The sequence below is a fragment of the Marinicellulosiphila megalodicopiae genome (genome assembly GCF_045862395.1).
Taxonomy (GTDB): Bacteria; Pseudomonadota; Gammaproteobacteria; order Pseudomonadales; family Natronospirillaceae; genus Marinicellulosiphila; species Marinicellulosiphila megalodicopiae.
On record NZ_AP023087.1, the window covers coordinates 1,038,087 to 1,095,757 of the forward strand.

58 protein-coding genes (2 of these 58 cut by a window edge) are annotated in these 57,671 nt (G+C 36.8%); 35 read left to right on the forward strand and 23 right to left on the reverse strand.

The genetic code is table 11. The features are described 5' to 3' along the window. The 3 genes from TYM08_RS04385 to TYM08_RS04395 all read left to right on the forward strand — a co-directional run. Positions 1–553: the 3' portion of a CbtA family protein gene (locus TYM08_RS04385; RefSeq protein WP_422381751.1), read on the forward strand. It extends 203 nt beyond the left edge of the window; the window shows 553 of its 756 coding nt (coding positions 204–756); its start codon lies off the left edge, out of view; the stop codon is at positions 551–553. Between the two features lie 21 nt (positions 554–574). Then, positions 575–1,393: an SDR family NAD(P)-dependent oxidoreductase gene (locus TYM08_RS04390; protein ID WP_422381752.1), complete on the forward strand. Its 819-nt coding sequence runs from the start codon at positions 575–577 to the stop codon at positions 1,391–1,393. Positions 1,394–1,633: 240 nt separating this feature from the next. Further along, entirely contained in the window at positions 1,634–2,833 is a 1,200-nt protein-coding gene (locus TYM08_RS04395; protein WP_422381753.1) for an acetylornithine/succinyldiaminopimelate transaminase, read from the forward strand. Between the two features lie 67 nt (positions 2,834–2,900). Here the strand turns inward: TYM08_RS04395 and TYM08_RS04400 are convergent, their stop codons facing one another. From TYM08_RS04400 to TYM08_RS04415, 4 genes are all read right to left on the reverse strand, one after another. Continuing rightward, positions 2,901–3,362, reverse strand: a complete 462-nt coding sequence (locus TYM08_RS04400; RefSeq protein ID WP_422381754.1) for a DoxX family protein — start codon at positions 3,360–3,362, stop codon at positions 2,901–2,903. Between the two features lie 2 nt (positions 3,363–3,364). Continuing rightward, positions 3,365–4,111, reverse strand: a complete 747-nt coding sequence (locus tag TYM08_RS04405; protein ID WP_422381755.1) for a putative DNA-binding domain-containing protein — start codon at positions 4,109–4,111, stop codon at positions 3,365–3,367. Continuing rightward, positions 4,105–4,959, reverse strand: coding sequence for a DUF692 domain-containing protein (locus tag TYM08_RS04410; RefSeq protein WP_422381756.1), 855 nt, complete (start codon positions 4,957–4,959; stop codon positions 4,105–4,107). Before TYM08_RS04410 ends, TYM08_RS04405 begins: the two co-directional genes overlap by 7 nt. A 72-nt stretch (positions 4,960–5,031) precedes the next feature. Further along, positions 5,032–5,295, reverse strand: coding sequence for a DUF2282 domain-containing protein (locus TYM08_RS04415; RefSeq protein WP_422381757.1), 264 nt, complete (start codon positions 5,293–5,295; stop codon positions 5,032–5,034). Between the two features lie 620 nt (positions 5,296–5,915). On the opposite strand from TYM08_RS04415, the gene rimP reads away from it, so the two are divergent. The 5 genes from rimP (at position 5,916) to truB (ending at position 11,972) form a co-directional block, all read left to right on the forward strand. Further along, entirely contained in the window at positions 5,916–6,374 is a 459-nt protein-coding gene (rimP, locus tag TYM08_RS04420; protein WP_422382811.1) for a ribosome maturation factor RimP, read from the forward strand. A 32-nt stretch (positions 6,375–6,406) separates the two neighbouring features. After that, positions 6,407–7,903, forward strand: coding sequence for a transcription termination factor NusA (gene nusA, locus TYM08_RS04425; protein WP_422381758.1), 1,497 nt, complete (start codon positions 6,407–6,409; stop codon positions 7,901–7,903). 24 nt (positions 7,904–7,927) lie between these two features. Beyond that, positions 7,928–10,519 carry a translation initiation factor IF-2 gene (infB, locus tag TYM08_RS04430; protein ID WP_422381759.1) on the forward strand — a complete coding sequence of 864 codons (2,592 nt, stop codon included), beginning with the start codon at positions 7,928–7,930 and terminating at the stop codon, positions 10,517–10,519. Positions 10,520–10,602: 83 nt separating this feature from the next. Next, positions 10,603–11,019, forward strand: a complete 417-nt coding sequence (rbfA, locus tag TYM08_RS04435; protein ID WP_422381760.1) for a 30S ribosome-binding factor RbfA — start codon at positions 10,603–10,605, stop codon at positions 11,017–11,019. Further along, complete coding sequence (gene truB / locus TYM08_RS04440) at positions 11,019–11,972, forward strand: tRNA pseudouridine(55) synthase TruB (protein WP_422381761.1); 954 nt, start codon at positions 11,019–11,021, stop codon at positions 11,970–11,972. The genes rbfA and truB overlap by 1 nt, the downstream gene beginning before the upstream one ends. Before the next feature lie 31 nt (positions 11,973–12,003). Here truB and TYM08_RS04445 read toward each other — a convergent pair whose 3' ends face one another. Beyond that, on the reverse strand, positions 12,004–14,040 hold the full coding sequence (locus TYM08_RS04445) for an EAL domain-containing protein (protein ID WP_422381762.1): 2,037 nt from the start codon (positions 14,038–14,040) through the stop codon (positions 12,004–12,006). Positions 14,041–14,222: 182 nt separating this feature from the next. Continuing rightward, positions 14,223–15,479 carry an MATE family efflux transporter gene (locus TYM08_RS04450; protein WP_422381763.1) on the reverse strand — a complete coding sequence of 419 codons (1,257 nt, stop codon included), beginning with the start codon at positions 15,477–15,479 and terminating at the stop codon, positions 14,223–14,225. Positions 15,480–15,546: 67 nt separating this feature from the next. On the opposite strand from TYM08_RS04450, the gene TYM08_RS04455 reads away from it, so the two are divergent. Further along, positions 15,547–16,185 (forward strand): SCO family protein, encoded by a 639-nt coding sequence (locus TYM08_RS04455; protein WP_422381764.1) that lies wholly within the window; start codon positions 15,547–15,549, stop codon positions 16,183–16,185. Here the strand turns inward: TYM08_RS04455 and TYM08_RS04460 are convergent. Continuing rightward, on the reverse strand, positions 16,151–16,756 hold the full coding sequence (locus tag TYM08_RS04460; protein ID WP_422381765.1) for an outer membrane beta-barrel protein: 606 nt from the start codon (positions 16,754–16,756) through the stop codon (positions 16,151–16,153). The genes TYM08_RS04455 and TYM08_RS04460 overlap by 35 nt on opposite strands. A 16-nt stretch (positions 16,757–16,772) precedes the next feature. Further along, positions 16,773–17,408 (reverse strand): ribosome biogenesis GTP-binding protein YihA/YsxC, encoded by a 636-nt coding sequence (gene yihA / locus TYM08_RS04465; protein WP_422381766.1) that lies wholly within the window; start codon positions 17,406–17,408, stop codon positions 16,773–16,775. Positions 17,409–17,632: 224 nt separating this feature from the next. Here yihA and TYM08_RS04470 point away from each other — a divergent pair, with 224 nt between their 5' ends. From TYM08_RS04470 to phoR, 7 genes are all read left to right on the forward strand, one after another. After that, entirely contained in the window at positions 17,633–18,259 is a 627-nt protein-coding gene (locus tag TYM08_RS04470) for a c-type cytochrome (protein WP_422381767.1), read from the forward strand. 119 nt (positions 18,260–18,378) lie between these two features. Then, positions 18,379–19,020, forward strand: a complete 642-nt coding sequence (locus TYM08_RS04475; protein WP_422381768.1) for a thiol:disulfide interchange protein DsbA/DsbL — start codon at positions 18,379–18,381, stop codon at positions 19,018–19,020. 61 nt (positions 19,021–19,081) lie between these two features. Further along, positions 19,082–19,744: a thiol:disulfide interchange protein DsbA/DsbL gene (locus tag TYM08_RS04480; RefSeq protein ID WP_422381769.1), complete on the forward strand. Its 663-nt coding sequence runs from the start codon at positions 19,082–19,084 to the stop codon at positions 19,742–19,744. Further along, positions 19,728–20,279: a chorismate--pyruvate lyase family protein gene (locus TYM08_RS04485; RefSeq protein ID WP_422381770.1), complete on the forward strand. Its 552-nt coding sequence runs from the start codon at positions 19,728–19,730 to the stop codon at positions 20,277–20,279. The genes TYM08_RS04480 and TYM08_RS04485 overlap by 17 nt, the downstream gene beginning before the upstream one ends. 14 nt (positions 20,280–20,293) lie before the next feature. Then, positions 20,294–21,154, forward strand: coding sequence for a 4-hydroxybenzoate octaprenyltransferase (gene ubiA, locus TYM08_RS04490; RefSeq protein WP_422381771.1), 861 nt, complete (start codon positions 20,294–20,296; stop codon positions 21,152–21,154). A gap of 94 nt (positions 21,155–21,248) precedes the next feature. Further along, positions 21,249–21,944, forward strand: a complete 696-nt coding sequence (phoB, locus tag TYM08_RS04495) for a phosphate regulon transcriptional regulator PhoB (RefSeq protein WP_422381772.1) — start codon at positions 21,249–21,251, stop codon at positions 21,942–21,944. Between the two features lie 47 nt (positions 21,945–21,991). Next, positions 21,992–23,290, forward strand: a complete 1,299-nt coding sequence (phoR, locus tag TYM08_RS04500; RefSeq protein ID WP_422381773.1) for a phosphate regulon sensor histidine kinase PhoR — start codon at positions 21,992–21,994, stop codon at positions 23,288–23,290. 6 nt (positions 23,291–23,296) lie between these two features. Here the strand turns inward: phoR and TYM08_RS04505 are convergent, their stop codons facing one another. From TYM08_RS04505 to TYM08_RS04515, 3 genes are all read right to left on the reverse strand, one after another. Continuing rightward, the gene (locus tag TYM08_RS04505; protein ID WP_422381774.1) at positions 23,297–23,440 is read right to left on the reverse strand and encodes a hypothetical protein; all 144 of its coding nucleotides are present in this window, start codon (positions 23,438–23,440) and stop codon (positions 23,297–23,299) included. A gap of 1 nt (position 23,441) precedes the next feature. Continuing rightward, complete coding sequence (locus TYM08_RS04510) at positions 23,442–24,338, reverse strand: response regulator (protein WP_422381775.1); 897 nt, start codon at positions 24,336–24,338, stop codon at positions 23,442–23,444. 76 nt (positions 24,339–24,414) lie between these two features. Next, entirely contained in the window at positions 24,415–25,116 is a 702-nt protein-coding gene (locus TYM08_RS04515) for a ComF family protein (protein WP_422381776.1), read from the reverse strand. Positions 25,117–25,152: 36 nt separating this feature from the next. Between TYM08_RS04515 and bioB the strand changes: the two genes are divergently transcribed. From bioB to TYM08_RS04545, 6 genes are all read left to right on the forward strand, one after another. Next, positions 25,153–26,238, forward strand: a complete 1,086-nt coding sequence (bioB, locus tag TYM08_RS04520) for a biotin synthase BioB (protein ID WP_422381777.1) — start codon at positions 25,153–25,155, stop codon at positions 26,236–26,238. Further along, positions 26,180–27,400 (forward strand): 8-amino-7-oxononanoate synthase, encoded by a 1,221-nt coding sequence (gene bioF / locus TYM08_RS04525; protein WP_422381778.1) that lies wholly within the window; start codon positions 26,180–26,182, stop codon positions 27,398–27,400. The genes bioB and bioF overlap by 59 nt, the downstream gene beginning before the upstream one ends. Further along, entirely contained in the window at positions 27,400–28,092 is a 693-nt protein-coding gene (locus TYM08_RS04530) for a hypothetical protein (RefSeq protein ID WP_422381779.1), read from the forward strand. Before bioF ends, TYM08_RS04530 begins: the two co-directional genes overlap by 1 nt. Beyond that, entirely contained in the window at positions 28,092–28,865 is a 774-nt protein-coding gene (bioC, locus tag TYM08_RS04535; RefSeq protein WP_422381780.1) for a malonyl-ACP O-methyltransferase BioC, read from the forward strand. The genes TYM08_RS04530 and bioC overlap by 1 nt, the downstream gene beginning before the upstream one ends. Further along, entirely contained in the window at positions 28,862–29,527 is a 666-nt protein-coding gene (gene bioD / locus TYM08_RS04540) for a dethiobiotin synthase (RefSeq protein WP_422381781.1), read from the forward strand. Before bioC ends, bioD begins: the two co-directional genes overlap by 4 nt. Before the next feature lie 102 nt (positions 29,528–29,629). Next, complete coding sequence (locus TYM08_RS04545) at positions 29,630–30,259, forward strand: DUF1456 family protein (RefSeq protein ID WP_422381782.1); 630 nt, start codon at positions 29,630–29,632, stop codon at positions 30,257–30,259. Between the two features lie 84 nt (positions 30,260–30,343). Here the strand turns inward: TYM08_RS04545 and trpC are convergent, their stop codons facing one another. The 4 genes from trpC to rpe are packed head-to-tail and all read right to left on the reverse strand — an operon-like array spanning position 30,344 to position 33,443. Further along, positions 30,344–31,138, reverse strand: a complete 795-nt coding sequence (trpC, locus tag TYM08_RS04550) for an indole-3-glycerol phosphate synthase TrpC (RefSeq protein WP_422381783.1) — start codon at positions 31,136–31,138, stop codon at positions 30,344–30,346. Positions 31,139–31,143: 5 nt separating this feature from the next. Then, on the reverse strand, positions 31,144–32,178 hold the full coding sequence (gene trpD / locus TYM08_RS04555; RefSeq protein WP_422381784.1) for an anthranilate phosphoribosyltransferase: 1,035 nt from the start codon (positions 32,176–32,178) through the stop codon (positions 31,144–31,146). Then, positions 32,175–32,762, reverse strand: coding sequence for an anthranilate synthase component II (locus TYM08_RS04560; RefSeq protein WP_422381785.1), 588 nt, complete (start codon positions 32,760–32,762; stop codon positions 32,175–32,177). The genes trpD and TYM08_RS04560 overlap by 4 nt, the downstream gene beginning before the upstream one ends. Positions 32,763–32,768: 6 nt before the next feature. Continuing rightward, positions 32,769–33,443 (reverse strand): ribulose-phosphate 3-epimerase, encoded by a 675-nt coding sequence (gene rpe, locus TYM08_RS04565; RefSeq protein WP_422381786.1) that lies wholly within the window; start codon positions 33,441–33,443, stop codon positions 32,769–32,771. 321 nt (positions 33,444–33,764) lie between these two features. On the opposite strand from rpe, the gene TYM08_RS04570 reads away from it, so the two are divergent. From TYM08_RS04570 to TYM08_RS04580, 3 genes are all read left to right on the forward strand, one after another. After that, positions 33,765–34,760, forward strand: coding sequence for a pentapeptide repeat-containing protein (locus TYM08_RS04570; protein WP_422381787.1), 996 nt, complete (start codon positions 33,765–33,767; stop codon positions 34,758–34,760). An 86-nt stretch (positions 34,761–34,846) separates the two neighbouring features. Next, positions 34,847–35,776 carry an exopolyphosphatase gene (locus tag TYM08_RS04575; RefSeq protein ID WP_422381788.1) on the forward strand — a complete coding sequence of 310 codons (930 nt, stop codon included), beginning with the start codon at positions 34,847–34,849 and terminating at the stop codon, positions 35,774–35,776. 182 nt (positions 35,777–35,958) lie between these two features. Further along, positions 35,959–36,939 (forward strand): IS1595 family transposase, encoded by a 981-nt coding sequence (locus tag TYM08_RS04580; protein WP_422381789.1) that lies wholly within the window; start codon positions 35,959–35,961, stop codon positions 36,937–36,939. A 148-nt stretch (positions 36,940–37,087) separates the two neighbouring features. On the opposite strand, the gene hemL is transcribed toward TYM08_RS04580, so the two are convergent. Beyond that, positions 37,088–38,362 (reverse strand): glutamate-1-semialdehyde 2,1-aminomutase, encoded by a 1,275-nt coding sequence (hemL, locus tag TYM08_RS04585; protein WP_422381790.1) that lies wholly within the window; start codon positions 38,360–38,362, stop codon positions 37,088–37,090. Positions 38,363–38,462: 100 nt separating this feature from the next. On the opposite strand from hemL, the gene panC reads away from it, so the two are divergent. Together panC and TYM08_RS04595 are read left to right on the forward strand one after the other, a co-directional pair. Continuing rightward, on the forward strand, positions 38,463–39,305 hold the full coding sequence (gene panC, locus TYM08_RS04590) for a pantoate--beta-alanine ligase (RefSeq protein ID WP_422381791.1): 843 nt from the start codon (positions 38,463–38,465) through the stop codon (positions 39,303–39,305). A gap of 120 nt (positions 39,306–39,425) precedes the next feature. Beyond that, the gene (locus TYM08_RS04595; RefSeq protein ID WP_422381792.1) at positions 39,426–39,866 is read left to right on the forward strand and encodes a GNAT family N-acetyltransferase; all 441 of its coding nucleotides are present in this window, start codon (positions 39,426–39,428) and stop codon (positions 39,864–39,866) included. 67 nt (positions 39,867–39,933) lie between these two features. Here TYM08_RS04595 and TYM08_RS04600 read toward each other — a convergent pair whose 3' ends face one another. The 6 genes from TYM08_RS04600 to TYM08_RS04625 form a co-directional block, all read right to left on the reverse strand. Continuing rightward, positions 39,934–40,440 (reverse strand): GNAT family N-acetyltransferase, encoded by a 507-nt coding sequence (locus TYM08_RS04600; RefSeq protein WP_422381793.1) that lies wholly within the window; start codon positions 40,438–40,440, stop codon positions 39,934–39,936. Between the two features lie 27 nt (positions 40,441–40,467). Then, complete coding sequence (locus TYM08_RS04605; protein WP_422381794.1) at positions 40,468–41,109, reverse strand: HAD family hydrolase; 642 nt, start codon at positions 41,107–41,109, stop codon at positions 40,468–40,470. Positions 41,110–41,140: 31 nt separating this feature from the next. Then, complete coding sequence (locus tag TYM08_RS04610) at positions 41,141–42,100, reverse strand: hypothetical protein (RefSeq protein ID WP_422381795.1); 960 nt, start codon at positions 42,098–42,100, stop codon at positions 41,141–41,143. Positions 42,101–42,339: 239 nt separating this feature from the next. Then, complete coding sequence (locus tag TYM08_RS04615; protein ID WP_422381796.1) at positions 42,340–42,657, reverse strand: translation initiation factor; 318 nt, start codon at positions 42,655–42,657, stop codon at positions 42,340–42,342. 134 nt (positions 42,658–42,791) lie between these two features. After that, on the reverse strand, positions 42,792–43,400 hold the full coding sequence (locus TYM08_RS04620; RefSeq protein ID WP_422381797.1) for a LysE family translocator: 609 nt from the start codon (positions 43,398–43,400) through the stop codon (positions 42,792–42,794). A 47-nt stretch (positions 43,401–43,447) separates the two neighbouring features. Then, the gene (locus tag TYM08_RS04625; protein WP_422381798.1) at positions 43,448–43,642 is read right to left on the reverse strand and encodes a DUF1127 domain-containing protein; all 195 of its coding nucleotides are present in this window, start codon (positions 43,640–43,642) and stop codon (positions 43,448–43,450) included. A gap of 212 nt (positions 43,643–43,854) precedes the next feature. Between TYM08_RS04625 and TYM08_RS04630 the strand changes: the two genes are divergently transcribed. Beyond that, positions 43,855–45,285 (forward strand): PLP-dependent aminotransferase family protein, encoded by a 1,431-nt coding sequence (locus tag TYM08_RS04630; protein ID WP_422381799.1) that lies wholly within the window; start codon positions 43,855–43,857, stop codon positions 45,283–45,285. Between the two features lie 5 nt (positions 45,286–45,290). Here the strand turns inward: TYM08_RS04630 and TYM08_RS04635 are convergent, their stop codons facing one another. Further along, the gene (locus TYM08_RS04635) at positions 45,291–45,464 is read right to left on the reverse strand and encodes a DUF1289 domain-containing protein (RefSeq protein WP_422381800.1); all 174 of its coding nucleotides are present in this window, start codon (positions 45,462–45,464) and stop codon (positions 45,291–45,293) included. Positions 45,465–45,833: 369 nt separating this feature from the next. Between TYM08_RS04635 and TYM08_RS04640 the strand changes: the two genes are divergently transcribed. The 7 genes from TYM08_RS04640 to TYM08_RS04670 all read left to right on the forward strand — a co-directional run. Next, positions 45,834–50,546 carry a pilus assembly protein gene (locus TYM08_RS04640; RefSeq protein ID WP_422381801.1) on the forward strand — a complete coding sequence of 1,571 codons (4,713 nt, stop codon included), beginning with the start codon at positions 45,834–45,836 and terminating at the stop codon, positions 50,544–50,546. Between the two features lie 371 nt (positions 50,547–50,917). Continuing rightward, positions 50,918–51,862: a tRNA-dihydrouridine synthase gene (locus TYM08_RS04645; protein ID WP_422381802.1), complete on the forward strand. Its 945-nt coding sequence runs from the start codon at positions 50,918–50,920 to the stop codon at positions 51,860–51,862. Positions 51,863–52,137: 275 nt separating this feature from the next. Further along, on the forward strand, positions 52,138–52,419 hold the full coding sequence (locus TYM08_RS04650; protein WP_422381803.1) for an STAS domain-containing protein: 282 nt from the start codon (positions 52,138–52,140) through the stop codon (positions 52,417–52,419). 19 nt (positions 52,420–52,438) lie between these two features. Then, positions 52,439–52,801 carry a response regulator gene (locus tag TYM08_RS04655; RefSeq protein WP_422381804.1) on the forward strand — a complete coding sequence of 121 codons (363 nt, stop codon included), beginning with the start codon at positions 52,439–52,441 and terminating at the stop codon, positions 52,799–52,801. 10 nt (positions 52,802–52,811) lie between these two features. Next, positions 52,812–54,923 (forward strand): chemotaxis protein CheA, encoded by a 2,112-nt coding sequence (locus TYM08_RS04660; RefSeq protein ID WP_422381805.1) that lies wholly within the window; start codon positions 52,812–52,814, stop codon positions 54,921–54,923. A gap of 10 nt (positions 54,924–54,933) precedes the next feature. Next, positions 54,934–55,446, forward strand: a complete 513-nt coding sequence (locus tag TYM08_RS04665; protein WP_422381806.1) for a chemotaxis protein CheW — start codon at positions 54,934–54,936, stop codon at positions 55,444–55,446. Between the two features lie 21 nt (positions 55,447–55,467). Further along, positions 55,468–57,671: the 5' portion of a methyl-accepting chemotaxis protein gene (locus tag TYM08_RS04670; protein WP_422381807.1), read on the forward strand. 1,336 nt of this gene lie beyond the right edge of the window; the window shows 2,204 of its 3,540 coding nt (coding positions 1–2,204); the start codon lies at positions 55,468–55,470; its stop codon lies off the right edge, out of view.

Consider the following 57,671-nt stretch of genomic DNA (forward strand, 5'->3'; position numbering starts at 1 on the left):
TCAAAGTTCACACCATGATCATGGCGAATCAAATGTTGTGTCTTCACGTTTTCTTAATACGGTGTTAGTGAATTTTATTTTGTCGTTTGGTTTGAGTGTTGTGTTTATCAATGCGCTTATTCTTAAAAAAGGTATCAAGCCTATACAAATTGCGTTATTTGGTGTGATTGGATTTTGCGCCATTTATTTTGTGCCTACGCTGGGTTTGCCCGCTGAAATCCCTGGTATGCAAGCTGTGGACATTCAAAAAAGACAAATTTGGTGGTTAAGTGCAGTCATTGCTACGTTAATTGGTGGATATATTTTAATGTTTTCTCATTGGAAATTTAAAATATTAGGTGCAGTTGTATTGTGTGTCCCGTTTATTATTGGTGCGCCTCATCTTGAAATTGAACAGTTTGCTTCGCACTCAATTGAAAACCAGGCCATGCTTGAATCGATTTTAACTCAATTTGAAATAAGAAGTTTTGTGATTAATGCTGTTTATTGGGCGGTGATTACGGCAAGTTTGATCTTTCTGTATCCAAAGTTTATTAAACAATTGAATGATTAAAAATAACAATAAAGGCCAAGCATGAATTTTTTTATTACAGGTGCATCTAGTGGAATAGGTTTGTCATGCGCAATGCATATGCAGGCTTTAGGTCATAATGTAGCTGTGACAGTCAGAAAAGAAACCGACAGGCAAAGACTTGAGTCAATTGGTTTTTATGTGGTGATGATTGATTTAACTAATATTGAATTAATTAAACCCGTGTTTGATCAAGTGGTCGATCATTTTGATGGGCAATTAGATGTGTTGGTTAATAACGCCGCTTTTGGTCAAGTTGGGGCGTTAGAAGATATTAAAGTGGATGTGTTAAAAGCACAGTTTAATGTGAATTTTTTTGCTGTACATGAGTTAACGATCTGTGCCATTAAGCAAATGCGTATTCAAAACGGCGGCAAAATTGTGCAAATTTCCTCAGTATTGGGCTTGGTTTCAATGAAAATGCGCGGCGGTTATAACTCAAGTAAGTACGCGTTAGAGGGATTGTGCGACACATTACGTCTAGAATTAAAGGGCTCAAACATCCATGTAAGTTTAATTGAGCCCGGGCCAATCACTTCAAATTTTCGTAAAAATGCATTAATCAATTTTGAAAAAACAGTTGATATTAAACACTCTGTGTTTAACCAAGATTATCAAACTCAGCTAACACGGTTAAAAAAACAAGGTAAAGCGGCTAGATTTACATTACCTGCGAAGGCCTGTGCAAATAAATTAGAAAAAATTGTTAAATCAAAGCGGCCGTCGGCACGATATTATGTGACGTTTCCTACGTATTTATTCGGGTTTTTAAAGCGAATATTACCTGCTAGTTGGTTAGATAATATATTAGCTCGAAGCTGAGCAAGTCAGTACTGGGTTGGTCGATAAAAAATTATTGCGAAAACATAAAGGTCGTGTCATTCTTATTATATCCAAAGAGGTAATTTAAGATGTGTAAAACGATGTTCAATACGATGTTCAAAGCGCGGTTAAATGCGAAAATTCAAGCAATATCCATCCTTCAGTATCGACGATAATATTCCTCGCGTTATGAATTATTACATCTCTTAATTCTCCCCATATTTTATTTAGGAAAAAACAATGATTTCTCGTTCACAATTTGATCAAGTTATGGTGCCTAATTATGCACCCGGAAAAATCGTCCCTGTTAAAGGTCTAGGCTGTAAAGTTTGGGATCAACAAGGCGAAGAATATTTAGATTTAAGTTCTGGTATTGCGGTAAATGCGTTAGGTCATGCTAACCCAATATTAGTTGATGCAATCACACAGCAAGCTCAAAAACTATGGCATGTGTCTAACATTTTAACCAATGAGCCTGCTTTAGAATTAGCGACAAAACTGTGCGATTTAACCTTTGCTGAAAAAGTCTTCTTTTGTAATTCAGGTGCTGAATCAAACGAAGCGGCGTTAAAATTAGCAAGACGTTATGCTTTTGATAACTTCGGTGAAGAAAAATACGAAATTATTTCTACAACAAATAGCTTTCATGGTCGTACTTTATTTACAGTTAATGTGGGTGGTCAGCCATCATACACTGAAGGGTTTGGTCCAAAACCAGAAGGTATTTCTCATGTGCCTTATAATAATCTTCAAGCAATGGAAGAAGCAATCAGCGACAAAACCTGTGCGATTATTGTTGAGCCGTTACAAGGTGAAGGTGGGGTGACTCCAGCTGATTCAGACTATTTAACTGGCTTAAGACATTTATGTGACAAACATAATGCATTGTTAATTTTTGATGAAGTGCAAACCGGCGTTGGCAGAACGGGTTATTTTTATGCGTATCAAGGTTTTGGTGTAGTGCCTGATATTTTAACCAGCGCTAAAGCGTTAGGTGGCGGTTTTCCAATTGGTGCGATGTTAACCACAACAAAAGTGGCGCAAAGTTTTGTAGTGGGAACCCATGGCTGTACTTATGGTGGTAATCCATTGGCCTGTGCTGTGTCGTTAGCTGCTGTTAACGAAATTAGTAAACAAGAGTTATTAGAGTCTGTGATTGAAAAAGGCAGAACATTTAAAGATTTTTTAAATAAAATGAATAAAAAATTTGGTTTGTTTGAAGAAGTGCGTGGTTTAGGTTTGTTAATTGGTGCTCAGTTAAAAGGTGACTTTACCAATCGTGCCGGTGAAATCATGGGTAAAGCGTTAGAGCAAAACTTAATGATATTAGTGGCAGGTAAAAACGTTTTACGTTTTGCGCCACCTTTGAATATTACTGACGAAGAATTACAATCTGCTTTTGATAAATTAGAAAAAACATTTGAAGCGGTTTGTGCTTAGAATTATATTCTAGATAAAAAAATAGGACTTTTTAGTCCTATTTTTTTGCCTGTTATTTAGTAATGGATTACTTTCTTAACCAATAATCTAAACTTACAAAGTTAGCGCCGTATTTAATAATAGTTAACAACATAGCAGCCCAGCTTAAATGTAATACCCAAGCGCCAGGGTAAACGAAAATTTGAATCGTTAGCGTAATGGCTAGTAAACCAATTGCGGCTAAGCGAGTAAACAAACCTAAGAAAATTAAAATACTTAAAAAGAATTCTGCAAAAGTACCTAAATAAGCGGCTAATTCGTAAGGGATAAGGGGTAATGCGTATTCAAGCTCAAACAAGAAAAAAGTGGAATCCGTTAAATTCCAAAACGCAAAATCTTGCCCAAATACCGTTGCTCCACTAATTTTAGTTTGAACCGATTTCCAAAATACAAAAAAGATCGCGCCACGTAATAATACATCTAAAATAGGTTGAGGCAGTTTGCTTAATAATTTTGCTACTTTGTTATAAGTTTTAATAATGATCTTCATAATTATCTCACCTGGGTAATTAATGGATTAGAAAAAATAAACTCAATCACTTCTGTAGGATCAAATTCGGGAAAATGTTGTAATGTGTGTTGAATGCCTTCAATTAAATTAAGTCCATTTTGCCAAGCTTTAAAGCAGGTATAAATAGATGGACTAAGTAAAATACAGGCAACATTATGGTTGTCTCTAAATATCAATGTGTGTTCGGTTTCATTGATGTTGGTTTCTTGCATGCCTTGGCCTGGTTGATGGCCTTTCCAAATAGTGAATATTTTAAAATTTGATTCTAAAATAAATACACTTGGATGAAAGCTTAAATGCTGTTGTTGTAATACCTGAATATCTATATTTTCTAAATCTTGCATATTGATACAATCAGCCGATTGGCTTTGTAAACTTTGTGCGCGTGTATATTCAAGCTTGGCCACTTCTGCTAAAAAAGGTAGGGTCTGGGTATGTTCAAAATTTTGTAAAAATTCTGAAAAATCCTCACCAATTAAAATCATATCGGCACGTTTTGGCAGGGTAATATTTAAATATTGCTGAGCGCAACCTTTGAAAAAATCAGAGCCGACCAGTTTTTCGCAAACCGGAAATTGTGCTTTTAGTGCTTCTATTAAGCTATGAAATACATTGTTTTTATAAATTGAAAACCGCGCTTGTTTTGTAAATTCTGAAGGTTCGTTTTTTTGAATGCTATTACAAAATTGGTTTTGCCACGTTTGCAGATCTAATGAGTCATTTAGCATGAAACCTCCTTTGTCTTACTAACTTGATCCAAAATAACATTGGCTTTATTAGCCTCATCTAACCAAATAGGTAAATCAGGTGTGTTGGTGTCCCATTCTATTTGGGTAGGAATGGCGCCATGTTTGTTGATAAAGCCTTTGTATAAATGCCAAACATCATCACAGACTTTTGATCCATGATCATCAATTTTAACGGCTTGATTATCCAGTGTTTGATCACTGTGACCTGCTAAATGAATTTCTTTAACCGCATCCGCTGGAAATTGATTTAAATAAAGCTTTGGATCAAACTCTAAATTAAATGCGCTCACGTACACATTGTTGATGTCTAGTAATAATTGACAGCCAGTTTGTTTAACCGCTTCGTTTAAAAATTCAACTTCGCTGATTTGGTTAGGCAGGCGAATATAAATAGATGGATTTTCAATGAGTATTTGTCTTTGTAAAACATCTTGAGTTTTATTGATATTTTCAATAAATATTTTCAATGATTCTTCGCTATAAGGTAGGGGAAGCAAATCATTAAAATATTGATTGTTGTTTTCACACCAAGCAAGGTGTTCTGAAAATACAGCGGGCTGATAAATATCAATTAAGCGTTTTAATTGTTTTAAATGATTGTCTTTAATGCCATTGGCGCTACCAAGAGATAAACCGACACCATGCATAGATAGTGGATAGTCTTGAGCAATTTTATCTAAGAAATAATGCGCTGGGCCACCGTTGCCAAAATAGTTTTCTGGGTGACATTCAAACCAAGCAATGTCTGGTTTGTTTTGAGTGATGTGTTCGTAATGTTGAGCTTTGATACCGATGCCGGCTTTTTGCGGAAGTTGAAATGAACTCATAATATTAGGCTTATAGGAAAATGGCGGCGACACTTACAATATAGTAATTGATGGTATCACCGCCAAATTAAATTACATAGCTTCTAAAGAACCGCCAGTTAACTTTTCACATGTGCCTTCTGGAATATAAAGCCATGCATTTTTTTGATCATCAGTTTTTGAAGTACCTGCACATGAAGTGCCAGGACCTGCAGCGCAATCATTTTGACCTGCAGCGGCAACGCCGTAACATTTTTCCATCGTTACTTTTTTTGAAGCAGCAATAGATGAGGTAGAAGCTAAAGTTAAGCCTGCAACGATTGCAGTTGATAGTGCGATTGATTGTGTTTTGTTCATGGTTATTTTCCTGTTGTATAACAATGGTTTAATTTTTGAGGGTTGAGTGTGATTTACTCATTATCCTCTTGTGAATACAAGTAGTTAGATTAGCCTAAATATAAGTTGTTACAAATTAAGTTTAAAATTCAGCAAATCGTTATTCAAATTGGTTTGTTATAAAGAATCGACTCACTATTTTTCTATACTAAGTGTTAAGTTGAATATCATACTTCGGTACATCTTATAGTTAAGCCCAGTCAAAAGTTAAGATGTCATTTAGGGAAAATGAACTTAATGTTCGCACTTTGAAAATGATTAACTAGTCTAAAAAGCGTTAAATTGTATTTAATAGTTCTGTCAATAACTCCATTGTATTGATGGGATTTGAATACCACCTTGACCTTGAGTTGGCATGGGACTATAATTTCGCACGTTTTTAGGCATATAGATGCTAAAACAACTGGAAATCGACGATTTTGACGTTAGATATAGATGGTAATCATCTTTTTAGTTATGTTGGTTTTTATAAAAATAGATTCATCAATACGTAATATTTTGATGATTTTATAGGCCCCTTTATGGGGTTTTTTGCTACTTGGGATATTGTAATTATCCTCAACACGTCGTACTAGGTAATTATTTTGGCTAAAGAACAAGAACTTATTGATTTGATTCAACCGATTGTAGAAGGGTTGGGATTTGTTTATTGGGGGCTCGAATATGTGGGTCAGGGTAAATATACAACTTTAAGCGTATACATTGATTCGCCAAATGGCATTGATGTTGAAAATTGCGCTGAAGTGAGTCGTCAAATAAGTGCGATGATGGATGTTGAAGATCCAATTACCGCCGAGTATACCTTAGAAGTTTCTTCACCTGGCGTTGATCGTTTGTTGTTTACAGTAGATCAATACGAACAATATATTGGTGAGAAAGTACAAGTAAAATTAAGAGCTCCTTTTGATGGCCGTAGGAATTTTAAAGGTCAATTAAAAGGCGTAGAAGATGGTGATGCAGTGGTTCAGGTCGATCAAGAGGAATTTTTATTACCGATTGATTTAATAGACCGAGCGCAAATCATTCCAACATTTAAATAAATTATCCAACACATCCGTGGAGCGAAGTGAACATGAGCAAAGAAATTCTGCTGGTTATTGATGCGGTTGCCAACGAAAAAGGCGTAGAAAAAGACATCATTTTTGAAGCTATGGAATTAGCTTTAGCAGGTGCTGCTAAAAAACGATTTGATCAAGACGAAGAAGGTGATGCAGACGTTCGTGTAAGCATCGATCGCAAAACGGGTGAGTACATCACTCATCGTTATTGGTTAGTTCGTTCTGACGATGAAATGGCAGCATTAGGTACAGAGCTAACAACTGAAGAGGCAACAGAATATGATGCCACTTTAAAAGCTGGTGACACCTATAGCATGCAAATTGAAAATGCTGATTTTGGTCGTATTGCAGCTCAAGCTGCAAAACAAATCATCGTACAAAAAGTACGTGAAGCTGAGCGTGCTAAGACAGTTGCACAATACCGTGATCGCATTGGCGAAATCTTAAACGGTACTGTGAAAAAAGTAACACGTGATGCGCTGATCATTGATTTAGGTAATAACGCAGAAGGTGCATTATTACGTGATAACCTAATCGGACGTGAAATGTTCCGAATGGGTGATCGAGTACGTGCTTTGTTAGAGCGTATTGAAGATGAAGGTCGTGGACCTCAATTGATTTTATCTCGTACTAATAACGATATGTTAGTTGAGTTATTTAGAATTGAAGTGCCAGAAATTCAAGAAGAAATGATCGAAATTCGTGCCTGTGCGCGTGATCATGGTTCTCGTGCCAAAATCGCAGTAAAAACCAATGACGGTCGAATTGATCCAGTTGGTGCTTGTGTCGGAATGCGTGGTTCTCGTGTTCAAGCGGTCACTAATGAATTAAACGGTGAACGAGTTGATATTATTGTTTGGGATGATAATCCTGCACAGTTAGTCATTAACGCGATGGCACCGGCTGAAGTAGCGTCAATTGTGATGGATGAAGAAACCCACACAATGGATGTTGCTGTATTAGAAGATAACCTTGCTATGGCCATTGGCCGCAGTGGTCAAAACGTACGTTTAGCCACTGAATTAACTGGCTGGTTAATTAATGTGATGAGTGATTCTGAAGCGAATGCGAAGCAGCAGGCTGAATCAGGTGCATTTATCAAATTATTCACTGATAAATTGGATATCGACTCAGATCTTGCAGCGGATCTAGTAAGCGAAGGTTTCACAAGTTTAGAAGAATTAGCTTATGTGCCAATGGAAGAAATGATGCAGATTGATGGGTTTGATGAAGATCTTATTGAAGAACTTCGTAAACGCGCGAAAGATGCATTGTTGACTCAAGAATTAGCAAGTGAAGAAAAATTAGAAAAAGCCGAACCAGCTCAAGATTTACTTGAAATGGAAGGTATGGATCAGCACTTAGCATTTGTGTTGGCCAGCAAAGGGGTTATCACAATGGAAGATTTAGCAGAGCAATCCGTTGACGACCTATTAGATATAGATGATATGACCGAAGAGCGTGCAGGAGTCTTAATTATGACTGCTCGTGCTCCTTGGTTTGCCGAATAATGAGTGCTCTGGGAGGATTAAACCGTGGCAGAAGTAACCGTAAAAAAACTCGCCGAAGATGTGGGTACACCTGTAGAACAATTATTGTCTCAAATGCAGGAAAGTGGTTTACCACATAAAAAAGACAGCGATGCCGTCACCGAAGAGCAGAAGAAAACATTATTGGCTCATTTGAAAAAAAGTCATGGTGGTGCTGATGCACCTGCTGAGAAAAAAGTAACGTTAACGCGTAAAAAAACTGAAACATTAAAAGCGGGTAAAAAAGCTGTAAATGTTGAAGTGCGTAAAAAACGTACCTATGTAAAACCTGCTCAAACAGAGCCTGAAGCTGTAGTTGAAAAAGCAGCTGAAGCACCTGTTGAGAAAAAAGCTGAAAAAGCCGTTGAAGCGCCAGTAAGTGCTGTTGATAAACGTCGTCAAGAAGATGATAAATTAGATCAAGCGCGTTTACGTGAATCTCAAGCAAAAGCTGAGAAAGAAGCGAAAGTTGCAAAAGACAACGCACCTGCTGAAGAAAAAGCTCAAGCGCCTAAAGCAAAAGAAGCAGAAAATAAGTCTGATAAACCAAAGGCTAAACCTGAATCTAATGATGCTAAGCCTGTGGTTAATGCACCAAATGCAGACAAACCTGAGCATAAGAAAAAAGTAAACAAGGTAAAACCTGTTGCTTCAGCTGATAAAGAATCAGAACAGAAAAAAGCACGTAATACCACAAACCGTCCGCAACAGAAGAAAAAAGGCAACCGCCATCAACAGATTATGGATGTTGTTGGAGATGATGAAGGTACGCTACGTCGTGGTCGTCGTCGTAAGTCTAAAGCAAGTCGCGAACATCAGTTTGAAAAACCAACGGCTCCAGTCATTAAAGAAGTTGGAATCGGCGAAGCAATTACGTTAACAGACCTAGCGTCACAGCTAAGTATGAAGACGGTAGAGCTTGTTAAAGAATTATTCAAAATGGGTGAAGTGGCTAACCAAAATACTGTGTTAGACCAGGATACTGCCATTTTATTAATTGAAGAAATGGGCCATAAATTTAAACTTGTTAACGAAAATGAAATCGAAGACAAGGCAATGGATATTGAATACGCAGGTGAGCAAATTACTCGTGCTCCTGTTGTAACGGTTATGGGTCACGTGGACCATGGTAAAACATCGTTACTTGATTATATTCGTCGCACTCGTGTCACCGCAGGCGAGTCAGGTGGTATTACTCAACATATTGGTGCTTACCACGTTGAAACCGATCACGGTATGATCACGTTCCTTGATACACCAGGTCACGCCGCGTTTACCGCAATGCGTTCTCGTGGTGCGAAAGCAACCGATATCGTGATTTTGATTGTTGCAGCAGATGATGGCGTTATGCCACAAACTGAAGAAGCGATTCAGCATGCGCAAGCCGCTGGTGTTCCGATGGTTGTTGCTATCAACAAAATGGACAAAGAAGGCGCAGACCCAGAACGTGTGAAAGGCGAATTAGCGGCTAAAGGCGTTTCTCCAGAAGATTGGGGTGGTGAATATCCTTTCGTACCTGTATCTGCACATTCTGGTGAAGGCATTGATGAATTACTTGAGCAAGTATTATTACAGTCTGAAGTTTTAGAATTAAAAGCTTACCCAACCGGTCCAGCTAAAGGTGTGGTGATTGAGTCCCGTGTTGATAAAGGACGCGGTTCAGTTTCTACATTGTTAGTGCAATCTGGTCAGTTAAATAAAGGCGATATCGTATTAGCTGGTGAAACTTACGGTCGTGTTCGTGCGATCTTAGATGAAAATGGCGCACCAGCAACGGTTAGTGGTCCATCAATTCCTGTCGAAATCCTAGGTTTAGATGGTACACCTGATGCAGGTGATGAGTTCATCGTCGTTGAATCTGAGCGTAAAGCTCGTGAAGTGGCCGCGTTCCGTCGTGAAAAACATCGTGTTGCTGAAGCGGCTCGTTTAAAAGCATCGAAACTAGACAACTTGTTTGCCAATATGGAAGCGGGTGAAGTTTCAAGCTTGAACATCATCGTTAAGACCGATGTTCGTGGTTCTCTAGAAGCGCTACAAGGTTCATTAATGAAAATCGGCAACGATGAAGTTAAAGTGAATATTGTGGCAAGCGGTGTGGGTGCGATCTCTGAGTCAGACGCTAACTTAGCCATGACATCAAATGCTGTGATCTTTGGTTTTAACGTTCGTGCAACCAACCAAGCACGTGAATTGATTGAAGCCAATAGTGTCGATATGCGTTATTACAGTGTTATTTATGACATTCTAGATGATGTAACATCAGCACTTAACGGTATGCTTAAGCCTGAGTTACGTGAGAATATTTTAGGTTACGCAGAAGTTCGCGATATCTTCAACTCACCTAAGTTTGGTTTGATTGCTGGATCGATTGTAACGGAAGGTACGGTTTACAAGAGCAAGCGAATCCGTGTACTACGTGAAGACGTTGTAATTTACGAAGGTGAATTAGAGTCGCTACGTCGTTTCAAAGATGATGTTGAAAACGTTCGTCAAGGTACTGAATGTGGTATCGGCGTTAAAGATTATCGTGACGTGAAAGTCGGCGATAAAATCGAAGTATTTGAAGTTAATGAGTTTGCTCGTACATTAGAGAGCTAAACACTACTTCCCTAAAAAGGCCTTGCCCCTAAACTGTAAAGTGAAGGTGTGAGGCTTTTTTGCATTTTAAGAGGTGCCGAATCATGGCAAAAGAATACGCAAGAACCGATCGGGTTGCCGATCAAATCCAAAAAGACGTCGCTAATATTATCCAGCGTGAAGTGAAAGACCCTCGCATTGGAATGGTAACGATTAATCAAGTAACCATCAGTAAAGATTTATCTTATGCTGAACTTTATTTTACCTGTTTGCCATTTGGTAGCCAGGCAGATGTTGATGAATTGTCTTATCGTAAAGATTGCACAAAAGTGTTAAACAACGCTTCGAGTTTTTTACGTACTCAATTAGGTAAAGGTTTAAAACTTCGCATCGTTCCTGAATTACGTTTTCATTATGATGAAGTCATTGAGCGAGCCACTCACGTGACGAATTTGATTTCTCAAGCTGTCACACAAGATGCGCAAAATATTCAAGATGACGAAACAGACGAAGAAGTGTAATGGGCAGACAGCGTAGAAACCGAAGAGATATTGATGGTGTGATGTTAGTAAATAAACCTACTGGCTTCACGTCTAATCAAGTTTTACAGAAAATAAAATGGATGTTTCACGCAAATAAAGCAGGTCATACCGGCGCGCTTGATCCTTTGGCAACTGGAGTATTACCGATTTGTTTGGGTGAAAGTACCAAGTTTTCACAGTTTTTATTAGACAGTGATAAAGGCTATATTACCACCGCAAAGCTTGGTATTCGCACAGCAAGTTGTGACAGTGACTCAGAAGTGACCGAAACCAAACCCGTTCCACAATTAAACGAAGACGACATTAAGCAGTTAATTGCAGATAACTTAATGGGAGAGATCACGCAGGTTCCACCGATATACAGTGCACTTAAAGTAAATGGTGTGCCGATGTATAAACTTGCTCGTCAAGGGGTGGAAATTGAAGTGAAATCTCGAAAAACCCGAATCGACAAATGTGAAATTTTAGCGATTCGTGAAGACGAAATTGACTTAGAAGTACACTGTGCCAAAGGCACATATATACGCTCAGTTGTTGATGAATTAGGTCAGTTAATTGGTTGTGGCGCACATGTCAGTATGTTGCATCGAATCAAACACGGTCATTACGATATCAATCAATGTATTACTCTTGATGAACTGGCAGAAATAAAAGAAAAAAATGGTGAGACATATGAATTGTTAGATCCATTATTGCAGCGAGCGGATTCACCCGTATTGGGTTTAGATGCAATTGTATTAAATGCACAGGAATGTAAAACTATTTTATCAGGTCAATTTGTATCTCAAGATAAACCATTAGGATTTTATCGCTTAATTGATGAAAACACTCAGCGCTTTTTGGGCTTAGGTGAAATCACAGAAAAACACGGCTTAAAGCCGCATCGAATTATTCGTGACCCTCAAGTATTTTGTGAATCAAAATCAGCGTGAGTTAATTTACAAACTTTTTAAAAATCTTGCACTATTCTTCATCAGGCGAGGCGATCTCGCTTGATAAAGAATATCCTTGGAACCCATCAATAAACAAATTTGTACAAATCTCATAAATCTCATTGCTTTCTATATGCGAGGCGATCACATTAATGCCGATTCCATGGCAAATATCAGTAGTAGATTGCACAAAAAATTGTGTGTCATTACTTTGAATATCCTGAATAAAACTGCCATCCAATTTTACATAATCAATATCTAAATCTTTAATATATTTAAATGAGACGAAGCTTGAGCCAAATCGATCAATGGTTATTTTGTAATGTAATTGTTTAATTGCATTGATGAATTTTTTACTTTGTTTGGGCGTATTCAATACACAAGATTCATTAATTTCAAATACTAAATTAGGCAGGCCATTTTTTAAATGTAATAAAAAGTTGATTAACCACTCAGTAAAATTTGAATCTGCAATGGCGCTGTTACTGATATTAATTCCATATTCTATTTCTTGATTATTATCACGATTTTGATTTAACAAGTTTCTTAATGTATAAGTAATGATAGTGCGTTCCAAAGTTTGAGCGATATTTAAGCGTTCTGCTGCAGCAAATACCTCGGAAGTATTTAATGGTTGTCCACTATCTATAAAACGCACAAAACTTTCATTGTATAAAACAGTATGTTCTTTTGAATAAATAGGCTGAATACTTAAATTAATAAATGCAGTTAATACATGAGTGCGGTGTAAAAATTCTGAAATACTGTACGTGAATATTTTAGAATTAGATCGATTTAAATCTAATATTTCAGCTGACTGTTCATAATTTTTTAAAATACCCTGCCATTGAGTTTTGGTTTTTGAACTACTGATAAATTCATGTTTTGCATTTTCATGGGATTGAAGAATGAGCTTTTGATTTAAACTGTTGTCAGCGTGACATAATACATTTGAAAATGTCATGTCTGGTAAAACTTCAAGGGTAATAAATGAGGCAAACCCATCTTTATGCATTTTTTTAGTTTTTGCAGTAAATAAAGTAGTAAGCTGTATAGTGATTAAATGATGATCAATGGTTTGATTACTTAAACTCAATAAAAATTCAGAACCAGATAATCGAAATAAGCGAAAATCGGTCATTTCTATTAATGTATTTTTAATGCTATTGGCCACATCTTGTACATATAAATCTCCGTCACCATAACCTTGATTGTCATTGATGTCTTTTAAAGAGGGTAATGATATTAAAAAGATCCATAGTGCGTCATTGTCAGTGTTTTTACTTTGTTGGTGCTGTTCAAAAAAGTTTTGAGCCGCTCGTCTATTTGGTAAATTCGTCAAACTATCAACAAAAGCTTGTTTAATTAATTTTTCATTACTTTGAGTGTGCTCTTCGAAGCTGCGTTTAATATTCTTACTCATTTGATTAAAGGCATGGCCTAGGGTTTTAAATTCTAATGTAAATCCGGGGATGTTATTTTGATTGTATTGTTTTTTAGAAATTCCAATCGCTTGTTTTTCTAGGGCTGATAAAGAATCTGTGATCGTTTGAATTAAGCGCCAAATGACGATTAAAACTATCAGTGCCAAAAGCAGTGTGGTTGCGAGGGTGCGAGTAAAATATTGCCATAAAGTTGTATTAAATTCGGTGGAATGAATTTGAACTTGCAATGCATAACTTAAGTTGTCGACTTTGATTATTAAATTATATATGGGAGTGTCAATTCTAAAAAATCTAAAAATACCCGAATCAGTTAAATTATTGGCAGGAGCGTATTCAAAAATCAATTGATCGGTATTGTCTTTAAGTGTGAGTAACGATAGCGGGTGAGTGGATACAAAAGTATCCAATATATCCATGATTGCGGAATAATTTTGATTACCTAAATCAGTAGTAATCAATTCACTTAACATGTTACTTGTATTCTCGGTTTTAAGTGTAATGGGTAAATCTAAATAATCTTTCATGGTATGGCTGTGATTAATAATAGACGTAACAAAAGCGTAAATAACAATAAAGCCACTAAGTGCGTAAAGTTGAGTGGAGAGTTTTAAGCCATTTTTCATGTTATCCCCATTGTTTAAAATAAATAAAAACCCGTTGGTAGAACCCGCTGGTAGAGTTATCGGCTTGGATTTTAAATTCTTTAACAATATATAAAATTATCGTATGAGAGATGGGAAATAGTGATTAGGGAATCTTAAATATCGAAGTAATAGATAGTGATAGGATCATGTTTTTAGGATTATTACGATTCGAATACTTTATTTTTTAAGCGATTTTTTTCTTGTAAAAAATAAATCCACATCACCAAACTTCGGTAAAACATAAATAAATTTAAGCAGAACCATAATTGATGGTTTGTTAAATTAAACCCGAATGTCCACGGGAAAAAACCACACAACGCTGCTATTAACACGCTGTTTCTCATCCAACTGCTTTTTTGCCAACCTAAAAATACTCCGTCTAACCAATAACTGGTACAGCTGGTTAAGCATAATAAACCGATCCATGGTAGGTATTGATAGGCTTGTTCAAGTATCATTGTTTGATTAGACATAAAACCTAAATAGAGTTTTCCTATTGATAAAATTAAAACAAGAAATGCGAAAACAAAGCAACACATCAAAACAAATGTTGATATTAATATGGATGATTGCTGCTTAGGATGATTGGCTATTTGTACCTGTGCGGAACTTGCTGATGCATCCAATACCGAAGAAATTAAAACAACAATGGTGAGTAATAATGCATTGGATGCAGCAGTGGTTTCATTTATTGATGCACCTTTTAAATTAAAAATTAAAAAGACACTTAATAAAATCCCAGAGCGTAATAAAAGGGTGCCACCAAAATCAAAGACCTGTTTGTTTTTAATCCAAATAGTTGGATCTAGTGAATAATTAGAGGCGTTGTTTTTAATTGAAAACAAAATGAAGATTAAAACAAAACAAGCTGTGATAAATTGTGCAATGACACTAGCAAGCGCAACTCCGTCAATATTCATATTTAAAACAAATACAAAATACACATCTAATATTGCATTAATTGTGCTACTGATGATTAAAACATAAAGTGCTATTTTGGGTCTTTTAATACCCGTAAACCATGCAATGGCTGCTTGAATAAATAATAAAGGTACAATTCCAAAGGACATAATTTTTAAATATGTGCTTACAAATGTTTTTAAATTATTAGAAACCTGTATTAAATTTAATAAAGGATCCAATCCAATTTGAATCGCAATAAATAAAATAATTGCAGTGCATACAGAAATAAAACTGTATTGGTATAAACGATTGCAAACTAAATGGAAGTCTTGTTGGGCATTTGCAGTGGCTGTAAATGTTGAACAGCTTAAACTGATGCAATTAAATCCCCATAAAATATAGGCAAATAAACCGGTGCTAATACTCAGAGCAGCTAAAAAAGCAGGATTAGACAAATGACCTAATATAGATGCATCAATCATAGCCAATGCAGGGGTTGCTAAATTAGCTAGCATAATAGGCCAAGCCAAAACCCAACTTTTATTGATATACTTTAAATACTTAAAATGTTGAGATGCGCTCATGCAAAAAATGATTCCAATGATTTCTATTCTATTAGGTGTGTTATTTACTTTATCAGTGTATGTCTGGAATCATACCAAGCAAAGTAAAAATGCAGCGGCATTTGAAAATATTCATTTGTTTAATCATGCACAAACAATTCCTGAGTTTGAATTGATTGATGAAAATAATCAAACAGTGACAAATGAATGGTTAAATGGAAAGTGGACAATTATCAATTTAGGTTACACCTTTTGCCCAGATATTTGTCCCACTAATTTAGCCGATACAAGTATCATGATGCGCATACTTGCTGAACAATCAATTGATGCTCAATTTATTCAATCGTGGTTTGTCACCATCGACCCACAGCGTGATTCAATTGCTGTTATTAAGCAATACACTCAAGCATTCCACGCGGATTTATTAGGAATAACAGGGGTAGAGACTGATATAAATGAGTTTGCAGCTCGATTTGGGTTTTCGTATCAAGTTCAAAAACAGCAAGAAAATAATGATTATTATTTAGTTGCCCATTCGGACATGATGATTTTGATTAACCCCAAAGGGCAATATGCTGGATATATATTGCCACCTTATGATTCTCAAAACATGGCGTTCGTACTTAGTAAGTTGATCGAGGGTGCAGGTTTAAACTAAAAACAAGACCATGAGAGGACAGTCTTAAATCTTCATTAGAGGTTTCTGATTGAATATCTGCATAGATATAATCCAAGCCAATGGTCCAAAACATATCCACCTCATAACCAATGCCAAATGTAGTGGCATTACCTGCGTGTCTACTTGTTGAAACTTTGGGAATTGAGGAAAGTTCTGAAACTGAATGATATCCATAACCGACCCCAGATTGAAAATACCAGCTTGGTTGGTTGGACTTACCATAAAAGCGAATGATAGGGCCGACATATGCTAATTGCATTAGCAGTGGTTCAGGTGAGGCCACGTCATCTAATTGACTTTGAAAAACAACATTATGGATAGATAAAAAAGTGCTGAATCGATTTGTCCACCCGTAACCTAAATCAATATTATAGGCGTATCCAGCATTTTGCTTTGTGGTGTCATATTGATTGTTTTGCAATGAATTATGTACAGAAAAGCTACCACCAACGCCTGCTGACCATTGAAATCCGTCGTGTTTGTATGCCAATGAAAATGAACTAACAACTAATAAACTAATTAATGATCCAGTTTTAAGCAAGCGTGTCATGGTTATTCCTCAATGGTTATTCCTCAGTGATATTTTCCTGTTCTGGATCAATTGCTTCAATATTTAAATTATGATCTAAAAATTTTCGTAATTCTTTAACGCCATCGTGATTTAAGCTTGAGAATGTTTGCACACTAACAAAATCATACTGTTTAAACTGTTGACGAATCTTCAATAAAGTAGATTGAGCTGGGCCGCGTTTTAATTTATCAGACTTAGTTAACACTATTCTTAATGCAAGTTCACTGCTGATTGCCCATTGAATCATTTCCATGTCGTGTTCTTTTAAAGGGTGGCGTATATCCATCAAAATAACCAAACCTACTAATGATCGGCGTTTTTCTAGGTATTCAGCAAGATGTTTGTTCCACTCATCTTTAACACTCTTAGCAACTTTAGCAAAACCATAACCAGGTAAATCCACCAGAAAACGGTGTTCTATACCAAAGTCAAAGTAGTTCATTAACTGAGTACGACCTGGAGTCTTACTGGTTCGAGCCAATTTTTTTTGACCAGTTAATGTGTTTAATGCACTGGACTTGCCCGCATTGGATCGTCCTGCAAATGCTACCTCGCGGCCAATATCCGCAGGACATTGTTTAACCAGTTGTGCACTTTTAAAGAACTGACAATTTTCGTAAGGGTAACCCATGTAATTATTTCCAATCAAAAAACTGGCTATTATAGACCTAAGCACATAATTTAGGCATCTATTTCTCAATGCACCTACTAAAAGGTATTGCAACTTATTTGTATACCCGTATCATGCGCGTTTTTATAATAGTTAGGTTGCGAATATATATAGAGGTTTTCTATGTGTTTCAAAATACCTATACTACAATTTGATTGATTACTTAAACCCTCTGGACTAAAACGATGAAAAAAACACTATTGGGATTATTAACGCTAGTTGCGTCATTTAATACATTTGCTCAAACTGCCGAAGAATTTTTCAGTGTGAATTGCGTGGCTTGCCATGGCGAAAAGGGAAAAGGACAAAGTGATTTGCTAACTGTTCCAAAACTTGCTGGCCAAAATGAAAAATACCTGATCAAACAAATTAACGATTTTAAATCAGGCGATCGCGTAAACGCGCTTATGGCTGCTCCTATCACCGCTTTACCAGATAATATGGTTGAAGAAGTGGCAAAATACTTATCTATGCAAACAAAAACCATCGGTAACGCAGATCCCGCTTTAGTTGAATTAGGTCAATCATTATATAGAGCAGGTAATTCTGAAACCGGAGTTCCTGCATGTACAGCATGTCATTCTCCAACAGGTAGTGGTAATGCTCCTGGTGGCATTCCAAGTCTATCAGGTCAACACGCAGATTATATTGAGTCACAATTAAAAGCGTACCGTTTAGGTTACCGTGATGAAATTCCATCTGATTCAGTTCGTGTTAATGATGGTGAAACTAAGATTATGCGTACCATTGCATTTAAATTAAAAGATTTTGAAATTGAAGCATTGTCTAGTTACATTAACGGCCTGCATTAATCTTAAATATTGAATAATGATAAAAGCGATCAATTGGTCGCTTTTTTTTGCATTTTTTTTGAAACTTAATTCACTTAAGATACACTAAGCTGAGTTTATCCAACTTAATGAGAGTAAATATGAAAAGAATAATTCAATTAGTTTCGGCATTCGCCATAATGACTTTTTTAAGCACGACAGCAATCTCTGCAGATAAAGAATATGTAGAAGGTAAAAACTACCGCCTTTTGAAAAAACCTATTCCTACTTTTTTGAAAGAAGGACAAGTAGGTGTGATCTGGGAAGTATTCTCATATAGCTGCGGCCATTGTTTTAATTTTGAGCCATATGTGAAATCTTGGTTAAAAACAAAGCCTGAAAATGTGGTGTTTGAACATGTTCCTGTATATTGGAATAACCCATTTTTTGCTACTCAAGCGAAAGCATTTTATGCCGCTAAATTTTTAAAAGCACCAGCTGAGTCTCATGATGCTATTTTTAACACAATTCATACAGCCAAAAAACAAGTGGGATCATTAAAAGATTTCGCAAATATATATGCAAATTACGGTGTGGATTCCGATAAATTCATGGCGATGGCTGAATCTTTTGCGGTTCAATCGCGCACTGCATTTGCTGAATCTGTATCACGCGACGGTGAAGTAGAAGGGACACCTAATATCATCGTAAATGGTAAATATTTGATTACAGGTGAAATGGCCGGCACAAACCAAGAAATGCTTAATATCGCACTATATCTTGTTGAAAAAGATGCAAAATAAGAATTAACATTTGATTATAAAAACTCATCATTTATGATGGGTTTTTTTTTGGATAATTATTATGAATATTTATATTAAAACTGTATTTTTTGCCATAGTTACTTTTATGACTATTTCTTCATGTTCAGATAAATCTAATGACGTAGCGGCTGATAGCCCTTTACTATTTGTTGAAGGCACGCATTGGTCTGTATTAAATGAGCCCTTGGAATACAAATTAAAAAAAGGCGAAATTGGCGTAATTTGGGAGGTGTTTTCTTATAGCTGCTCTCATTGTAATGCGTTTGAACCTTTTATAAAGCAATGGCGTAAATCCGCCCCTGAAGAAATTGCATTTGAGCCAGTGCCAGTAATGTGGAATGCAAAATTCAATACTCAAGCAACGGCGTTTTATACCGCACAATTATTGAATGTACCTGAGCAAGCACATGGCAAATTGTTTGATGCCATTCATATAACACGTGCAAAAATAGGATCACTTGAAGATTTTGCCCAGTTTTATTCTAACTTTGGTATTAGTGAAGATCGTTTTATTTCAACAAGTAAATCATTTGCGGTTAAATCGATGGTAGACAATGCACAAAAAATTTCGACTCAAGTTGATGCCACCCCAACATTAATTGTGAATGGTAAATACTTAATCACCACTAAAATGGTTCCTAATCGCCAAACTATTCTAGAAGTGGCTCAATACCTAGTTGAGCGCGATGCAGCAAATAAATGAATCAAACTGGCCTAAAAAATTAACGCATTTTGAAGGTAATTTTAAGTCTATTGCTCAATCACATACCAAGCCCAATGCAATATTGCGTGCTTGGTTGCTCAATCAATCCAGCCTAACTACAAAACTTCAGAATCACTTTGGTGATTTTCAAGTTGAAGTGGTCAGTGAATGTTGGATTAACAACAGCCAAGCCAAGCAATTTTTTAGACAGGCATTGAAAAATAAACAATTCAAGATTGATCGTTTGTGGTGTCGAAAAGTCAATTTGAAATGTAATGGAAACATAGTGGTAAGAGCGCATACCCTCGTGCCATTGCAAACATTTCATAATCAAACACGTCGAATTGGAAAATTACAAAATAAATCCTTGGGTCACTTTCTTTTTACTCACAAGCATATTCAAAGACAACCAATTACGATATTAAATGTTGAAAAATCGCATTGGGCAAGGCAGTCTATTTTTAACATTTATGGTTACCCGTTATTAGTAACAGAATTTTTTGAACCTGATTTTTTAAATAAAAACCAAAAATAAAAAGATTAAATAAAATGATGACATCCACTACTTTTTTCGCTCTTGTACGGTTAACTCGCTTAAATAAACCCATTGGAATTTTACTTTTACTTTGGCCAACGCTATGGGCGTTATGGATAGCCGCTGATGGTTTACCGCCATTATCAACGTTATTTATATTTGTATCGGGCGTTGTGATAATGCGAAGCGCAGGTTGCATCATTAATGATTTTGCGGATCGTAAAATAGATGGAAAAGTGGGTCGAACCAAACTGCGCCCTTTAGTAACTGGAGAAATTTCTAGTAAAGTTGCGCTGCAAACATTTTGTATTATGATTCTTGTCGCTTTTTTATTGGTGTTGTTTACTAATCCATTTACCATAGGTATGAGTGTTGTAGCGGTAGGATTAGCTTCACTTTATCCCTTTATGAAACGTTATACGTTTTATCCACAGGTTGTATTGGGTGCTGCATTTTCTTGGGCAATTGTGATGTCTTTTACAGCTTTGGAACAATCACTTGATAGTAAGGTTTGGCTTTTATACACAGCAAATCTATTATGGACGGTAGCTTATGACACTCAATATGCCATGGTCGATCGAGATGATGATTTAAAAGCAGGGGTTAAATCCACTGCGATTCTTTTTGGAGATATGGATAACGTTGCCATTATTGGGTTGCAAGTTTTGTCAATTATTACGTTTTTATTACTCGGCGGTCACATAGAGGCAGGTTGGTTTTATTATTTGGGTGTGTTGGCTATGGCTGGATGTTTTATTTATCAAGCATGGTTAACCAAAGACAGAATAAAACAGCAGTGTTTTAATGCATTTTTGCATAATTTTTGGGCTGGGATGTGTATATTTATCGGTATCTTTATCGATAAACTGACATGATACTGTCATTAAAATTACTTCGTACTGTCACAAAACTGTAATATAAACAGGTTCTAATACGCCACTTTAAACCATCAGATATCGAGTAAATAACATGTCTCAACGCTCAATCTTAATTGTGGATGATGAAGTCGCTATTCGTGAGATGATTGCTTCAGCATTAGAAATGGCAGGATATAACACGTTAGAAGCAGGGGATGCATCAACAGCGCATGGACTTATTATTGATAAACAACCTGATTTAATATTATTAGATTGGATGATGCCAAATATCTCAGGCATTGAATTGGCGCGTCGATTAAAACGAGATGATTTAACAAAAAATATTCCAATTATTATGCTGACAGCAAAAGCCGATGAAGATAATAAAATTTTAGGTTTGGAAGCAGGAGCTGACGATTATATTACCAAGCCTTTTTCACCGCGAGAATTGGTTGCACGATTAAAAGCGGTATTACGTCGAACCATTGATGAAGATGAGTCCACGCCTATTGAATTTCATGGTTTAATATTGGATCCACATTCTCACCGTGTCAGTGTACAAGAACACGAATTAGAAATGGGCCCCACAGAATTTAGATTACTGCACTTTTTTATGAGCCACTGTGAGCGTGCTTATTCACGTTCACAATTATTAGATCAAGTTTGGGGTGGTAATGTTTATGTGGATGAGCGCACTGTTGATGTTCATATAAGGCGCTTGCGAAAAGCTATTGGTGAGCCGCATCAAAATATGATTCAAACTGTTCGTGGAACGGGCTATCGTTTCTCCTCTAAAATCGCTATTTAACGGCGGCTTTTGTCTGTTAAAATCGCACTTTTTAAGCTGTATTGAGTATGATTCACAATGTTAAAGGCCGACTGGCTTCTAGAACTGTTTTACTAATAATTGCATCTTGGGTATTCGGCTGGTTTTTCGATGCCCCTTATTTATGTCTATTTTTGACTCTTATCTCTTTGCTTACTTATCATGTATATCATTTATTAGAATTAGTAAAATGGTTGGCAAGTGGCAGTAAAACGTTGCCACCAGATAGTTTTGGCACCTGGGGGCAAATTTATGATCACCTACAAGTTAAACAATTAGCCCATTCTAAAGATATTGGTCGATACAAACGCATATTAAAACGAGTACAAGGATCTACAGAAGCGTTAGCCGATGCGGTAGTTATTATTAATAAAGACAATCAATTATTGTGGTGGAATCCAGCTGCCCAAGCTTTATTAAACCTCAAGCGTAAAGTGGACAGTGGTCAATTAATTACCAATTTAATTCGTGAGCCTAGATTTCATCTATTTTTAAATGATCAACAGCCAGGCAGTGCATTGTTAATTCAAACTGTGCATAACCCACCTAAACATATCCAAATTACTAAAACAATATATGGTAATGACGAGCGATTATTGTTGTTACGTGACATTTCGAAAATGAAGCAATTAGAAAAAACTCGACGTGATTTTATTTCCAACGCGTCACATGAATTGCGCACTCCGCTTACCGTTTTAAAAGGGTATTTAGAAACCTTTGATGATTACAAAGAGGATTTGCCAATCACATTTCACAAACCCCTAGTTCAAATGCAAAATCAAACGAATCGCATGGAGAATTTAGTTCGAGATTTATTAGCCTTATCAAAATTAGAAGAACAAAATACAGAGTTAAGGCAGTCCCAAATTGATGTGTCAGATATCATGGTTGAGATCATACAAGATGCACGTGTTTTAAGTGGTGAAAAAAATCAAGAAATTACTTTTAAAGCAAATAGCGAACTGTGCATTCGTGGAGATCAATCTTTAATAACCAGTGCTATTTCGAATTTAGTTTTTAATGCCATTCGTTACAGTAATGAAAAAACAACAATCTTCATTACATGGAATGAAAATGGAACACTTGAAGTAAAAGATCAGGGCATTGGCATTCAATCTCGACACATTGATCGCTTAACTGAGCGTTTTTATAGAATTGATGAGTCAAGAAGTTCGGACAGTGGCGGCACTGGATTGGGGTTAGCGATAGTGAAACACATAATGTTAAATCACCAAGGGAAGTTAAAAATTCAATCAATATACGAAGAAGGCTCCACCTTTAGTTTAGAATTTCCAAAAGACCGATTAGTATCTAAGCTTGATGAATGATACGTTTTAACAACCAATCATTATGCTGTATTGTGATTGGTTTTGTGTGCAGCTAGGCAGTATTTTTTGAGCATGAGTGGTGACATTAATAGCAATTATTAGTGTTAACAGACTTAAGCTGATTACGGCTAAATTTCTGATTTTGTTCATATTACCTTCTTACGCTTGCTATATATTTAGTGAGCATCATCATTTTGTCTTCATCATCATCCACATAATTGAGTTTAACTAATAATTGATTACTTTGAGTTGTGCCAATTACCTGAACTAAATGCACGTAGGTGTTGATTCGAGCGACGTTTTCAATGCCTTCACCTATTTGAATGTCAATGACAACTTGTTCAAGTATTTGAGGTTTGATGGTGTCGGCATCTACTTCAAGTAGAACCTGTTGTAAATTAATGTCTCTAATGTTAACCGTTGCTTGAGTTGATGCTGTTCGAATGGTTGTAGTTGCAATGGGTTTTTTATCGACAATCACAGATGATTTTGGTTTGTTTTTTTCAACTAATTGATTGGATGCACTGTTGCTATTTAATAGGTTTGAGCTTTGATTGGTGGATGTGGATTGTTTAGGGGCAGCGCTAGCTAATAATGGATTCACCGCTTCTTCTAATAAGGCAGGGTCGCCAGACGTTTTTCGCCCAGCAGGTGGCTTGGCTTTAGCACCTAAAGCTTTAATGACTTTGGTTAATAGCTGCTCCGCTGAAAAAGGTTTGCCGATATAATCAGTTACTCCAGATTTTACAGCTTCAACTACGTTTTCTTTGTCCCCACGACTAGTAACCATAATAAAGGCTGTTTTAGGGCGGTTCTTTTCAATTTCAAATGGACGCAACCAGGTTAGCAGTTCAATACCACTTAGCTCCGGCATTTCCCAGTCACATAAAATTAAATCGTATTTGTTTTTTTGTAAAAGAATTTGGGCTTTTCGTCCGTTAATGGCTTCATCGACTTTTGCGTGAGGAATATGCTGGCGCAAGCTGCGTTTAACCAAGTCTCTAATAAAACTAGCGTCATCTACGATTAATATTGAAAGTTGAGCCATCAGGTGCCCCATAAAAAAGAATTCTTAATTAACTATAGACCAACAACAGGCTTGCAACTTTTTAGGAGTGAATAAATCAGTGGGCAACAGCGCGAGCCAATGTCCAAATACTGATGCGTTTTGCGCCTTTTTTACGCAACACTTTACTTAGCTCATTTACTGTTGCGCCAGTTGTTAAAATATCATCCACAATGGCCACATGTTCAGGCACCTGTGAGTGACATTGAAACGCGCCTTTTAATAGTTTGGCGCGTTGTTTTTTGCTGTGTTGAGCCAAAGTCGGTGTGGATTTTACTCGATTAATCCAATCAAAAATAGGTGTATGTAAGTGTTTACTAATGTGTTGGGCCAGTATTTGTGATTGGTTGAACCCTCGTTGATGGTGCCTAGATTCATGAGACGGCACATACACAATCGCATCGGGTTTAACGGTTATGCGTTGAATCAACGGCTCGCACAAAGTAGGTAACGCGTAAAAATCCCCAGAATATTTGATTTGTTTAACGAGATTTTTTACCTCGCCTTCATACAAAAAAGGCGCCAAAGCATCATCAAAATAAAACGCCTGACTCACGCAAATTTTGCATAATTCGCCCATTTCACTTGGGTGCGCACAGTGCGGGCAAGCGTAAATATTAAAATCCAGCGTTTCATAGCAATGTGTACAAATAGATTCTTTGCTTGGAATGTGACAAAGCTGGCAAGCTTGCTCAACAAATAGCCATTGGTAAACTTTATTTAAGGCAAAGTTTGACTCCTGCGGTGCACCAATTATCATACGGCTTCCTTAAAATTAGACCTGCGAGATCAAGATATGGCAACGCCTTTACGCTATGACTGGACAACAAAAGAAGTACTAGAGTTGTTCGACTTACCTTTTAACGATTTAATGTTTAAAGCGGCCCAAATCCATCGTGAAAATTTTGATCCTAATGAAGTTCAGGTTAGTACACTTTTGTCGATTAAAACCGGTTCTTGTCCAGAAGATTGTAAATATTGTCCACAATCTGCTCATTACGACACTGGCCTAGAAAAAGAAAAATTAATCGGCATTCGTAAAGTGATTCAACAAGCAAAAGCGGCTCGTGAATCGGGTGCTTCTCGTTTTTGTATGGGTGCTGCTTGGCGTTCACCAACACAACGTGACATGCCTCATGTCATCGAAATGGTAAAAGAAGTAAAAGCCATGGGTATGGAAACCTGTATGACGTTGGGTATGTTAGATGAAGACAAGGCGCAGCAGTTATCTGAAGCCGGTCTTGATTACTACAACCACAACTTAGACACCTCTCCAGAATATTACGACAAAATCATCACAACACGTAGCTACAGCGATCGTTTAGATACGCTAGGTAACGTGCGTAAAGCCGGCATGAAAGTATGCTCAGGCGGCATCGTGGGCATGGGCGAAAAAGTACAAGATCGCGCTAACTTGCTTATTCAATTAGCTCAAATGCAACCGCATCCTGAATCTGTGCCAATTAACATGTTGGTAAAAGTGGAAGGTACGCCTTTAGAGTTACAACAAGATTTAGACCCATTTGATTTTATTCGTACGATTGCTGTGGCGCGTATCACGATGCCAAGCACTTACGTACGTTTGTCAGCAGGTCGTGAAGACATGAACGAGCAAATGCAGGCAATGACCTTTTTAGCTGGCGCTAACTCTATTTTCTACGGCGAAAAATTATTAACCACTGATAATCCTGAAGCTAACGAAGACAAAGAATTATTCAGACGTTTAGGTATTCGCCCTGCTAACCCTGAAAAAATGGATCCAAAAGCATTAAAAACATGGGAACCTTCGCGTTGCCCTAAACGTAATAACGAACAGTTTTACGATGCAACCGATTCAGCAACCGATTCAACCCAAGAGTCAGAATCAAACACTCATGCCTAAAGCGTTTGATTTTGCGGGGAAACTAGCCCTTAAAAAGCAAAATAACCTCTACCGTTCACGTAAAACGCTTCAGTCTAAACAAAGCGTTTTACAAACGGTAAACGGTCAATCTGTACTGGCGTTTTGCTCAAATGATTATTTGGGCTTAGCCAGTCATCCTTCCTTAGAGCAAGCCTTTAGCAAATCTGCCAAGCAATATGGGTTTGGTTCGGGTGCGTCACATTTAGTAAATGGCCATCACCAATGTCATGACGAGTTAGAAAACCAACTGGCGCAGTTTTTTGGTTATGAAGCCTGTTTGACGTTTTCAACGGGGTACATGGCAAACTTGGGTGTCATTGATGCCATTTGTGATAAAAACACAACCCTATATCAAGACAAACTCAATCACGCTTCATTAATAGATGGCGCGTTATTAAGTGGCGCTAAACTTAAACGTTATCCACATAATCAATATGACACATTAGAAAACTGGTTAAGCACTGATGATAATCAAGTAATGATTGCCACCGATGCTGTGTTTTCTATGGATGGCGATTGCGCCGATTTAACCCAATTATCAAACCTTGCAAAAAAACACGACAGTCTATTAATGATTGATGACGCCCACGGCGTAGGTGTGTTGGGTGAACAAGGCAAAGGCACTGCCAGTCATTATAATTTAAATGCCAACGACGTTCCCATTATGATGGGCACATTAGGCAAAGCGTTTGGTTGCAGTGGCGCATTTGTATTGGCAAGCCAAGAAATGATTGACTACTTAGTGAATTTTTCTCGCACGTATATTTATACAACGGCGGTTCCCCCTGCGTTGGCGGCCACTTCTATACAAGCGTTAGAGCTGGTTAAACAAGCGGATGACGCACGAGCGCATTTGAATTTTTTGATTGCACTTTTTAAGCAAAAAGCCAAAGAATTAGAATTAATATTATGGCCATCAGACACTGCCATTCAACCAATTATGATTGGTGACAGTCAAAAAGCCATGAGTATTTCAAAAAAACTATTAGAGCAGGGTATTTTATTAACGGCGATTCGTGAGCCAACCGTGCCAAAAAATAGCGCAAGATTAAGAGTGACGTTATGTGCTTCACACACTGAAGCACACATAGAACGATTATTTAAGTCACTACAAACATTAAAAAATGAAGGCAGTTTATAATGAAGTTGTTAGTGCTTTCTGGGTGGAATACCCCTGCACATTTAATTGAAGCGTTTTGTCGACCTGTGGCAAAATCATTAAATATTGAATGTGAATTATTAAATTACACCGGCGCTCAAATATCCTTTGAAGCGCAAATACAAAAATGGGACACGCAATATAAAAACGAAACGTTATTAATCGTTGCGTGGTCATTAGGCGGAAACCTTGCGCTTAAATGGCAAGAAACTAACCCTAATATTCAATCCGTTGTTACCGTTGCTACCAACCTTCAATTTGTTGACGAACAACTGGGTATGGCACCTAAACAATACAAACAGTTTTGCCAAGGGTTTGAAAATCCTAATCCTATTTTACAAAAAAAATTCTTACAATTAGTTTGCCAAGGTGCACCCAAACCGCTTATAAAACAGCTTAAATCGGTTTATGCTGAATCAACGGTGGATATCAAAACGTTGCATCGTTCATTGTTATGGTTAGACGAAATTAAATTAGATCAACATAAAGTGAATGCAAACACTCATAATCAACACTGGTTTGCCAAACAAGATGTGTTAGTACCAAGTGATGCATCAAGTTTGTTTGACAACAGTCGAGTATTTGAAGGCTCTCATGCTTTTTTTCTAGAAGATGAGGCGTTGTATCAGAATTATTTAATTTCATGCTTTGAATCCTTAGCGGAAAACGCATAATGGATAAACAAAAAATCGCGTTGTCGTTTTCAAATGCGGCCACCCGTTACGATCAACATGCACAATTTCAACGTGACGTATGCGATCAATTATTATCGGTTTTTACAAAGCAGTTTCCAAAGCAAGATGCATTGTCTGTTTTAGATATAGGTTGCGGCACAGGTTATGGGGTTAAACAGCTTAATCAACAATTTGATGCGTCTATTTATGCCGTTGATTTAGCTGCAAAAATGGTCGAGTTTGCCAAAACAAACGCACCTTTTGCACAATACCATTGCGCAGACGCAGAAAATCTTCCGTTTCAAACACAACAATTTGATTTAGTTATTTCAAGTTTAGCTCTGCAATGGCTAAGTGATATTAACCAAGCGGTAAGTGAAATAAAACGCATCTTAACCCAAGACGGCCAAGCTTGGATCGCAACGCTAGCTGAAAATACATTATTTGAGTTAAAACAATCGTGGCAGTCAGTTGATGATCAAACTCATGTGAATCAATTCCATAATATAGACATGTGGCAACAAGCTTGCGAACAATTGGATTTGAATCTTGACGTCATCGAACAGACTCAAGTGTTGCATTACAAAAGCGTCCTAGGCTTAGCCAAAGATCTAAAAGGCATTGGCGCGCATAATGTAAATCAGCAAAAAAATACAGGCCTGACAGGCAAACAACGATTCAAAGACATGCAAAAGCATTACGAACAATTTCGTGACGCAGAAGGTCTGCCTGCCACCTATCAAATTATTTATATTAAGATTTCTAAAAAATGAAAAACACATTCTTTATAACCGGCACCGATACCGATTGCGGTAAAACCTACGCAACCGTCAGTATGTTAAACGCATTGAATAAACAGGGTAAACACACCATCGGTTTAAAACCCATTGCAGCAGGTGCGCAAGAAGTAGACGGTCAATTACAAAACAACGATGCAATTCAAATTCAAAACGCAGCCAGCATTAAATTAATATACGAACAGGTTAATCCGATCTGTTTAAAACCTGCTATTGCGCCGCATATTGCAGCCAAACAAATAGGTCGCACGGTACAGTTAACGCAACTAGAAGGCTTCATAAAAGGCGCCATGATGCGCAAATATGATGCTACATTGGTGGAAGGTGCGGGCGGCTGGTTTGTACCTGTAAATGACGTACAAATGTTGAGTCAAATTGCCAATCAAATGAATATGCCCGTCATACTAGTTGTCGGCATTAAATTGGGTTGCATCAACCATGCGTTATTAACCGCGCAAGCGATCAAAAACAGCGGTTGCCAATTAGCGGGTTGGATTGCTAACGAGCCCTTTGAACACGTGGACTGCAAGCAAGAAATATTAGAAACCTTACACCGTTTTATTCAAGCGCCTTGTATCGGTCATATTGAAAATAACGCAACCGACGTAGAATTTGATTTCGAACGTTTAGGTTTGTAACTCAAACGTTCAAATTTGCAAAATCGTGGTATAATCGCTTTTTTTAATATGCCACATGAAACTTTCGTGGAATTATCAACATTTTAAGGGCTCGCATTTACAATGACTCATAACGACATATTTCGCCGCTTACGTTACATATTTTCTTTAAGCGACTCTAAAGTCATCTCGTTTTTTGATTTAGCGGCATTTGATGTGACCCGTACAGAAATCAGCGATTGGTTAAAAAAAGACGACCACGAAGATTATAAAAAAATGCGCGACACCATGTTGGCTGTTTTTTTAAACGGTTTGATCATTGAAAAACGTGGCAAACAAGACGGCGCATACCCAGATCCTGAAAAACGCTTAAACAACAATATTATCTTTCGTAAATTAAAAATTGCATTAACTATGCAAGACGATGATGTGATTGCAGTAATGGACTTGGCGGGTTTTCCAATTAGTAAGCACGAGTTAAGCGCGTTTTTCAGAAAACCCGATCATAAAAATTTCAGAGAATGCAAAGACCAAGTATTGCGTAATTTCTTAAAAGGTTTGCAAATTCATTTAGTGGATAAAAAAACATTGGTTAAAACAGACGCTGCGAATAGAACGTCGCGTTCAGCCTCTAAACCCAATGCGAATGTTCGATTGACCGAACGCGATAATAATCCCCCTGAACCAAGATCTTCAAATCAGTCTTCTGGTGAATCCTCTGGATTCGCTTGGAAAATACCTGATAATAAGTAAAAAAATAAGCAAAAAAAAAGCTCAATAAATATTGAGCTTTTTTTTGCATTGAGAAAAGAAACACGCTTCTCTAAAACATAACCATCAGAAAAACAAACGAGACAATTCTTCACCTGGCTCATCAGCGCGCATAAACGCTTCGCCTACTAAGAACCCATTTACGTTATGGTCTTGCATTAATTTCACGTCTTCTTTTGTGATGATGCCACTTTCTGTAATGACGATGCGGTCTTTGTGTACGTCTTTTAATAAACCTAGCGTAGTATCTAATGTCACATCAAATGTGTGTAGGTTACGGTTGTTGATGCCTACTAAGCGACAATCTAACTTCTGTGCTAATTCTAATTCTTCGCCGTCGTGTACTTCTACTAAAACGTCTAAACCAATTTTACCTGCTAATTGATATAGGTCTTTCATTTGACCAAATTCTAATGCAGACACAATCAATAAAATGGCATCTGCGTTGATCGCTTTAGCTTCAAAAACTTGGTAAGGGTCAACAATAAAGTCTTTACGAATAACCGGTAATTCACATGCCTGTCTTGCTTGTTGTAAGTAACTTTCGTGCCCTTTAAAAAAGTCAGCATCTGTTAAAATAGACAAACAAGCCGCCCCTGCCTGTGCATAACTTTTAGCAATCAAATCAGGATAAAAGTCTTCACGTAACGTGCCTTTACTTGGGCTGGCTTTTTTAATTTCTGCAATTACAGCAGGGACGCCATTTAATATTCTTTGTTCAATGTTTTTTACAAATCCACGAGCGGGGCCTGTGGATTTTATTTGATCTTCTAATTGCGCAAGTGTGGTAATGGCACTGCGCTCTTTGACTTCTTCCCATTTACGGTCGATGATTTTTTTTAAAATAGTTGGAGTGTTCATAATAATTATTCGCTCATCGCTTGAGTAAAGGATGCAAGGTCGTTCATTTTTTCTAATGCCATGCCGCTGTAAATTGCGTCAAATGCCATTTCAATGCCTTGCTCTAAATCGGTTGCTTGGTTGGATGCATAAATAGCCGCGCCTGCATTAAATGCAATCATGTCCCGTGCTTTTTGTGCCGTCTCGCTTTTGTCTTTGCCTAATGCTGATTGAATTAGGGTTAGAGATTCTGCAGAGCTGTCCACTTGTAAGCCTGATAAATCTGCATAGTTAAATCCGTATTTTTTTGGATCCACTTGGTAACTTTCTACCTGTCCGTCTTTTAATTCAGACACATCATTCATCGCACAAATCGATAATTCATCTAGGCCGTCTAAAGAGTGGACAACTAATACGTGATTAGAATTTAACTCTTTTAATACGTTTGCCATAACAGGGCATAACGCAGAATTAAACACACCAATCACTTGGTTTGGCGCGTTTGCAGGATTGGTCATTGGGCCTAAGATATTAAAGATGGTACGAGTGTTCATTTCTTTACGAGGGCCAATGGCGTGTTTCATTGCGCTGTGGTGAGTTTGTGCAAACATAAAACCAACACCAATATCGTCAATACAACGAATCACTTGTTCAGGATTAATGTCTAATTTAACACCGGCTTGTTCTAATAAATCGGCACTGCCGGATTTACTTGATGCGCCACGATTACCATGCTTGGCTACTTTACCGCCAGCGGCTGCCACTACAAATGCGCAGGCTGTGGAGACATTAAATAAGTTTGAACCATCGCCACCTGTGCCACAGGTATCGACTAAATTGTCATGTTGAATATCAACTTTCACAGATAATTCACGCATGACAGTAACGGCTGCTACGATTTCATCAACAGTTTCGCCTTTCATTCTAAGGCCAATTAAAAATCCACCTATTTGAGCAGGCGTTGCATTGCCTGTCATGATGTCTTTCATGACGTCGATCATTTCTTGTGTGGATAAATCTTGTTTGTCCACAACCTTAGCGATGGCTTGTTGAATATTCATAACAGTGACCTTGTTAAAAAGTTATTTAAAATTGCGTGTCCATTTTGTGTTAAGACCGCTTCGGGGTGAAATTGTACCCCGTATATTGGTAGTGTTTTGTGTTGAATTGCCATTATTTCATCAACGGTGCCATCGTCAGTTTGTGTCCATGCTGTAACTTCAAGACACTCTGGTAATGATGGTTTGTCGGCAACCAACGAATGATAACGCGTCACATTAAACCCTGTCTCTAACTCTGTAAATAAAGAGTGTTGATCGTGGTGTAATTTGGACGTTTTACCATGAATAGCCTGTTTGGCTTTTATAATTTGCCCACCAAAATGTTGAATAATACATTGGTGTCCTAAACATATACCTAATAAAGGCAGTTTGTCGGCAAATTGATTGATCACTTCTAACGAGATCCCTGATTCGTTTGGCGTACAAGGACCTGGCGAAATGACAATATATTGAGGTTGTAACGCCTCAATCTCAGCGATACTGATTTGGTCGTGTAACACGACCTTGACGGTTTGACCTAACTCTTCAAAATAACGCGACACGTTATAAGTAAAAGAGTCGTAATTATCAATAATCAGTAGCACGAATAATTATCGCTTAACTTTTGCTAATTCAGCGCGCATTAAATCGATTTGAGTTTTGTAATCGGGTGCATTAAAAATCGCAGAACCCGCAACAAATGTATCGGCGCCAGCTTGAGCAATTTCACGGATGTTATCCACTTTTACGCCGCCGTCTACTTCAAGACGAATATCCAAACCAGAATCGTCAATGATGCGACGCGCTTGTTCTAGCTTTCTTAAGGTAGCCGGAATAAACGACTGACCGCCAAAACCTGGGTTAACAGACATCAACAAAATCATGTCTACTTTATCAATGACGTATTCTAATTCAGCAAGGCTTGCCGCTGGGTTAAATACCAAACCAGACTTACAGCCTGCTTCTCTAATTAACTGCAAAGAGCGATCAACATGAGTAGACGCATCTGGGTGGAACGTAATGTAAGACGCGCCTGCTTCAGCGAAATCATTAATCATACGATCAACAGGGCTTACCATTAAATGCGCATCAATATCTGCGGTAATACCATGATCGCGTAACGCTTTACAGACCATTGGCCCAATCGTTAAGTTGGGTACGTAATGATTATCCATTACATCAAAGTGGACAATATCTGCACCGGCTTTTAATACGTTATCAACTTCTAAACCTAAAGTGGCGAAGTTAGCAGACAAAATAGACGGAGCAATTAAAAAATCTTTCATGGATAGCACTCTGTTGGTAAAAATGGAATGAATGGTCGAATTTTAAAGTGCGCGATTTTAGCAGTTTGTGCCCTGTGGGACAATTCAAGATCGGGTTTTGAACGCTGTTTAGTTGGATTAATGTGAGTAATGTTCTGGCTTGAGGTGATATGGGCTAGATTAATGTAATTAACGGGTGATTTATTTAGAACCTCCCTAAGAAAACCCCTGGAATAAACGCAGCATCATTTTGTAACCCTTTGTCAAAACCACAGGCAAAACCACCCTTGAGCACTACGCTTAAATTTCATTATAGAATTTTGTTATGTTGAGGTTGTGGCTATGGGTCAAAACGATGGGGTGTCCCCTAGAAAGTGTTGTCAGTACGTGCAAATCAATGGAGACAACTGCGCCCTAGAGTGTTCGGGTGATGAATATTGCCAATGGCACGACCCAAAAGGGCTACAAGGATCCCCAGATATTGCCAATTCTTTGATGGAAAACTTAAAAGCAGGTAATAAAGAAGGTAATAGTGGGCAGGGTTATGTACTTAAAAATTGCGATTTAAGAAACATCGATCTTGTTAATAGAGGTCATCAAACAGGCTATGATTTGTCCTATTCTGATTGTTATCACGCCAACTTCAAGTCTGCGCATTTATTTAAAGTTAATTTTAAACATGCCTCGCTAATGAAAGCAGATTTACGTCATGCAAATTTACACGAAGTGAATTTAGATCAGTGCAATTTATTAGGGGCAAATTTCGAAGGCGCTAAAATCGAAAATGTAAATTGGGGTGATGAATTATTACAAGAAAAACAAGCCAGAGAAAATCCAGATAGAGCATTAGATTATTTTCAACAAGTAGTTGAAATTTGTCGAGGTATTCGAAAGGAGGCAGAAAACCAAGGTCTATTTGAAACCGCAGGTTACTTCTTTCACAAAGAAATGGTGTATCGACGTTATCAAATTCCAAAATATACATTTTCGCGCTTAGTGTCTAAAACTGTTGATGTTTTTTGTGGGTACGGAGAAAAGCCGATGCGGGTCGTATTGTTTTCTGTTTTTTTTATTTTGCTTTGTGCAATTGGGTTTTCATTTGTTGGGGTTTCTTATAATGGAGAAAATTTTCAAATCAGTATGGATCAATCTATTAAAGAAAATATAAAAGTTTTTTTTGGTGGTATTTATTTTTCAGTGGTGACGTTTACTACTTTGGGATATGGCGATATTACACCTATTGGAATGGTGCGATCTCTGGCGGCATTTGAAGCATTTATTGGCAGTTTTACTTCAGCTCTATTTGTTGTTGTGTTTGTAAAAAAAATGACCCGTTAACCTTATTAATGCGCCTAACTACTTTAAAAAAGTTGTCTACACTGTATTTAATATAAATTGTAATAGTCAGATTATAGGAGCCAGTTATGGCGCAGCAGAAGTTTAGATTAATCACTCGAAGTGATTTTGATGGTTTGGTTTGTGCGGTATTGTTAAAGCATATTGACATCATTGAAGATATTAAGTTTGTACATCCAAAAGACATGCAAGATGGAAAAGTCGAAGTCAGTTCTAATGATATTTCAACTAATTTACCTTATGTAAAAGGGATTTATCTAGCGTTCGATCATCATTCTTCTGAAGCGATCCGCAACGAAAAAGTCGACAATCATATAATTCATCCAAAGGCTCCATCAGCAGCTAGGGTTGTTTGGGATCACTATGGCGGGTTAGACGCCTTTCCAAGTGATTGGCTCGAAATGATGGATGCCTGTGATCGAGGAGACTCTGCACAATTTACCATGGATCAAGTTTTAACCCCCCAGGGCTGGGATTTACTTAATTTTTTAATGGATGCAAGAACCGGCTTAGGTCGTTTCAGAGAATTTAGAATTTCAAATTACAATTTAATGATGGATTTAATTGATTACTGTAAAACGCACACCATAGATGAAATTATGAAATTACCTGATGTGGTTGAGCGTATCGAGCTTTATACAGAGCAAGATGAGTTATTTAAAATGCAATTAAATCGTTGCTCAACGGTGCATGATAATTTAGTGGTGTTGGATTTAAGAGAGGAAGAAATCATCCATGCTGGTAATCGATTTGTGATTTATGCATTGTTTCCACAGACCAATATTTCTATTCATGTTATGTGGGGATTTCAAAAACAAAATACAGTGTTTGCGACAGGTAAATCAATTTTTGATCGAAGTTCCAAAACTAATGTGGGGGAATTGATGTTGAAATATGGTGGCGGTGGTCATGAAGCGGCAGGCACATGTCAAGTACCACATAACGAATCGGTAGAGACATTATTTGCGTTGGTTGAGCAGATTAATGCAGATGGTTGATTTAGTTCGATTAATGAATGTTAGATCTTAAAGACGCTTACGCGTCTTTTTTTGATCTTGAAATTGTGATGGGTTTATGAGAAATGATATAGATAATGGCTATGTTTTGAATTGTTGTGGCAGGATGCAAAATCATAATGCTGATCTAAGCTGAGATTTATACACCCACAATGACATAACCTATGAATCCACAGCATTTTCAAAACATACTTAAGCAGGTAAGCAAGCTCGATCCTGTTCAAAAACAAACTCTATCCACCGCTTTAGTTGCACAAGAAAACCCCATTCTTACACGGCTGTCTAAAGAAGTGATCACCCACTCAAAATGCATTCATTGTCAAAGTAACCGCTTGCGAAAATACGGTTTTAGTAATGGCAGGCAGCGATTTTTTTGCAACGAATGTCGCAAAAGTTTTGTGTGCACTCGAGGCAGCGCTTATTTTTATCAGCACAAACCTGAGCTTTGGCAAAAATATTTAGAGCACATGCTTGACCAAGATAGCATTCGGCGTTGCGCAAAAGATTTGAATATTTGTGTGACTACCTCTTTTAATTGGCGTCACCGTTTTATGAATGCTACTCAAAACACCTATGAATCAAGGCTTGAAGGTATTATTGAAGCAGATGAAACGTATTTTCGAGAATCTAAAAAAGGCGAGCGAAACTTAAATCGACCTGCAAGGCAACGAGGATCTAAAGCATCCACACCCGGTATTAATCAGCACGATTGGGTGGCAGTGTTAACCGCTAAAGATCGAAATCATCATGAATTTGATCAAATATTAACCCACGTAAATGGCGCTGAAATCAATCAATGCTTAGGCTGCAAAATTGCCGACGAATCTGTTTTATGTACCGATGGGCAGCCGGCTTATAATCAAATTTGCAAAGAACATCATTTGCATCATGTGGTGATAACCAACAATCAAACACAGCAAAGTTTGTATCATATTCAAAATATCAATAATTATCACAGTCAGTTAAAGAGTTGGTATTTGAAGATGCACGGAGTGGCCAGTAAGTATTTGGCGAAGTATTTGGGTTGGTTTAGAATGCTGGACTGGCACAAATATCAGACCTTTTCTAGCGACATTAAGAGCGAAAGCGAAAAACTGTTTGAATTCAAACTGTTACAGGTGCAGCAACATAAATTTGAAACATAGCCAAGATAATTGTTTAAATAATTAAAATTAACTTACAAACCAAGCCTTTATTAAATTATTTATATATTTTTTATTATCATTTCAAACTGTAAATTTAAAACTCTGAATAACTAAGTTAAAAAATCTTAGTTATTCAGAATCTCCTTAATTATTTCAACTTAGCAAAACTACGACTTGCCGCTGCAATCGTTTCATCTAAATCTGCATAACTATGAGCCGCTGACATAAAACCTGCTTCAAATGCAGAAGGCGCTAAATAAATGCCTTCATCTAGCATGTGGTGGAAAAATGCTTTAAATCGTTCTTGATTACATTGCATCACTTTTGCAAAACAATCTAAGTTTGATTCGCTGCTAAAGAAAATACCAAACATGCTGCCACGTTGATTAGTGGTTAATTCAATGTTCGCTTTGTCCGCTGCTTTTTGAATGCCGCTTAACAGATATTGAGTTTTGTCTGTAAGGTTTTCATAAAAGCCTGGTTTTTGAATCGCTTTTAACATCGCAAGACCCGCGCTCATGGCTAGTGGGTTGCCCGACAACGTGCCTGCTTGGTAAACCGGTCCACAAGGTGCAATGAATTGCATGATGTCTTTACGACCACCAAATGCGCCAACGGGTAAACCGCCGCCAATCACTTTACCTAAACAAGTTAAGTCAGGTTTTACTTCTGTAATGCCTTGTACGCCTTGTAATGAGGCTCTAAAACCGCTCATCACTTCATCAAAAATCAAGACCACTTTGTGCTCGTCACATAAAATACGTAACGCTTGTAAGAAGTCTTCAGTAGCAGGCACTAAATTCATGTTGCCAGCAATCGGCTCAATGATCACACAGGCTAATTCAGATCCGTATTTAGCAAAACCTTCTTTGATGTGTTCAATGTTGTTGTATTCAAAGGTTAATGTGTCTTTTGCAATGGCCTCGCTCACTCCCGGAGATGTTGGAACTCCAAGAGTTAAAGCACCAGAACCCGCTTTTACTAACAAGCTGTCTGAATGACCGTGATAACAACCTTCAAATTTTAAAATCTTGTCACGACCGGTAAAACCACGTGCTAAACGAATGGCACTCATGGTCGCTTCTGTGCCTGAGTTCACCATACGTACTTGTTCAATCGACGGGAAAATCTCACAAATGGTTTTTGCCATTTGTATTTCAAGCTCAGTTGGCGCACCAAAACCGATAGACTGAGTGATTTGATGTTGCAACGCTTCTACGATTTCTGGTGCTTGTTGGCCTAAAATCATTGGGCCCCAAGATTGTACGTAATCAATATAGCCTTTACCGTCAGTGTCAAAGACTTTGCTGCCTTCGCCTTTGCTTAAAAAAATTGGGTCGCCACCCACACCATTAAATGCGCGGACAGGAGAGTTCACACCACCAGGGATGTATTGGCGTGCTTGGTCAATCAAAGAAGTCATGTAAGTACCTAGTGATAAAAGTTGGATGTAAATATCAGATGCTGATTCTAATCAATTATGATGTCATGTAAAATCGCTTTTTTTTTGTCTTGGAATTAATATGCACATTTTTGACACGATCGACGCGTTACGCGAGCACCTGAATCAACAGAAAAAACAAGGTAAACGCATTGGATTTGTGCCAACCATGGGCAATTTACACAAAGGCCATCTGTCGTTAATTAAACAAGCCAAAGCGCAAAGTGACGTAGTGGTGTCTTCTATTTTTGTGAACCCAACCCAATTTAGCAAAGGTGAAGACATCGAGCGTTACCCGCGTACTTTAGAACAAGATCAAACTCTATTGATTGAACAGGGTTGTGACGTGTTGTTTATACCGGAAGTACAATCTATGTACCCAAAGGGCGAATTAACCCGTGTGAGTGTCAAGGACATCTCTGCCAAATATTGTGGTGCCAGTCGAGAAGGTCACTTTGATGGCGTGACCACCATTGTGTGCAAACTGTTTAATATCGTACAACCTGATGTCGCAGTATTTGGCAGTAAAGACTTTCAACAACTTGCCATTATTCGCCATATGGCTAAAGACTTAATGATGAACATCGACATACAGGCCGCTCCCACTTTTAGAGCCGACAGCGGATTAGCCTTAAGTTCACGCAACGGATATTTGTCAGAAGAAGAGTTAGATATTGCCCCTGCTATTTACAAGACACTCACATGGGCAAAAGAGGCGATATTAAATAATCAAAGCCAAGCAAAAATCGAAAAAGACGCCAAAGCAAAATTGACAGAGGCAGGATTAAAACCCGACTATTTTCATATTTGTAATGCCGACACATTACAAGCTGCCACCAAAGACGACACTCACATAGTGATATTGGTTGCCGCATATTTGGGAAGTGCCAGATTAATTGATAATTTGAATTTTGAAAAACAGTAGGTCCGGGATTTATCGTTACAGGGATGTGACTTATTAGAATTGTGTTTGGAGCGTTCAATCGTTTTGAAAAAAAATTCCGAAAAAACTAATATTCGAAAAAAATTAATGAAGGGAAATAAAATGGATAACCAAATAAAAATAATTCAATGTAAACATGAAAACGGTTTTGAATTAGCCGAACTTCGCGCAAGAGCCATGAAACCAAGTTTAGAAACCGTAGGGCGTTTTGATGAAAAACGTGTTCGTTCAAGGTTTTTGGAAGGCTTTGTACCTGAAGAAACGTTCAAGATTGAATTCAATAATGAGCTGGCTGGATTCTATGTAATCCAACAAAAAGAAGATCACTTATATTTAAATCATCTTTACATCGACCCTCAATTCCAAGGTAATAAACTAGGCGCATTTGCAATTAATGAAATAAAAAAGGTCGCTAAAAATAAAAAATCCCCTATAAAACTCGGTGCCCTAAAGCAAAGTCGTTCAAACGATTTTTATCAATCCCATGGTTTTATACACACCCATGACGATGAATTTGATCATTATTATATTTGGAAACATTAAAGAATTATTGTTTAAGTTGAACTTGCAGTGATTAATTCTAATTTTTTATTTTATGAATCAAATAAAGTTAATCGCCAACAAAAGCCAAAATACGATTTTCATGCAACTCGCCTTCGAGCTCAAAATGTTTCATCCCGATATCTTTGAACCCAATGTGTTTATAAAATCCAATTGCGTTTTCATTAAATACCCATGCGGTTAACCAGCAAGTGTTGCCAAATTGTGTTTGCACTTGCCCCAGCAGTTTTTTACCGATGCCCTTGCCTTTAAATTGGCTTTGAACATAAAGCGTGGTTATTTCATAACCCTGAGTGATATCTACCTGAGTGACATCTATATAGTGAGCGTCTAAATCAATGGTGATGTAACCCAAAAGAAGATCGTCTTCGACAAACACAAGTGTTTTTAAATTATTTTGGTTGAGTTGATCTAAAAAATAGTGTTCGGTAAATCTGTGTATGACATATTTAGAAATTTCATTACGCACGCCATCCACCGCATAAGTGTTTAGCCATACTTGTATGGAAAGAGCAGCTAAATTGAGGGCGTCGTTTTTATTGGCTTCGCGAATCATGTTATTTTTTTGCTCATTCTAAATTTATTAATCGATACTTATTAAATTCAAAACGTCTTGTATTGAATCATAGTTATTTATTTGTTTTGGATGCTTAAAAGTATTGCCTACAAGCACTAATTCATAACCGAGTTGTTCGCAGGCTTGTTTATCCCATAATCCATCACCAAAATATGTGATGATTTTTGATGTGGGATTGTTTGTTTTTTCAAATGCGATATTCATAATTTCGCTTCGATCATAATGGTTGCTTGAAGAGGCGATCACCATGTTGCTGACATCAATATTGGCAGAGGCTAATTTGAGTAACGCAGTTTCACGCCAGCCGCCAGTTGCAATTGATAGGCTAATATTATCTTGTCTTTTTAAGTGTCGAATAAATCCTTGGGCACCAGAAATGGCTCGAACAGGATGTGCGTCAAGGTGCGTTTTTATTTTTGTAATAAATATCGCTTTAACTTGTTGTTCGATTTTATCTATATTATCACTGATATTTTGTTCTTTTAAAAACTGATGCAAAATACCTGAATCAGTGATGTGTTTAAATCGTTTCCAATTATCATTGATCTGTTTGCCTGTCACTTCAAATACGGCTTGGCTGTAGCAGTCGGCATCAAATTCATTGGAATCAATCAACGTACCGTCAATATCGAACATGATGTGTTTCATTTGGTTTTTTACCTACTGCTCAGTATTAAGCTTAACCTAATTTTTTAAAAGTATTTTGTTGAAGTTTTGATCGGCGTCTTGAATTTTTAAATCTTCTAGTAAAATGCTTGATAAATGTTTCTTTTAATTCGTTTTTTAGTAGCTGTGGATCAAATTCTTCAGGCAATTCATGCATCCATTGGTTTAATACTTTTGATTCATTATCAAAATCTAATAATTCCATCGTAGTGTTTTTATGATTGTAGTCATAAAGTTCTTGTAACCATGAAATGGGTAGTGCGGATAATTTTTGAGTCATTTTATAATGCGTTAATTCCCAAAGTTTCACCATTGCATGGGCTTCAATACAAACAAGTTTTTCCATAGATATGTGGAATTGTTGCTGTCTATTACTTTTGCAAATGATTGTTAGTTGGTCATAAAAAGCTTGTTCATCTTTATTAATGATGGCTAATAAGCATTGTTGCATGGCTGTAAAAAATTTAGATGACGAATCTTTGCTTAATTTTTCAATGATCAGTTCAGGATTGTCATGTTTACCTAATACTGTGTATACACCCGCACAAAGCATGCGTGTATCTGGATGACCTTGTTTAAATGGAGGTTGTATTTTATCAATGGTTTTATTGACACAAACCATGTCATTAGCTGCTAACATTTTGAATAAATCAAAGACATGTATACAGTCTGAAACTGCATATTTTTCGCCACCGACCACTCTTAACATATAGCCAAAACGACCAGCTATGCTTAAATTTTGCACTAAGGATTTTACATCCTTTTTAATCACGTGTTGTGCAAGGCTCAGTTCAGTGAAATTTGCACGTATTTTATACAGTAAATTTGTAATGGGAGCGCTGGGGTCAACTGCTAAATCGTCTTTTAACAATTCAAGGTTTTTAGATATTAACCAATTAGGTGTCTGATTTTTATACCATCGTGCTAGGTCATTTCTTGCTTTTTGAATGTCTAGTTTAGAAAATTCGGTCATGTGAAGCCTTTGATTGAGTTTGCGGGCGTTATACTAACATTGAATTGAAATAAAGCCTTTGTATAAATACATATATTGAGTACCGTTAACTTGTTTTTTTACTTGGGATGAATAATTTGTAAATAAATTAACACATAACAAGTTAAGGGTATTGAAAATAAGTGAAATGGAGCATATTTAGTATTTGTTAGTGGAAGTCATTAAATAAGAAGACATCAAAAGTGATCTAATCGTTCAGATTATTTTCCTCGTACAGGTAGCCCTTTTTTACGAAGTTCTGTTTTTAATAATTCGACCCAATCTCCTTGAATTTCAATAATGCCATCTTTTACTGAACCGCCAGTGCCGCAACGCTTTTTGAGCGTTTTGCCTAATGCAGCCAATTCAGATTTATCCAAATGTAAGCCACTGATGCATGTCACTATTTTACCACCCCGGCCTTTGGTTGATTTTTGAACCAATGCTTTGCCATCACCTTCTAATGGTGCAGCTTCTTTTTCTTCTTCAATTCGACCAATTTCAGTAGAATAAACTAATCGTGTTTCTTTGTTACTCATAATAGATCCTCAAAATGAGAAAGGATTTTACCTGTTTGTGGGGATTTATTAAATCTGCTTTTTAAACGAAATTGAATCAATAGATAACGAGCTTTTGAATACTTAGATAAAAATCTTAATTGTTACAAGGTTCCCTAAAGCATCATTGGGATAATGGAGCCTGCTAATAAGGTCGCCATTGTAATGTTGAATATTCTTCTGCGTTGGGTATTACTTAGTAAGCGTTGCAATTGTTTACCTACGACTAGCCATATTCCCACACCAAAAAATCCAACACAAAAAAAGGTTAAACTAATAGTCAAAACTTCAGAAATTATGTTTAAATTTGGATTACTAAATGTACTGATTGCACCTAAGCACATGATCCAAGCTTTTGGGTTTACCCATTGAAATAACATCCCTTGTAAATAGGTAAAAGGCTTTGAAGATTTCTGATTGTTTAATTCTGTTTGTTTGATTTCTTTTAAAGTCGCAATTTTAAAAGCTAAAAATAATAAATATGAACAGCCTGTCCATTTTATCATCGTAAATATCCAGGGCTTTTGTTCAAATAACGTTTCTAAACCTAACCCAATTAAAAGTCCCAAAATAGCCATCATTAAAGGTACGCCTGTGATTATGCCTAACCAATGTGGCACCGATCGTTTCACACCAAAATTCACGCCTGAGCTTAACATCATAATATTATTTGGCCCAGGTGTTGCCGTTGAAACAAATGCAAAAAATATCAAAGCTATATTCATGACCCCCCCTTTTTTTATAGATGAAATAAAAATCAATATTTAAAAAATTATTTCCAAAAAAGCAAATTGCTTTCAGCGTTTTGTTGCTGTGTGTTTATTCCCACATCCTTAAGTTGCGATGCAGATAAATACTTAAGTTGTTGTCTAGTTTCGATGCGTCTTACCCAAATATTTAAGGTTTTTTTAGCATAGTTTAATTGGGTTGTAATTGAAGCTGATTGATATTGAATTTGAGTGATCATATTTTTGTTTCCTGTTGTGCATTAATGTGGATGGCAACGGTTTGTGTTATCAGATTCATTGAGTTAATCTGTTACTGTATAAAAGTTTAGTCTGTTAATCTGTAACGGTATAGATTCAGAAATAAATTTTGTTGACCGTAACAGATTGGTTTTTTACTATCTGTAATGGTCGATAATTAAACTATCTGTATTGGTACGGGCAAAGGTGGGTCATGGAAAAATTACTTTATATGCAATTGGTGGATCAAATTAGCCAGCAAATTCGCGACGGTATGTTCAAAGTAGGTGAGCGCTTACCCTCGGTTCGAAAGCTTTCACAGCGCGAACAAGTCAGTATTGCAACGGTGAATACGGCTTATGCAAATTTAGAGCAACGAGGTTGGATTGAGGCGCGTCCTAAATCAGGTTACTTTGTGCGGCGCTCTAGTTTAGACACAGTTGATTTGCCCTCAAAAAGTAAAATAACAGGCAGACCAAAACCGGTGAATATTAATGAGCTGGCCATGGAAGTACAGCGAGGTTCATCCATTAAAACCGGTTCGAGTTTTTGTGCAGCGGTGCCAGATATCAATTTTCCTATTTCCAAAATCATCCAACGCACCTTTGTGAGTCAAGCAAGAATGGGTAAAACTTTTGGTGAGGGTTATGACACACCAGAGGGCAATGCAGAGTTGCGCCATCAAGTTGCTAAACGTGCATTAGAGGCTGGTATTAAATTAAAGTCAGATGATTTAATCACCACAGCAGGTGCGCAAAACGCGTTGGCTTTAGCGTTACGAGCCATGACCGTACCAGGAGATATTGTTGCGGTTGAATCCCCTTGTTATTTTGGCTTGCTGCAAATGATTGAAAGCTTTGGTTTAAAAGCGGTTGAAGTGCCTGCTGATCCAAAAGAAGGCATAAGCATTGATGCATTAAAATTGGCCTTGCAACAATGGCCTATTAAAGCGGTAGTGAGCATTCCTGCGTTTTCAAATCCTTTAGGTTGTTCGATTTCTGATGAGCACAAAAAAGCATTAATCGGATTATTACAGCAATATGATATAGCCATGATTGAAGACGATATATACGGAGAGTTAAATTTTGAAGGACGTCGACCAAAAGCGGTCAAAGCATTTGATGATGATGGTCGGGTACTTTGGTGCTCTTCAGTTTCTAAAACTATGGAGCCTCAGCTGCGTGTTGGTTGGATTGCTCCTGGTAGATATTACGATAAAATTTTGCATCAAAAGTATGTGAATTCAATATCAAATCCTAGCTTAGCCCAAAGTGTAGTTGCCCAAGTTATGGAACAAGGTCAGTACGAAAGACATTTACGTCAAGCTCGAGAAGCGTATCGTCAGCGCAGTCAGCATTTATTAGATTTAGCGATGATTCATTTCCCAAGTGAGATGCGCGCAAGTTCTCCTAAAGGCGGATTAGTCACCTGGTTTGAAATGCCAAAATCCATAGACGCAACCCAGCTGTATCATTATTGTAGAGAGCAAGGTGTGCGCATTGCACCTGGTGAATTATTTTCGATATCGGGGTTATATCAGCATTGTTTTCGTATGAGTCACGCCAAACCTTGGACGACTCAATCAGAGCAAGCCGTTGGGCTCATCGGTCAGCAACTTAAAAAAATGTTGCTACAAAGCAATTAAACTATTTATTTTTTTTGTTTGATTCGCAAGGATGCATTTTCTAAAATTTTTAATTTATCAGTATTAGTTGCTTGTTGCCATGATGTGATTTCTTTTAACAATCGACCACAGCCCACGCACATATCTTTTTCATCAAGGCAGCAATTTCTGATACAGGGTGAATCAATTTTATTTGTCATAATTTTTGCAATGTGAATTTTAAAAAGTAGGTCAATAAGTTTATCACACTAAGTCTATTAATGACTTAATCGGAATTCATCATTGTAACTATTTGTAATTGAATAATTGAATTCCCCATCACTTTTGGATTGATAACCAGTTAATGTTTTAATTGGATCTGTGTGATAAATATTTTAATTTACATTTTATTACAATTAAATAATTTAAATTACAGTAATTTTAAAAATTCTTTTAATGCTATGTATTAAGGGGTTTATGGCGAATTAATCAGTAATTTTATTTAATAAATAGGATTTAAATTTTATGCCAAATTTTGTATTTGTATCTGCATCTATACTTATGCTAACAGTAAAATTAGTTGGTGATGTATGAAAAAGTGGCTTGTGCTAGTAGTGTTAACTTTTTGGGCTTCAAATGGTATGAGTAGAAATGCTTATTATACGACCAATGAAGATTTCAGCGCGATGCCCGTTTTACTTTCAAGTACTTCAACGCCCTTAGTAATGCTAGCAATGAGTGTGGATCATCAATTATTTATTAAAGCCTATAGTGATTATTCCGATAATGATGGCGATGGTGTATTAGATACAACATATGATGATTTATTTAATTATTATGGTTATTTTGATTCTGAGTATTGTTATAAACAACGCTCATATGTGTTTTACCCATCCTCAACAATTGATGATTATCCTAATTCTGTTGGTCACACTTGTTCCCAATCTAATGACTGGAGCGGTAACTTTTTAAATTGGGCCACCATGACCCGTTTAGATATTGTGCGCAAAGTATTATATGGCGGTAAACGTTCAACAGATACATCAACCACCATTTTGGAACGTGCACATTTACCAATGGATGGCCATGCATTTGCAAAAGTTTTTAGTTCATCAAGTATGACCGATTACACGCCCTATAATAAATCCACTATCACAATGTGTAATTTATCAAATGAAGTAGTTGGCGATATGCTGCCTGTCATGTTAGTCGCAGATGGATCTTACCCTCGATGGGCAACTTCAGAAAAATGGCAATGTAATTGGAACGGCACTTCCAGAGCACCATTAACTGAAAAAATTGCAGATGATATCGTGATTCGAGTATCCGCTTGTGAAAATGATTATGAAGGCTTAACAGCAGATAAATGTAAAGAATATCCAAACGGTGAAATAAAACCCGTTGGACTTTTACAGTTATATGGTGAAACTGGAGATATAGAATTTGGTTTAATAACAGGTAGTCATGCAAAACCTGATCAAGGTGGGATGGTTCGTTCAAATATTTCAAAAATAGCGGGTAATGATGACCCAAATGAAAACGAAGTGAATACTGCTAACGGAAGATTTACAACCAAAAGTGGCATCATTTCTAATATTGATGCGCTAAGAATGGTAGGCGTAGAGCGTGAAGATTCAAACTTTCATTTAAATTGTTCTGCCTACGGTATTAGCATCGATACCTATTTAACCAGTACTTCAAGTTCAAGATTGTGCAGCGATTGGGGAAATCCAATCAGTGAAATTTACCTTGAAGCACTACGTTATTTCAGTGGATTAACACCGACGACTGTTTTTTTGGGAGAGGATGATGACATCATCGAAGGATTAACCCATGTCGATAACTGGAGCGATCCGCTTTCAGATCAAAATAACTGCGCACAATGTTCAATTATAGTGTTATCAACTGGCTTGAACTCCTTTGATGCCGATGATTTAGATGGAGCAAGTGATTTAAACGGCATCACTTCAAGATCGCATTTAAGTGAATATACCGATAATGTTGGTGATTTAGAAATGGGGGATTTTACGGATTATAATTATTTAAATGGAGGAGATAATAAAGCCGCCTGTGAATCTACAGATCAAAGCAGTACAACCGTTGAACTGTCTGATATGGAAGGTGTTTGCCCAGAAGTACCGGTACTTCAAGGCAGTTACGAATTAGCAGGGTTAGCCCATTATGCAAAAACCAAAGATCTACGTAGCTTGCTTGATAATAGTCAATCTATTAATACCTATGCTGTGCAACTTGCTCAAAGTTTACCTTCTTTTGAAGTAGTTGTGGATGATGCAGTGATAACGATTTTACCTGCCTGTAAAACCAATAACTCCCCTTGCAGTTTTTTAAATGTGGATGTAATCGAACAAACCGAATCCAGAGGCAATTTGGTTTTTTATTGGGAGGATTCCCTTTGGGGAGGGGATTATGATTTGGATACCGCCCAGAGAATTGAATATTGTGTAGGCAGTGCCTGTGGTGATTCGACTGAAAATGATGAAATAAGAATCACAAATACGATGTTAAGCAAATCCACTCCTGAAATTGCCGTAAACTATTCTTTAACGGGTACAAGACGTAATGATGGTATTTCAAATTCATTATGGGTTGAAAGTTCAGATGGAAATTTCAGTGCGTTTGCAGGTGAAGTGTCCAACATTGAAGACCAGCCAGAATCAAAAACAGCGCGATTTGAAGTAGGTAATTCAGATGCAAAGTTATTACCTAATCCGTTATGGTTTGCTTCAAAATACGGTGGCTTTAATGATTTAGATGGTGACGGTACCCCAAAAAATATCAATGGAGACGATTCAGAGTGGGACTCAATTGATAATTTAACTGGTTTAACTGGAAGTGATGGTATACCGGATAATTATTTTCATGTGATAAATCCATCAGAGCTTGAGCGTCAATTAGCCAATGTATTTGATACCATTATTAATCGAACATCTTCAGGAACAAACGCAGCGGTGGTTGCCAGTAAAACCGATGGTGTCGGCGCAGTTTACCAAGCTTTGTTTCAGCCCACTTTAACAGTGAATGAGCACACAATTAATTGGGGGGGAATGTTGCATGCATTGTTTATTGATCAATACGGAAATGTTCGTGAAGATACGGATTTAGATAATCAACTGACTTTGGATGATAAAGTCATCACCATGTATTTTGATGCGATTCAAGATCAAACAATGGTGCTGCGTTATGATATTGATAATTATGGAGTTATTACTCGAGATGCGTCGCTTCCTCAGCCAATAGATAGTTTAAAGCATATCTGGGATGCCCGTGATCAATTAGCTAGAGTGCCCAGTCCATCGACTCAAAGAGAGTATTCTTTTGAAAATTTGAACCGACATATTTTGACAAGCATAGGAGGGCAAGTAAAAGCGTTCACCTCTGATGTTATGCAGTCCTATCAAAGATACTTTGCAATCAGCAATCCTAATTTTGGCTGGCAGCCATCAGACTCAGATATTACAGATTTTGTAAATTATATACGTGGAGAAGAAAATTATTTTTTCAGATCCCGTGTGATTGATTGGGATGGTTTGGGTGAAAAAGTTTGGCGCTTAGGGGATATTATTCACTCCACGCCTTTAGTGGTCGGTGCCCCAAATGGGAATTACGATTCACAATATAATGACGTCAGTTACGAGGCTTATGTTGAAAAGTATAAAAACAGACGCCAAATGGTTTATGTTGGGGCAAATGACGGGATGATTCATGCATTTAATGGAGGGTTTTGGAATCAACCTGAGCATAAATTTGAGACCAGTGCTGCTCAAATTGACTCAAGTTTAAATTATTCAGAATTTGAATTAGGCAGCGAGCTTTGGGCTTATATTCCAGAAAATACATTGCCGCATTTGCGCTGGTTAGCATACAGAAATTATCAACATGTTTATTACATAGATGGTGAACCCCAATCTTTTGATGTGAAAATTTTTGATAATGACGAAACCCACCCAAATGGTTGGGGCACTATATTAGTCGTTGGTATGCGTCTTGGTGGATCTGAAGTGACTGTTGAAGTAGAAAGCGGCGTAGAGCAGGATTTTCAGTCTTCTTATATTGTGTTGGATATTACTAACCCTGAAATACCGCCCACATTAATTGCTGAAATTAATGATTTTGATGCACAAAAGTTAGGGCTTACTGTTAGTAAACCTGCCTTGGTAAAAGCAAATAAAACAGTCAATGGTGTTGATGTTAATCGTTGGATGCTTGCATTTGCTTCTGGGCCTACTGGTGATGAAAGTCACAGGTTATCCACAAGTGATCAAAATACACATGTGTATTTTTATGACTTAAGCGCGTCAACTGATCACTTAAGCAAAGTGGAAACTTCATATACATTTGGATATGGCGGGGATGTGACCAGTGTAGATTTAGATAACGATTATGTGGATGATGTACTGTATTTTGGAAATGTTAATGCTGAATACACCACATCAATTTATGGTGAGTTAGTTCGCGTTCAGCTTAATTTAATGTCCGATATTAGCCCAACCAATTATGGCAAACCTACCAATATTTCAATCAATACAATGTTGGATACTGAGCGTCCAGTGGTTGCAGCGCCTCATTTTGTCATTGATGAAAAAGGAGAAAACTGGATATTATTTGGCACAGGCAGATTACATACAATAAATGATAATTTAAATACCCAGCAACAATATTTTATTGGAATTAAAGAAGAGAAAAATAATAGTTTTAATTATGATTATTCAGAATTTTATTTATCTGATTTGATCAATACAAGTGATGTCACACTTTATAGTGACGATACAATTTTAAGCAATAACAGCACAATAGAAGTGCAAGATGAAGACTCAAATACCATTGAATTGGACACCTTTTATGACTTAAAAGGGTATATACAATCCCAACACGGTTGGTACATAGAATTGGATAATAATTCAACTGATCCGACTGGCCGTAATATTTCCAAAGCGACAAACTTTTCAGAGCTTGTATTTTTCACTCAATACCAACCTCCTGCTAATACCTGCAAAATAGATGGTACCAGTATTTTATATGGATTGGATTTCACAACAGGCACCGCCTCTTTACAAAACCCATTTTATTCAGAAGTACCTGATGAAGATTCCAACGATAGCCCAAGTGAAATCGGTGCACAAATGTCTTTAGGTATTGGGCTGGCCTCAGCACCAGTTATTCATTTAGGTGAGGCAGGACAAGTGAGCGTATTAACTCAATCTGCTACTGGTGCCATTGAAACAACTAGCATTAATTACGAGTTTGATAAAGGCACAAGGCTAAGTTGGAAATACATCTACTAAAAATGAACCAGTTTACAACCAAATTTGCGCAGCATTTCGTTGGAAAATGATTATTTACAGAGTTAAGCTCACATTTTTTACCTTGATCTGCGCAAAATTAATCGTAAGTTGAGCCATTTTTATCACCAACTTTGATCGGTTGTAGATATTGAAAACATTAGCCCGTGTATAACTCATTGCAATGTTATTAAACGAATTATTGCTGCATTGATTAATAAGTAGGCTTTATTTTAAAAACGCATTTTGCACTCAAATATTTACAAATCTAAAATCACGCCTACAAAACCAATTCCAATTTTACGCATTAAAAATACTCAGCAGTCACTTCATAAAAAAGGTAAAATGCGCGTTTTATTATTTTTGATTGATTTATGAAATTAATTTTAGCGCCAATGGAGGGGGTGTTAGACCCGCCATTACGAGATTTATTGGGTAAAATTGGTGGTTGGGATATGGCCATTACTGAATTTATTCGAGTATCAACAACTGTTTTCCCTGATCATGTGTTTTATCGATTTTGTCCAGAATTACATAATAATTCCAAAACATTATCAGGTATGCCTGTGCGTATTCAGTTATTAGGCAATGACCCAGAGTTGGTGGCTTTAAATGCCCAGCGAGCAGTTGAACTTGGATCTTTTGGTATCGATTTAAATTTTGGCTGTCCTGCCAAAACCGTTAACCGCTCAATGGGCGGAGCAATCTTGTTAAAAGATACTCAAATATTATACGACATTGTAAAGGCAGTAAGAGATGCTGTTCCTGATCATTTGCCTGTTACCGCTAAAATGCGTTTAGGTTATGAAGACGACTGCAAAGCCATGGATAATGCAGTGGCTATGTATGAAGCAGGTGCAAGCGAGCTTGCCATTCATGCTCGCACAAAAACAGACGGTTATAGACCCCCCGCCTATTGGAAAAAAATTAAACCCATCGCAGATGCCTTACCCATTAATGTGATTGCCAATGGTGAAATTTGGACCAAAGAGCAAGCACAACAATGTCAAATTGAGTCAGGTTGTGAGGACATTATGATGGGCCGCGGTGCTTTGGCGGTACCTAATTTGGCAAAAGTCATACTTGGTGAGGATAAAATGCCTTGGAATGAAGTATTAAAATGGCTTGTTGAATATTCGCAATACGAAGTCAGTTTAGAGCTGGTTTCTTATTATCCAAATCGTTTAAAACAATGGCTCACTTTTTTAAAATTAGCTTACCCTGAGGCTCAAATTTTATTTGATCAAATAAAACGCGAAAAATCACGTGAAAGCATCACCAATTTTGTTCGTGAAAACTTAGAAAAAATTGACAATTAAATAAAGGAACCTCTGATTTAGCAAGATTTTTTATCTTTCTAGATCAGAGATTCCTAAAGTAAATAGTCAAAAAAATAACGAATACAAGGATGTGTTCGCAAATAATAAAATAAAAACCTATCTGCTTAAAAAGCATACTCTTCAAAATTATCATCCGTTAAATTATCAAAATATAAATAGTGCATAAAAATAAATTCAAATTGATTTTGCAGCTTTATTTTTTAGGTCTATGCTTACAAATGTAACCCAAAGAATATTAAATTTTGAGTGAAGTTATGTCAAAAGATGATCAAAAAAATGTAAATTTAACGTTGCCCAAAAATTTCAATATAACAATGATTGAAGGTGTGTATCAACAAATTGAGTCTGAATTGGCTCAAGCAAGTGTGATTAATTTGGATGGGGCGGCAATTGAAAAAGTAGACAGTACTGCTATTCAGTTATTAGTCAGTTTGAAAAAATACACAGCCGAGCATAATCAATCACTTAATTATTTAAAATTCCCAGAAGTTGTAAGCAAAACTGCTAAGCAACTGGGTTTGCAACAAATGATTTAACAAGAATGTGGAGAAAGCAATGAGTACAATTTTAGCTGTGGATGATTCAGCATCAATGCGTCAAATGGTGAGTTTTACATTAAAGGGGGCAGGCTTTGATGTCACTGAAGCAAATGATGGGCAACAAGCCTTTGAGATTGCCAAAACTAAATCATTTGATTTGGTGCTTTCTGATGTCAACATGCCTGTGATGGATGGCATTACGTTAGTAAAAAACTTGCGTACATTAGGGGATTATAAATTCACCCCCATTCTAATGTTAACTACCGAGTCCGCAGGTGACAAAAAAGGCGAAGGTAAAGCTGCTGGAGCAACCGGTTGGATCGTTAAACCATTTAACCCCGATCAGCTATTAAAAACCATTAAACGAGTATTGGATTAAGGTTTAAAAAATGAGTATTGATTTAAGTCAATTCCATCAAGTCTTTTTTGAAGAAAGTTTCGAAGGGCTGGATGTCATGGAAAACGGGTTGCTGGAATTGGATCTGGAAGACATAGATTCAGAATTAATCAATTCAGTATTTAGAGCCGCACATTCAATTAAAGGTGGCAGTGGCACGTTTGGGTTCAGTTCAGTTGCAGACTTTACCCATGTGTTAGAAACATTACTTGATGAAATTCGATCTGAAAAAAGAAAAATGCAAAAAAGTTATGTGGATTTGTTTTTGTTATCAGTGGATTGTTTAAGGCAATTATTGCAACAATTACAAGCAGAAGAGACGCCAGATTTAGATCAAGCAAAAGAGTTAAAATTAAAATTTGAAGCCATCTTAGAAAATACAGAAACCTCTGCGACATCTAATGTAGAAGAATCCACTAAAGACATTAAACACAACGATTTAACACAACAGGAAGATTGTGAGGATCAAGCAATACATAAAGCTGGGTATTGGGAAATTATTTTTAATCCTCACGCTGAAATCGTACAAACAGGTAATGAGCCTTCTCGATTATTGAAGCAACTTTCTGCAATGGGTGAAATGACAATTCAAACAAAATTGGATTGTGTACCTGATTTTTTTGCATTAGATCCTGAATTATTTTTTGTTCAATGGGTCATTTCTTTAAAAACTAAAGAAGACCAAGATGCTATTAGTGAAATATTTGAATGGGTTGCCGATGATTCAGATATACAAATTACATGGATCGATGAAACACAAAATCCTGATGAACATGCCCAACAGACTCCTCAAGTTAGTGGTTCAAATACTGAAATAGTAAATGAAATTGAATCAATTGATACATCAAAAAATATACCAGAATTAAAAACCAAAACTGCCAAACCTAAAGCAAATGTAGAATCACAATCTATTCGGGTCGCAACAGATAAGGTCGATAGTTTGATTAATATGGTGGGTGAATTAGTGATTACCCAGTCTATGTTAGGGCAATTGGGTAAAGAATTTACTATGGATCGATTGCATCGCTTACAAGAAGGACTGGTGCAACTTGAGCATAATACTCGAGAGTTACAAGAATCGGTCATGCGTATAAGAATGCTGCCAATTAGTTTTAGTTTTAACCGTTTTCCAAGATTGGTTCGAGATTTATCTCAACAGCTTAATAAAAAAATTGACTTAAAACTCATTGGAGAAAATACAGAACTAGACAAAACAGTGATGGAAAAAATTGGCGACCCTATGGTGCATATGGTTCGTAACTCTTTAGATCACGGCATAGAAACTCCACAAGCTCGAAAAGAAAAAGGCAAATCTGAAACAGGTACATTAACATTATCTGCCTATCATCAAGGTGGCAATATAATCATAGAAATTAACGATGATGGTTCCGGATTAAATACTCAACGTATTAAAACAAAAGCCATAGAAAAAGGATTAATAAAAGAATCAGACAATCTGGATGACGATCAAATTAATGATTTGATTTTTCAGCCAGGTTTTTCAACTGCTGATGTTATTTCTGATGTATCAGGGCGTGGTGTCGGTATGGATGTGGTAAGACGAAATATCCAAGAATTAAATGGCTCTGTAGAAGTAAGATCCATTCCCGAAGTGGGGTCTACATTTAAAATTAGATTACCATTAACGTTAGCTATTTTAGATGGACAGTTAGTTCGAGTAGGTAAAGAAATTTACATTTTACCTTTAGTGAGCATTGTTGAATCCATTTTGATAGAGGATGAGTTTGTTAATAATGTGGGTGGTGGTTTTGATGTATTACGTCTAAGAGATGAATATATTCCAATCATTAAGCTCTACGATGTATTTAATATTGAGCCAGAATCTAAAACATTAACAGACGGATTATTGGTGGTTGTAGAAGGCGAAAATCGTAAAGTCGGTTTTATTGTTGATGAATTAATGGAACAACAACAAGTAGTGATTAAATCATTAGAAGCCAATTTTCAAAAAGTTAATGGGGTGTCAGGTGCAACAATATTAGGTGATGGCACTGTAGCAATGATTTTAGATGTACCAGGGTTAATTCAATTAGCGGGCGTATCAAAAATCATCAATTTAAAACCCGATTCAAACGCAGCATAGGTCTTATAAAATGAGTGCATTAGAGCAAACAATTGAAGATGATTCAGGACAAATTCAAAATAATGAAGACAATGATCAATACTTAACTTTCTTAATGAATGGAGAAGAATATGGTGTGGATATTCTATCTGTTCAGGAAATTAGAAGTTGGGAAAAAGTCACAACTATTCCAAATGTTCCTCGTTATGTTAAAGGCGTGATTAATCTTCGTGGCACAATCGTACCTATTATTGATTTGCGAACGCGTTTTAATATGGAGCATGCAGAATATAGCAGAATCACTGTGGTAATCGTTTTAAAAGTGAAAACATCAAAAGGTGAAAGAGTGACAGGTATAGTAGTAGATGCCGTTTCAGATGTGTATTCCATGTCAAGTGATCAAATGCGAAGCCCTCCTGATGTGTCCAGTCATGTAAATACTGAATTTATCAAAGGCTTAATCAGTGTGAAAGATAAAATGATTATTTTATTAAATTTAGAAAAATTATTAGAAATTGAAGATCTTCCAAATTTAAACGCTTAAACCATTCTCTAGGAGAAAAAAATGCAAACGTCCACAGAAAATAAAACTTGGTTTGATCGAATCAATTTTTTGAAAAACTTTAAAGTGATTGTTAAATTATCAATCGCAAGCGGTGTATTATTCGCCTTGATTGTTTTTTCAGTATTTAATATGGTCAAGCTGCAAAACGATGATATAGAATTTAGTAATAAAGAATTTCAAGGAACTGTGTATATCGATCCAATGTATCAATTGATTCAATCGATTATGGTGCATCGTGGTCAAACGAATGCTTATCTAAGTGGTGACCAATCTGTAAAAGATAAATTAGTTAATGCTAAACAAAACGTAGAAAATAAATTTTCAAATATTGAAACGTTATTAAATCAATCCGATACTTTTGCAATTAAGAACCAGGTGTCAAATATGAAATCGGCTTGGAGTATCGTGTCAACCAAACAAAATTCAGAAAATCGATCCGCTATTTTTTCTGAGCATTCCAAATTGGTTTCCGATGTGATTGGCTTGATTATTTATATAGGTGATCAGTCAAACTTAACATTAGATCCAGAATTAGACTCTTTCTATTTAATGGATTTAGCTACATTTAAAGGGCATTTATTAGCCGATTATATAGGGCAAGTTAGAGGCTTAGGAGCAGGCTTGATTGCTCAAGATAGTCGTGATTTACAGTCGTTGTTAGCTCTAGCTACATTGATAGGAAAAATTAATATTGAAGCCTATAATGATTCATTTGAAGCGGCTTTTGCTGATAATGAAACATTACGTTTAAAGCTTGGTGCCGATCAAAAGCAAGCTTACGAAGACGTCTCTATTTTTAATGAATTAACTCGTTCGATTATTGATGGCAGTATTACTATGTCATCACAGGAATATTTTAATGCAGGTACAAAAGCAATTAACGATATTATTTCAAATAACCCAAAGATCATCCAAGAGTTACAAAATTTATTAACGATTCGTATAGAAAATTTGAAAAGTGAGCGAACATATTTAATCGAACTAATGTCTATAGGAGTATTGGTTTCGATGATTTTACTTTGGATAACCATTCAAAGTATTACTACTCCACTTGCCTCATTAATTAAGGTATTTAAATCTATTTCCTCTGGTAAATATGATAATCAGATTGATGTGAAGTCTAAAGATGAAATGGGTGTCTTACAATCTTCTTTATTGGAAATGCAATCCCAGTTAAAACAAAAAATTGAAGATGAAGCCAAAGTTGCAGCAAGTACTTTACGTATTAAACAAGCATTAGATGTCTGCACCACCAACGTCATGATTGCCGATCCTGATTTAAATATTATTTATATCAATGAATCGGCAAACTCGATGATGAAAGAGGCCGAACCTAAAATTCAAGAAGCTTTACCAAGATTTAAAGCCGATCAATTAGTTGGCGAAAATATCGATGTATTCCATAAAAAGCCTTCCCATCAACGTAATTTATTAAAAGATTTAAATTCAACTTATACCGCTTTAATTAAAGTAGGTGAACTTGATATGCAAGTAATTGCAACGCCTGTTTTTGATGATGAAAACGTGAAATTAGGATTTGCAGTTGAATGGCAAAATCAAACTGAGATGCTTGCAAAACAACAAGAAGAGCAACGTATTGCAGATGAAAACGTAAGAATCAAACAAGCATTAGATGTATGTACCACCAACGTTATGATTGCTGATCCTGATTTGAATATTATTTATATTAATGATTCAGCGCAAAAAATGATGGGCGATGCTGAGAAGCAAATTAAACTAGCGTTACCTAAATTTTCAGCAAATGATTTGTTAGGTGAAAACATTGATGTATTCCATAAAAATCCATCGCATCAACGTGAATTATTAAAATCATTAAATCAAACCTATTCCACTTTAATTAAAGTTGGAGCATTGGATATGCAAGTCATTGCAACACCAGTATTTGATGATAAAAATGTTAAGTTAGGTTTTGCAGTGGAATGGCAAAACCAAACAGAAATGCTAGCTAAACAAAAAGAACAAAAACGTATCGCTGATGATAATGCACGGATTAAACAAGCATTAGATAACGTGACCACAAATGCGATGATTGCAGATAATGACCGAAATATTGTGTACATGAATAAGTCAGTCACTAAAATGATGAAAGAGCGTGAAAGTACATTAAAAGAAGTGCTGCCAAATTTTGATGCTAATAATTTATTAAGTGTAAAAATCGATACGTTCCATAAAAATCCAGCGCA

What these genes read in the sequence shown, in the direction of transcription:
- TYM08_RS04390 (WP_422381752.1), top strand. Translation starts at nt 575, where the DNA reads ATGAATTTTTTTATTACAGGTGCATCTAGTGGAATAGGTTTGTCATGC.
- TYM08_RS04395 (WP_422381753.1), top strand. Translation starts at nt 1,634, where the DNA reads ATGATTTCTCGTTCACAATTTGATCAAGTTATGGTGCCTAATTATGCA.
- TYM08_RS04400 (WP_422381754.1), bottom strand. Translation starts at nt 3,362, where the DNA reads ATGAAGATCATTATTAAAACTTATAACAAAGTAGCAAAATTATTAAGC.
- TYM08_RS04405 (WP_422381755.1), bottom strand. Translation starts at nt 4,111, where the DNA reads ATGCTAAATGACTCATTAGATCTGCAAACGTGGCAAAACCAATTTTGT.
- TYM08_RS04410 (WP_422381756.1), bottom strand. Translation starts at nt 4,959, where the DNA reads ATGAGTTCATTTCAACTTCCGCAAAAAGCCGGCATCGGTATCAAAGCT.
- TYM08_RS04415 (WP_422381757.1), bottom strand. Translation starts at nt 5,295, where the DNA reads ATGAACAAAACACAATCAATCGCACTATCAACTGCAATCGTTGCAGGC.
- nusA (WP_422381758.1), top strand. Translation starts at nt 6,407, where the DNA reads ATGAGCAAAGAAATTCTGCTGGTTATTGATGCGGTTGCCAACGAAAAA.
- rbfA (WP_422381760.1), top strand. Translation starts at nt 10,603, where the DNA reads ATGGCAAAAGAATACGCAAGAACCGATCGGGTTGCCGATCAAATCCAA.
- truB (WP_422381761.1), top strand. Translation starts at nt 11,019, where the DNA reads ATGGGCAGACAGCGTAGAAACCGAAGAGATATTGATGGTGTGATGTTA.
- TYM08_RS04445 (WP_422381762.1), bottom strand. Translation starts at nt 14,040, where the DNA reads ATGAAAAATGGCTTAAAACTCTCCACTCAACTTTACGCACTTAGTGGC.
- TYM08_RS04450 (WP_422381763.1), bottom strand. Translation starts at nt 15,479, where the DNA reads ATGCTAGCTAATTTAGCAACCCCTGCATTGGCTATGATTGATGCATCT.
- TYM08_RS04455 (WP_422381764.1), top strand. Translation starts at nt 15,547, where the DNA reads ATGCAAAAAATGATTCCAATGATTTCTATTCTATTAGGTGTGTTATTT.
- TYM08_RS04460 (WP_422381765.1), bottom strand. Translation starts at nt 16,756, where the DNA reads ATGACACGCTTGCTTAAAACTGGATCATTAATTAGTTTATTAGTTGTT.
- yihA (WP_422381766.1), bottom strand. Translation starts at nt 17,408, where the DNA reads ATGGGTTACCCTTACGAAAATTGTCAGTTCTTTAAAAGTGCACAACTG.
- TYM08_RS04470 (WP_422381767.1), top strand. Translation starts at nt 17,633, where the DNA reads ATGAAAAAAACACTATTGGGATTATTAACGCTAGTTGCGTCATTTAAT.
- TYM08_RS04475 (WP_422381768.1), top strand. Translation starts at nt 18,379, where the DNA reads ATGAAAAGAATAATTCAATTAGTTTCGGCATTCGCCATAATGACTTTT.
- TYM08_RS04480 (WP_422381769.1), top strand. Translation starts at nt 19,082, where the DNA reads ATGAATATTTATATTAAAACTGTATTTTTTGCCATAGTTACTTTTATG.
- TYM08_RS04485 (WP_422381770.1), top strand. Translation starts at nt 19,728, where the DNA reads ATGCAGCAAATAAATGAATCAAACTGGCCTAAAAAATTAACGCATTTT.
- ubiA (WP_422381771.1), top strand. Translation starts at nt 20,294, where the DNA reads ATGATGACATCCACTACTTTTTTCGCTCTTGTACGGTTAACTCGCTTA.
- phoB (WP_422381772.1), top strand. Translation starts at nt 21,249, where the DNA reads ATGTCTCAACGCTCAATCTTAATTGTGGATGATGAAGTCGCTATTCGT.
- phoR (WP_422381773.1), top strand. Translation starts at nt 21,992, where the DNA reads ATGATTCACAATGTTAAAGGCCGACTGGCTTCTAGAACTGTTTTACTA.
- TYM08_RS04505 (WP_422381774.1), bottom strand. Translation starts at nt 23,440, where the DNA reads ATGAACAAAATCAGAAATTTAGCCGTAATCAGCTTAAGTCTGTTAACA.
- TYM08_RS04510 (WP_422381775.1), bottom strand. Translation starts at nt 24,338, where the DNA reads ATGGCTCAACTTTCAATATTAATCGTAGATGACGCTAGTTTTATTAGA.
- TYM08_RS04515 (WP_422381776.1), bottom strand. Translation starts at nt 25,116, where the DNA reads ATGATAATTGGTGCACCGCAGGAGTCAAACTTTGCCTTAAATAAAGTT.
- bioB (WP_422381777.1), top strand. Translation starts at nt 25,153, where the DNA reads ATGGCAACGCCTTTACGCTATGACTGGACAACAAAAGAAGTACTAGAG.
- bioF (WP_422381778.1), top strand. Translation starts at nt 26,180, where the DNA reads ATGCAACCGATTCAGCAACCGATTCAACCCAAGAGTCAGAATCAAACA.
- TYM08_RS04530 (WP_422381779.1), top strand. Translation starts at nt 27,400, where the DNA reads ATGAAGTTGTTAGTGCTTTCTGGGTGGAATACCCCTGCACATTTAATT.
- bioC (WP_422381780.1), top strand. Translation starts at nt 28,092, where the DNA reads ATGGATAAACAAAAAATCGCGTTGTCGTTTTCAAATGCGGCCACCCGT.
- bioD (WP_422381781.1), top strand. Translation starts at nt 28,862, where the DNA reads ATGAAAAACACATTCTTTATAACCGGCACCGATACCGATTGCGGTAAA.
- TYM08_RS04545 (WP_422381782.1), top strand. Translation starts at nt 29,630, where the DNA reads ATGACTCATAACGACATATTTCGCCGCTTACGTTACATATTTTCTTTA.
- trpC (WP_422381783.1), bottom strand. Translation starts at nt 31,138, where the DNA reads ATGAACACTCCAACTATTTTAAAAAAAATCATCGACCGTAAATGGGAA.
- trpD (WP_422381784.1), bottom strand. Translation starts at nt 32,178, where the DNA reads ATGAATATTCAACAAGCCATCGCTAAGGTTGTGGACAAACAAGATTTA.
- rpe (WP_422381786.1), bottom strand. Translation starts at nt 33,443, where the DNA reads ATGAAAGATTTTTTAATTGCTCCGTCTATTTTGTCTGCTAACTTCGCC.
- TYM08_RS04570 (WP_422381787.1), top strand. Translation starts at nt 33,765, where the DNA reads ATGGGTCAAAACGATGGGGTGTCCCCTAGAAAGTGTTGTCAGTACGTG.
- TYM08_RS04575 (WP_422381788.1), top strand. Translation starts at nt 34,847, where the DNA reads ATGGCGCAGCAGAAGTTTAGATTAATCACTCGAAGTGATTTTGATGGT.
- TYM08_RS04580 (WP_422381789.1), top strand. Translation starts at nt 35,959, where the DNA reads ATGAATCCACAGCATTTTCAAAACATACTTAAGCAGGTAAGCAAGCTC.
- hemL (WP_422381790.1), bottom strand. Translation starts at nt 38,362, where the DNA reads ATGACTTCTTTGATTGACCAAGCACGCCAATACATCCCTGGTGGTGTG.
- panC (WP_422381791.1), top strand. Translation starts at nt 38,463, where the DNA reads ATGCACATTTTTGACACGATCGACGCGTTACGCGAGCACCTGAATCAA.
- TYM08_RS04595 (WP_422381792.1), top strand. Translation starts at nt 39,426, where the DNA reads ATGGATAACCAAATAAAAATAATTCAATGTAAACATGAAAACGGTTTT.
- TYM08_RS04600 (WP_422381793.1), bottom strand. Translation starts at nt 40,440, where the DNA reads ATGATTCGCGAAGCCAATAAAAACGACGCCCTCAATTTAGCTGCTCTT.
- TYM08_RS04605 (WP_422381794.1), bottom strand. Translation starts at nt 41,109, where the DNA reads ATGAAACACATCATGTTCGATATTGACGGTACGTTGATTGATTCCAAT.
- TYM08_RS04610 (WP_422381795.1), bottom strand. Translation starts at nt 42,100, where the DNA reads ATGACCGAATTTTCTAAACTAGACATTCAAAAAGCAAGAAATGACCTA.
- TYM08_RS04615 (WP_422381796.1), bottom strand. Translation starts at nt 42,657, where the DNA reads ATGAGTAACAAAGAAACACGATTAGTTTATTCTACTGAAATTGGTCGA.
- TYM08_RS04620 (WP_422381797.1), bottom strand. Translation starts at nt 43,400, where the DNA reads ATGAATATAGCTTTGATATTTTTTGCATTTGTTTCAACGGCAACACCT.
- TYM08_RS04625 (WP_422381798.1), bottom strand. Translation starts at nt 43,642, where the DNA reads ATGATCACTCAAATTCAATATCAATCAGCTTCAATTACAACCCAATTA.
- TYM08_RS04630 (WP_422381799.1), top strand. Translation starts at nt 43,855, where the DNA reads ATGGAAAAATTACTTTATATGCAATTGGTGGATCAAATTAGCCAGCAA.
- TYM08_RS04635 (WP_422381800.1), bottom strand. Translation starts at nt 45,464, where the DNA reads ATGACAAATAAAATTGATTCACCCTGTATCAGAAATTGCTGCCTTGAT.
- TYM08_RS04640 (WP_422381801.1), top strand. Translation starts at nt 45,834, where the DNA reads ATGAAAAAGTGGCTTGTGCTAGTAGTGTTAACTTTTTGGGCTTCAAAT.
- TYM08_RS04645 (WP_422381802.1), top strand. Translation starts at nt 50,918, where the DNA reads ATGAAATTAATTTTAGCGCCAATGGAGGGGGTGTTAGACCCGCCATTA.
- TYM08_RS04650 (WP_422381803.1), top strand. Translation starts at nt 52,138, where the DNA reads ATGTCAAAAGATGATCAAAAAAATGTAAATTTAACGTTGCCCAAAAAT.
- TYM08_RS04655 (WP_422381804.1), top strand. Translation starts at nt 52,439, where the DNA reads ATGAGTACAATTTTAGCTGTGGATGATTCAGCATCAATGCGTCAAATG.
- TYM08_RS04660 (WP_422381805.1), top strand. Translation starts at nt 52,812, where the DNA reads ATGAGTATTGATTTAAGTCAATTCCATCAAGTCTTTTTTGAAGAAAGT.
- TYM08_RS04665 (WP_422381806.1), top strand. Translation starts at nt 54,934, where the DNA reads ATGAGTGCATTAGAGCAAACAATTGAAGATGATTCAGGACAAATTCAA.